General features: G+C 67.7%; 56 protein-coding genes and 1 riboswitch (2 of these 57 running past the window's edge). Of the genes, 31 read left to right on the forward strand and 25 right to left on the reverse strand.

Translation table 11 applies throughout. The features are described from left to right. The 7 genes from AC3IPM_RS02350 to AC3IPM_RS02380 form a co-directional block, all read left to right on the forward strand. Positions 1-306: the 3' end of a hypothetical protein gene (locus tag AC3IPM_RS02350; RefSeq protein WP_489302326.1), read on the forward strand. It extends 795 nt beyond the left edge of the window; 306 of the gene's 1,101 nt are visible here — the last part of the coding sequence; its start codon lies beyond the left edge, outside the window; the stop codon is at positions 304-306. A 70-nt stretch (positions 307-376) separates the two neighbouring features. Further along, entirely contained in the window at positions 377-1,045 is a 669-nt protein-coding gene (locus tag AC3IPM_RS02355) for a hypothetical protein (protein WP_489302327.1), read from the forward strand. A 16-nt stretch (positions 1,046-1,061) separates the two neighbouring features. Then, positions 1,062-2,693, forward strand: a complete 1,632-nt coding sequence (locus AC3IPM_RS02360) for a CsgG/HfaB family protein (protein WP_489302328.1) — start codon at positions 1,062-1,064, stop codon at positions 2,691-2,693. Positions 2,694-2,768: 75 nt separating this feature from the next. Further along, positions 2,769-4,418: a M28 family metallopeptidase gene (locus AC3IPM_RS02365; protein WP_489302329.1), complete on the forward strand. Its 1,650-nt coding sequence runs from the start codon at positions 2,769-2,771 to the stop codon at positions 4,416-4,418. Between the two features lie 203 nt (positions 4,419-4,621). Beyond that, on the forward strand, positions 4,622-5,881 hold the full coding sequence (locus AC3IPM_RS02370) for a histidine kinase (RefSeq protein WP_489304000.1): 1,260 nt from the start codon (positions 4,622-4,624) through the stop codon (positions 5,879-5,881). Next, positions 5,871-6,644 carry a LytR/AlgR family response regulator transcription factor gene (locus tag AC3IPM_RS02375; protein ID WP_489302330.1) on the forward strand — a complete coding sequence of 258 codons (774 nt, stop codon included), beginning with the start codon at positions 5,871-5,873 and terminating at the stop codon, positions 6,642-6,644. The genes AC3IPM_RS02370 and AC3IPM_RS02375 overlap by 11 nt, the downstream gene beginning before the upstream one ends. Positions 6,645-6,674: 30 nt before the next feature. Beyond that, positions 6,675-7,019 carry a hypothetical protein gene (locus AC3IPM_RS02380; RefSeq protein ID WP_489302331.1) on the forward strand — a complete coding sequence of 115 codons (345 nt, stop codon included), beginning with the start codon at positions 6,675-6,677 and terminating at the stop codon, positions 7,017-7,019. A gap of 39 nt (positions 7,020-7,058) precedes the next feature. Here the strand turns inward: AC3IPM_RS02380 and AC3IPM_RS02385 are convergent, their stop codons facing one another. Further along, complete coding sequence (locus AC3IPM_RS02385) at positions 7,059-7,673, reverse strand: hypothetical protein (protein WP_489302332.1); 615 nt, start codon at positions 7,671-7,673, stop codon at positions 7,059-7,061. Between the two features lie 308 nt (positions 7,674-7,981). Here AC3IPM_RS02385 and AC3IPM_RS02390 point away from each other — a divergent pair, with 308 nt between their 5' ends. Then, positions 7,982-8,899, forward strand: coding sequence for an oxygenase MpaB family protein (locus tag AC3IPM_RS02390; protein WP_489302333.1), 918 nt, complete (start codon positions 7,982-7,984; stop codon positions 8,897-8,899). A gap of 242 nt (positions 8,900-9,141) precedes the next feature. On the opposite strand, the gene AC3IPM_RS02395 is transcribed toward AC3IPM_RS02390, so the two are convergent. Continuing rightward, complete coding sequence (locus tag AC3IPM_RS02395) at positions 9,142-11,262, reverse strand: M13 family metallopeptidase (RefSeq protein WP_489302334.1); 2,121 nt, start codon at positions 11,260-11,262, stop codon at positions 9,142-9,144. A 341-nt stretch (positions 11,263-11,603) separates the two neighbouring features. On the opposite strand from AC3IPM_RS02395, the gene AC3IPM_RS02400 reads away from it, so the two are divergent. After that, complete coding sequence (locus AC3IPM_RS02400; protein ID WP_489302335.1) at positions 11,604-14,552, forward strand: bifunctional diguanylate cyclase/phosphodiesterase; 2,949 nt, start codon at positions 11,604-11,606, stop codon at positions 14,550-14,552. Positions 14,553-14,562: 10 nt separating this feature from the next. On the opposite strand, the gene AC3IPM_RS02405 is transcribed toward AC3IPM_RS02400, so the two are convergent. Continuing rightward, positions 14,563-15,444 carry a LysR family transcriptional regulator gene (locus AC3IPM_RS02405; protein WP_489302336.1) on the reverse strand — a complete coding sequence of 294 codons (882 nt, stop codon included), beginning with the start codon at positions 15,442-15,444 and terminating at the stop codon, positions 14,563-14,565. Between the two features lie 95 nt (positions 15,445-15,539). Between AC3IPM_RS02405 and AC3IPM_RS02410 the strand changes: the two genes are divergently transcribed. The 3 genes from AC3IPM_RS02410 to AC3IPM_RS02420 all read left to right on the forward strand — a co-directional run bounded on the left by AC3IPM_RS02410 (position 15,540) and on the right by AC3IPM_RS02420 (position 18,495). Further along, positions 15,540-15,950, forward strand: coding sequence for a DoxX family protein (locus tag AC3IPM_RS02410; protein ID WP_489302337.1), 411 nt, complete (start codon positions 15,540-15,542; stop codon positions 15,948-15,950). A 37-nt stretch (positions 15,951-15,987) separates the two neighbouring features. Then, positions 15,988-16,785, forward strand: a complete 798-nt coding sequence (locus tag AC3IPM_RS02415) for a dioxygenase family protein (protein WP_489302338.1) — start codon at positions 15,988-15,990, stop codon at positions 16,783-16,785. A gap of 66 nt (positions 16,786-16,851) precedes the next feature. Then, the gene (locus tag AC3IPM_RS02420; protein ID WP_489302339.1) at positions 16,852-18,495 is read left to right on the forward strand and encodes a Na+/H+ antiporter; all 1,644 of its coding nucleotides are present in this window, start codon (positions 16,852-16,854) and stop codon (positions 18,493-18,495) included. Positions 18,496-18,538: 43 nt separating this feature from the next. On the opposite strand, the gene AC3IPM_RS02425 is transcribed toward AC3IPM_RS02420, so the two are convergent. Beyond that, complete coding sequence (locus tag AC3IPM_RS02425) at positions 18,539-18,790, reverse strand: DUF3297 family protein (protein WP_489302340.1); 252 nt, start codon at positions 18,788-18,790, stop codon at positions 18,539-18,541. 137 nt (positions 18,791-18,927) lie between these two features. On the opposite strand from AC3IPM_RS02425, the gene AC3IPM_RS02430 reads away from it, so the two are divergent. Beyond that, entirely contained in the window at positions 18,928-19,470 is a 543-nt protein-coding gene (locus AC3IPM_RS02430; RefSeq protein ID WP_489302341.1) for a DUF6630 family protein, read from the forward strand. 47 nt (positions 19,471-19,517) lie between these two features. On the opposite strand, the gene AC3IPM_RS02435 is transcribed toward AC3IPM_RS02430, so the two are convergent. The 5 genes from AC3IPM_RS02435 to msrB (AC3IPM_RS02455) form a co-directional block, all read right to left on the reverse strand. Continuing rightward, on the reverse strand, positions 19,518-19,802 hold the full coding sequence (locus AC3IPM_RS02435; RefSeq protein WP_489302342.1) for a DUF4031 domain-containing protein: 285 nt from the start codon (positions 19,800-19,802) through the stop codon (positions 19,518-19,520). 11 nt (positions 19,803-19,813) lie between these two features. After that, entirely contained in the window at positions 19,814-20,311 is a 498-nt protein-coding gene (locus tag AC3IPM_RS02440; protein WP_489302343.1) for a hypothetical protein, read from the reverse strand. A gap of 84 nt (positions 20,312-20,395) precedes the next feature. Continuing rightward, entirely contained in the window at positions 20,396-21,352 is a 957-nt protein-coding gene (motB, locus tag AC3IPM_RS02445; RefSeq protein WP_489302344.1) for a flagellar motor protein MotB, read from the reverse strand. A gap of 9 nt (positions 21,353-21,361) precedes the next feature. Further along, positions 21,362-22,216: a flagellar motor stator protein MotA gene (gene motA, locus AC3IPM_RS02450; protein ID WP_489302345.1), complete on the reverse strand. Its 855-nt coding sequence runs from the start codon at positions 22,214-22,216 to the stop codon at positions 21,362-21,364. Between the two features lie 92 nt (positions 22,217-22,308). Then, positions 22,309-22,776 (reverse strand): peptide-methionine (R)-S-oxide reductase MsrB, encoded by a 468-nt coding sequence (gene msrB / locus AC3IPM_RS02455; protein ID WP_489302346.1) that lies wholly within the window; start codon positions 22,774-22,776, stop codon positions 22,309-22,311. A gap of 141 nt (positions 22,777-22,917) precedes the next feature. Between msrB (AC3IPM_RS02455) and AC3IPM_RS02460 the strand changes: the two genes are divergently transcribed. Continuing rightward, entirely contained in the window at positions 22,918-23,346 is a 429-nt protein-coding gene (locus AC3IPM_RS02460) for a classical arabinogalactan protein 4 (protein WP_489302347.1), read from the forward strand. A 171-nt stretch (positions 23,347-23,517) separates the two neighbouring features. Further along, positions 23,518-23,700 (forward strand): lana protein, encoded by a 183-nt coding sequence (locus AC3IPM_RS02465; protein ID WP_489302348.1) that lies wholly within the window; start codon positions 23,518-23,520, stop codon positions 23,698-23,700. A 63-nt stretch (positions 23,701-23,763) separates the two neighbouring features. Here the strand turns inward: AC3IPM_RS02465 and AC3IPM_RS02470 are convergent, their stop codons facing one another. Continuing rightward, positions 23,764-24,243: an Lrp/AsnC ligand binding domain-containing protein gene (locus AC3IPM_RS02470; RefSeq protein WP_428710746.1), complete on the reverse strand. Its 480-nt coding sequence runs from the start codon at positions 24,241-24,243 to the stop codon at positions 23,764-23,766. A gap of 149 nt (positions 24,244-24,392) precedes the next feature. On the opposite strand from AC3IPM_RS02470, the gene AC3IPM_RS02475 reads away from it, so the two are divergent. Beyond that, entirely contained in the window at positions 24,393-25,703 is a 1,311-nt protein-coding gene (locus AC3IPM_RS02475) for a D-amino acid dehydrogenase (protein WP_489302349.1), read from the forward strand. After that, entirely contained in the window at positions 25,682-26,758 is a 1,077-nt protein-coding gene (gene alr / locus AC3IPM_RS02480) for an alanine racemase (RefSeq protein WP_489302350.1), read from the forward strand. Before AC3IPM_RS02475 ends, alr begins: the two co-directional genes overlap by 22 nt. 66 nt (positions 26,759-26,824) lie before the next feature. On the opposite strand, the gene AC3IPM_RS02485 is transcribed toward alr, so the two are convergent. Further along, positions 26,825-27,391: a DUF3016 domain-containing protein gene (locus AC3IPM_RS02485; RefSeq protein ID WP_489302351.1), complete on the reverse strand. Its 567-nt coding sequence runs from the start codon at positions 27,389-27,391 to the stop codon at positions 26,825-26,827. 165 nt (positions 27,392-27,556) lie between these two features. Between AC3IPM_RS02485 and AC3IPM_RS02490 the strand changes: the two genes are divergently transcribed. Both AC3IPM_RS02490 and AC3IPM_RS02495 read left to right on the forward strand, forming a co-directional pair. Then, positions 27,557-29,608, forward strand: a complete 2,052-nt coding sequence (locus AC3IPM_RS02490; protein ID WP_489302352.1) for a hybrid sensor histidine kinase/response regulator — start codon at positions 27,557-27,559, stop codon at positions 29,606-29,608. A gap of 78 nt (positions 29,609-29,686) precedes the next feature. Then, entirely contained in the window at positions 29,687-29,977 is a 291-nt protein-coding gene (locus AC3IPM_RS02495) for a DUF3247 family protein (protein WP_489302353.1), read from the forward strand. Between the two features lie 76 nt (positions 29,978-30,053). Here AC3IPM_RS02495 and AC3IPM_RS02500 read toward each other — a convergent pair whose 3' ends face one another. Then, complete coding sequence (locus AC3IPM_RS02500) at positions 30,054-30,317, reverse strand: hypothetical protein (RefSeq protein ID WP_489302354.1); 264 nt, start codon at positions 30,315-30,317, stop codon at positions 30,054-30,056. Positions 30,318-30,471: 154 nt separating this feature from the next. Here AC3IPM_RS02500 and AC3IPM_RS02505 point away from each other — a divergent pair, with 154 nt between their 5' ends. The 3 genes from AC3IPM_RS02505 to AC3IPM_RS02515 are packed head-to-tail and all read left to right on the forward strand — an operon-like array spanning position 30,472 to position 32,998. Then, the gene (locus AC3IPM_RS02505) at positions 30,472-31,599 is read left to right on the forward strand and encodes a class I SAM-dependent methyltransferase (protein WP_489302355.1); all 1,128 of its coding nucleotides are present in this window, start codon (positions 30,472-30,474) and stop codon (positions 31,597-31,599) included. After that, on the forward strand, positions 31,596-32,315 hold the full coding sequence (locus AC3IPM_RS02510) for a pseudouridine synthase (protein WP_489302356.1): 720 nt from the start codon (positions 31,596-31,598) through the stop codon (positions 32,313-32,315). The genes AC3IPM_RS02505 and AC3IPM_RS02510 overlap by 4 nt, the downstream gene beginning before the upstream one ends. After that, positions 32,312-32,998, forward strand: coding sequence for an HAD family hydrolase (locus AC3IPM_RS02515; RefSeq protein WP_489302357.1), 687 nt, complete (start codon positions 32,312-32,314; stop codon positions 32,996-32,998). The genes AC3IPM_RS02510 and AC3IPM_RS02515 overlap by 4 nt, the downstream gene beginning before the upstream one ends. A gap of 156 nt (positions 32,999-33,154) precedes the next feature. Here AC3IPM_RS02515 and fabB read toward each other — a convergent pair whose 3' ends face one another. Both fabB and fabA read right to left on the reverse strand, forming a co-directional pair. Further along, entirely contained in the window at positions 33,155-34,363 is a 1,209-nt protein-coding gene (gene fabB / locus AC3IPM_RS02520; protein WP_489302358.1) for a beta-ketoacyl-ACP synthase I, read from the reverse strand. Continuing rightward, a complete protein-coding gene (fabA, locus tag AC3IPM_RS02525; protein WP_489302360.1) occupies positions 34,363-34,878 on the reverse strand; it encodes a 3-hydroxyacyl-[acyl-carrier-protein] dehydratase FabA in 516 nt (171 codons plus the stop codon). Before fabA ends, fabB begins: the two co-directional genes overlap by 1 nt. 229 nt (positions 34,879-35,107) lie before the next feature. Between fabA and dinB the strand changes: the two genes are divergently transcribed. Beyond that, positions 35,108-36,190, forward strand: coding sequence for a DNA polymerase IV (dinB, locus tag AC3IPM_RS02530; protein ID WP_489302361.1), 1,083 nt, complete (start codon positions 35,108-35,110; stop codon positions 36,188-36,190). 48 nt (positions 36,191-36,238) lie between these two features. On the opposite strand, the gene AC3IPM_RS02535 is transcribed toward dinB, so the two are convergent. Together AC3IPM_RS02535 and AC3IPM_RS02540 are read right to left on the reverse strand one after the other, a co-directional pair. Continuing rightward, entirely contained in the window at positions 36,239-37,159 is a 921-nt protein-coding gene (locus AC3IPM_RS02535) for an MBL fold metallo-hydrolase (RefSeq protein ID WP_489302363.1), read from the reverse strand. A gap of 49 nt (positions 37,160-37,208) precedes the next feature. Then, positions 37,209-37,847 (reverse strand): NAD(P)-dependent oxidoreductase, encoded by a 639-nt coding sequence (locus AC3IPM_RS02540; RefSeq protein WP_489302364.1) that lies wholly within the window; start codon positions 37,845-37,847, stop codon positions 37,209-37,211. A gap of 97 nt (positions 37,848-37,944) precedes the next feature. Here AC3IPM_RS02540 and AC3IPM_RS02545 point away from each other — a divergent pair, with 97 nt between their 5' ends. The 3 genes from AC3IPM_RS02545 (at position 37,945) to gph (ending at position 40,410) form a co-directional block, all read left to right on the forward strand. Next, positions 37,945-38,847 carry a LysR family transcriptional regulator gene (locus AC3IPM_RS02545; protein WP_489302365.1) on the forward strand — a complete coding sequence of 301 codons (903 nt, stop codon included), beginning with the start codon at positions 37,945-37,947 and terminating at the stop codon, positions 38,845-38,847. A gap of 51 nt (positions 38,848-38,898) precedes the next feature. Beyond that, positions 38,899-39,696, forward strand: a complete 798-nt coding sequence (locus AC3IPM_RS02550) for a class I SAM-dependent methyltransferase (RefSeq protein ID WP_489302366.1) — start codon at positions 38,899-38,901, stop codon at positions 39,694-39,696. 63 nt (positions 39,697-39,759) lie between these two features. Continuing rightward, positions 39,760-40,410 (forward strand): phosphoglycolate phosphatase, encoded by a 651-nt coding sequence (gene gph / locus AC3IPM_RS02555; RefSeq protein WP_489302367.1) that lies wholly within the window; start codon positions 39,760-39,762, stop codon positions 40,408-40,410. 256 nt (positions 40,411-40,666) lie between these two features. Here the strand turns inward: gph and btuB are convergent, their stop codons facing one another. Further along, the gene (gene btuB, locus AC3IPM_RS02560) at positions 40,667-42,508 is read right to left on the reverse strand and encodes a TonB-dependent vitamin B12 receptor (RefSeq protein ID WP_489302368.1); all 1,842 of its coding nucleotides are present in this window, start codon (positions 42,506-42,508) and stop codon (positions 40,667-40,669) included. Positions 42,509-42,629: 121 nt separating this feature from the next. Then, positions 42,630-42,856: riboswitch (cobalamin riboswitch) on the reverse strand. Positions 42,857-43,026: 170 nt separating this feature from the next. Between btuB and AC3IPM_RS02565 the strand changes: the two genes are divergently transcribed. After that, positions 43,027-43,605: a histidine phosphatase family protein gene (locus tag AC3IPM_RS02565; RefSeq protein WP_489302369.1), complete on the forward strand. Its 579-nt coding sequence runs from the start codon at positions 43,027-43,029 to the stop codon at positions 43,603-43,605. Between the two features lie 46 nt (positions 43,606-43,651). Here the strand turns inward: AC3IPM_RS02565 and AC3IPM_RS02570 are convergent, their stop codons facing one another. Both AC3IPM_RS02570 and AC3IPM_RS02575 read right to left on the reverse strand, forming a co-directional pair. Then, complete coding sequence (locus tag AC3IPM_RS02570; protein WP_489302370.1) at positions 43,652-44,026, reverse strand: TfoX/Sxy family protein; 375 nt, start codon at positions 44,024-44,026, stop codon at positions 43,652-43,654. Next, positions 44,023-44,505, reverse strand: a complete 483-nt coding sequence (locus AC3IPM_RS02575) for a GAF domain-containing protein (RefSeq protein WP_489302371.1) — start codon at positions 44,503-44,505, stop codon at positions 44,023-44,025. Before AC3IPM_RS02575 ends, AC3IPM_RS02570 begins: the two co-directional genes overlap by 4 nt. A gap of 118 nt (positions 44,506-44,623) precedes the next feature. Here AC3IPM_RS02575 and bioD point away from each other — a divergent pair, with 118 nt between their 5' ends. Beyond that, positions 44,624-45,319, forward strand: a complete 696-nt coding sequence (gene bioD / locus AC3IPM_RS02580) for a dethiobiotin synthase (protein WP_489302372.1) — start codon at positions 44,624-44,626, stop codon at positions 45,317-45,319. A 13-nt stretch (positions 45,320-45,332) separates the two neighbouring features. Here the strand turns inward: bioD and AC3IPM_RS02585 are convergent, their stop codons facing one another. From AC3IPM_RS02585 to msrB (AC3IPM_RS02600), 4 genes are all read right to left on the reverse strand, one after another. Then, a complete protein-coding gene (locus AC3IPM_RS02585) occupies positions 45,333-46,760 on the reverse strand; it encodes an aminotransferase-like domain-containing protein (RefSeq protein ID WP_489302373.1) in 1,428 nt (475 codons plus the stop codon). A gap of 196 nt (positions 46,761-46,956) precedes the next feature. Further along, positions 46,957-47,691 carry a peptide-methionine (S)-S-oxide reductase MsrA gene (msrA, locus tag AC3IPM_RS02590; protein WP_489302374.1) on the reverse strand — a complete coding sequence of 245 codons (735 nt, stop codon included), beginning with the start codon at positions 47,689-47,691 and terminating at the stop codon, positions 46,957-46,959. Between the two features lie 16 nt (positions 47,692-47,707). Further along, a complete protein-coding gene (locus AC3IPM_RS02595) occupies positions 47,708-49,486 on the reverse strand; it encodes a cytochrome c biogenesis protein DipZ (RefSeq protein WP_489302375.1) in 1,779 nt (592 codons plus the stop codon). Positions 49,487-49,521: 35 nt separating this feature from the next. Continuing rightward, positions 49,522-50,028 (reverse strand): peptide-methionine (R)-S-oxide reductase MsrB, encoded by a 507-nt coding sequence (gene msrB, locus AC3IPM_RS02600; RefSeq protein ID WP_489302376.1) that lies wholly within the window; start codon positions 50,026-50,028, stop codon positions 49,522-49,524. A 147-nt stretch (positions 50,029-50,175) separates the two neighbouring features. Between msrB (AC3IPM_RS02600) and AC3IPM_RS02605 the strand changes: the two genes are divergently transcribed. Beyond that, the gene (locus AC3IPM_RS02605) at positions 50,176-50,898 is read left to right on the forward strand and encodes a response regulator transcription factor (protein ID WP_489302377.1); all 723 of its coding nucleotides are present in this window, start codon (positions 50,176-50,178) and stop codon (positions 50,896-50,898) included. Beyond that, complete coding sequence (locus AC3IPM_RS02610) at positions 50,895-52,367, forward strand: sensor histidine kinase (RefSeq protein ID WP_489302378.1); 1,473 nt, start codon at positions 50,895-50,897, stop codon at positions 52,365-52,367. Before AC3IPM_RS02605 ends, AC3IPM_RS02610 begins: the two co-directional genes overlap by 4 nt. A 421-nt stretch (positions 52,368-52,788) precedes the next feature. Here AC3IPM_RS02610 and AC3IPM_RS02615 read toward each other — a convergent pair whose 3' ends face one another. Together AC3IPM_RS02615 and queD are read right to left on the reverse strand one after the other, a co-directional pair. Then, positions 52,789-53,127 (reverse strand): phasin family protein, encoded by a 339-nt coding sequence (locus tag AC3IPM_RS02615; protein WP_489302379.1) that lies wholly within the window; start codon positions 53,125-53,127, stop codon positions 52,789-52,791. An 83-nt stretch (positions 53,128-53,210) separates the two neighbouring features. Continuing rightward, a complete protein-coding gene (queD, locus tag AC3IPM_RS02620; protein WP_489302380.1) occupies positions 53,211-53,564 on the reverse strand; it encodes a 6-carboxytetrahydropterin synthase QueD in 354 nt (117 codons plus the stop codon). Positions 53,565-53,751: 187 nt separating this feature from the next. On the opposite strand from queD, the gene AC3IPM_RS02625 reads away from it, so the two are divergent. Further along, positions 53,752-54,463, forward strand: the start of a protein-coding gene (locus AC3IPM_RS02625) for a TonB-dependent receptor plug domain-containing protein (RefSeq protein ID WP_489302381.1). The gene runs 1,940 nt beyond the window's last position; only the first 712 of its 2,652 coding nucleotides appear in the window; its start codon is at positions 53,752-53,754; its stop codon lies beyond the right edge, outside the window.

A 54,463-nucleotide genomic window follows, 5' to 3' on the forward strand; every position in this document is an offset into this window, starting at 1 on the left:
ACCCTGCGCGATACCGCCAACGGCATCCGTGCGGCCAACATCCCGTACATCGCGGTGGGCACGCTGGACATCGGCATGCGCGACCGTGACCCGGCCTCGGGCAACACCCGCGTCTATGTGACCGTGACCGGCAAGGTACTGGACGTGACCGGGCGCTTCCCGCGCACCGTGTCCTCGGTGGGCCCGGTGCAGTACGCCGGCCTGGGTCCGAATGAAACCGTTGCCCGTACCAACGCACTGCGCGAAGCCGCCGAACAGGCTGCCCAGCAGATGATCAACGAACTCAACGTCAAGGCCGTGCGCTGATCCAGCGCCGGTTCTCCACAGCCTGTCGAGCAACGCTCGACAGCTGCCATCCTCAGATAAAGGACATCCCATGATCCGCAAGACCCTCATCGCACTCGCCATCGCCACCACCTTCGCGCTGCCGGCGCACGCTCAGCTGGGCAAGCTCAAGGGCCTGGTGGGCGGCGGCGACAGCAGCGCCTCCAGCAGCGCCGCTGCCCCGGACGAAGCCGCGCAGGAAGCGCTGGTGCGTCGTTTCGTTTCCTCGCAGTCGCATTCGCTGAAGGCACAGACCTCCTTCGCCAAGGCCTTCGGCCTGGCCGAGCAGGTGCAGCTGCTGGAAGCCGAGCGCCAGGCGCTGTCGTCGGGTTCGGTCAACGTGGACCAGATGAAGAAGTCGGTGTCGGTCAGCGAGAAGGCCCAGGCCGCGATCGACGAGCGCGTTGCCGCGCAGCCGGAACTGAACGCCGAATCCAAGCAGCACTACGCCGATGGCCTGGTGTCGCTGATCGCCTCGGCCGCCGAAGGCCAGAAGCTGAGCGGTGAAGCCAGCAACTTCGCCGGTGGCATGAAGAACCTGGGCGCCACCCAGTTGGCCACCGTGGGCCGCAAGCTGGCCGCCGGTGCCTGGGTTGCCAAGGAATCCCCGGGCTACCTGAAGGGCCTGTACACCTCGTCCAAGTCGGCGATGACCTTCGCCCGCGCCAGCAAGATCAAGGTGCCGGGCAACGCCGACTCGATGCTCGACGGCCTGAACTGAGCCAGGACGGCCACGCATGCAGATCTCCATTCGCCTGTTGAGCCTGGCCCTCACCGCTACCCTGCTCGCCGCCTGCGGCAAGCAGGAGGCTGCGGTGGAGGACGCCCCGGCCAAGGCCGAAACCAAGCTGGCCCAGCCGGCTGAAGACCAACCGCTGCGCGGTGCACCGGATTTCGGTGGCACCACCCAGGTGTCGCGTGAAGCCGACGGCATCGGCAGCACGCCCGAGCTGGCGGTACTGGCCGCGTTGCAATCGGCGGTGGCCCAGGTCAATGGCGTACGCGTGGCCAGCCAGATGCAGAGCCTGCGTGCAGGCCTGCATGTGGACGTGGATGGGGAGCACGTCGGCGATATCCGCGCCGACGCGTTTTCCCAGCAGATGATCGCCGCCTCGCAGGGGGCGGTGCTGGGCTATGAAATCCTCTCGCAGGAAGAAGTGACCCAGCTGGATGAGGAAGTGGTGGCGCGCGTGCGTGCCAGCGATGCCGGCTACACCTATTCCGCCTCGGCGTCGGCCAGCGGGTCGGCGCAGGCTACGGCCGAGGCGACCGGCGCCGGTGGTTCGGCGTCGGCCAGCGTCAAGGAAAGCTACAAGGAACAGGCCAAGGTTGACGCCAAGCGTGGCGCGCAGTCGTTCGAATCCGACGTCAACCGGCGCACGTTGCGCAGCTACTGGAAGGTGCGGATCAAGGCGGATATCGCCAAGTACCGTGCCCCGGACGAGCAGGGCCGGCCGAAGATCGTGGTGGCCGAACCGCACGTGCGCTCCGGCAGCTATGCGGTCGGCGATGGCCGGGTGAGCAGTGATGAAGTGGCACGTGCGATCCGTGCGCGGCTCAACGACACCCTGACCCAGACCAAGCGTTTCATCGTGCTCGACCGCGAGTTCGGTGAGGAGATGCAGGCCGAGATCGACCACATCAACAGCGGCAACGTACGCCTGCAGGACACCGCGCGGCTGGGCCAGCAGTTGGCCACCGACCTGATCCTGATTCCCAGCATCGAACGTTTCGAATACCCGCGCAGCGTGCGCAACCTGCGCATGTCCGATCGCCAGGTGAGCTCGTATTCCGGCGGCGGCCGCATCACCCTGCGGCTGATCAATGCCGCTACCGGTGAAGTGGTGATGTCCGACAGTTTCGATCACCAGCTGGCTTCGACCGGGCCGAGCACGCTGCCGCGTGTGGTGGACGGCAAGGGCATGGCTGCGGCGATGATGGATTCGCTGTCCGGCCAGATCGGCAGCGCGATCATCACCGAGATCTTCCCGGTGTCGGTGGTGTCGATGAGCGGCGACCAGGTGGTGCTGAGCCAGGGCGGCGATTCGCTGCAGGTGGGCCAGCGCTGGCAGGCGGTGATGCTGGGCGAAGCCTTGAAGGACCCGCAGACCGGTCGTTCGCTGGGCCGCAGTGAAACCCCGTGCTGCACCATCCGTGTCGACCGCGTGGCGGCGCAGACTTCCTACGGCACGATTGAAGGCGGTGCGGATCTTGGCGGGGCGAACTTCAAGCCCGGCGCGATCGAGCTGCGCCAGAAGGCGGCGCCGGTGAAGGCCGCAGCGACGGCGGCGAGTGGTGCGGCCAAGCCGGCCGCCAAGCGTGCCGCGGCACCGAAGCCGGCGGCGCCGGCGGAAGATCCGAATTGGTGAACGGAGCAGCCGGGCATGGCCCGGCGCTTCATCGCCTACACTCGGGGTCTACGTGGTCCCGTTGTGGAGAGAGCAATGAAGCGAGTAGTACTGAGCCTGTTGGCGCTGTCGGTGTCGTCGGCCCTGATGGCGGCAACGCCTAAATTCGACGGCGCGCGGATCTCCGCCGACGTCAAGGAGCTGGCCTCCGACGCCTATGAAGGCCGCTCGCCGGCCACCGCCGGCGAGGCGAAGACCATCGCCTACCTGAGCACGCAGTTCGCCGCGGCCGGCCTGCAGCCGGGCGGCGACCTCAAGGACGGCAAACGTCTGTGGACCCAGGCGGTACCGCTGCGCAAAGGCGATATCGTCGGCACCCCGAGCCTGGCGCTGACCAGCCAGGGCAAGCCGCAGGCGCTGAGCCAAGGCAAGGAAATCGCCGTGCGCGCCGCGATGAACGGTGCCACCGAGGTGGACATCAAGAACGCCCCGCTGGTCTTCCTCGGCTACGGCGTCAAGGCCGACGAGCGCCATTGGGACGATTTCAAGGGCGTGGACCTGAAGGGCAAGATCGCCGTCGTGCTGATCAACGACCCGGACTTTGAAAGCGGCCAGGGCGACTTCGACGGCAGGGGCATGACCTACTACGGTCGCTGGACCTACAAGTACGAAGAAGGCGCACGCCAGGGCGCGCTCGGCGTGCTGATCGTGCACGAGACCGCACCGGCCTCCTATGGCTGGGCCACCGTAGCCGGTTCCAATACCAACACCATGTTCGACGTGGTCCGCGACAACCCGGCCGAGGCGCATCCGCTGCTGGAAGGCTGGATCCAGCGTGATCTGGCGGTGGAGCTGTTCAAGCGCTCGGGCCTGGATTTCGAGGCGCTCAAGCGGCAGGCACAGACCCGCGAGTTCAAGCCGGTGGAACTGAAGGGGGAGACCTTCTCGGCCAAGTACGCGGTCAAGACCGAGGTGATCACCTCGCACAACGTGGCCGCCCGCCTGGAGGGCAGCACGCATCCCGATGAAACGGTGATCTACAGCGCGCACTGGGATCACATCGGCGTGGGCAAGCCGGATGCCAACGGCGACACCATCTTCAACGGCGCGCTCGACAACGCCAGCGGTACCGCCTCGCTGATCGAACTCGCCCGTGGCTACGCCAAGGGCAAGCGCCCGCAGCGTTCGGTGCTGTTCCTGGCCGTCACCGCCGAGGAGAAGGGGCTGCTGGGCTCGGAGTACTACGCCAGCCACCCGCTCTACCCGCTGGGCAAGACCGTGGCGGTGATCAACATGGACGGCATGGCGCCGTTCGGTCCCTCGCGCGACTTCGGCATCTACGGCTCGGCCAAGCTGGAACTGCTGGACCAGCTCAAGGACGTGGCCAAGGGCTGGGACATCCGCTACACCCCGGACCCGAAGCCGGAAGCCGGACTGTTCTTCCGTTCCGACCACTTCCCGTTCGCCAAGCGCGGCGTGCCGGCGGTGTCCTACTCGGCCGGGCAGGACTGGGTGAACGGCGGCGTGGCGGCCGGCAAGGCCGCCTCGGATGACTACACCGCCAAGCGCTACCACCAGCAGGGCGACGAGTGGCAGCCGGACTGGACCTTCGCCGGTGCCTCGCGCGATCTGGAAGTGCTGTACACGCTGGGCAACCAGCTGGCCAACTCCCGCGCCTGGCCGAACTGGAGTGAAGACTCCCAGTTCCGTGCCCCGCGCGAAGCCAGCGCCGCCGAGCGGAAATAAGACCGCGTCCGGCCGGTACGCCGGCCGGACGCCCCGAGGTAGAGCCACGCCATGCGTGGCTTCATGGCCCCGGAACGAAGACCAGCCACCCCCGGGGTGGCCCTACGCGGCTTCGTCCCACCAAACCGCGCCTTCGTCGCATGCCGCTTGTCCTTGCCAGCGGCGGGGCTATGCTCGCCCCATCCCATCGTGAAGACGCCGCCGTGTTCGCCAGCCTCGCCCTGATCTTCCGCATCCTGTTGGCCTGGTTCGCCGCCCTCATCGTGGCCGGCTTCGTCTGGAGTGGCATCTTCAGCGGCATGCGCGACGGCCCGGGCTGGGTCTTCGGGCTGCTGGCGATGTTCCTGGTGGTCACCGCGATCGGCAGCTGCATCACCCATATCCGCCGGGTCTGGATGGTTGCCGGGCGCCTGGATGGCACCACCCTGTCCAGCCGCCAGCGCCGCCAGATCGAACTGCCCATGGACGCCGGCCCGGCCTTCGCCCTGCTCGAGGCGGCCATCGCCGAACTGCCGCGGGTGGAGGACATCGAAAGCGCTGCCGGCAGCCTGCAGGTGCGCGCCTACGTGCGCCGCGTGGACCCCTACAACGGCCGCCCACCGTCGCGCTGGAACCTGCCGGCACGCCTGGCGATCCGCCGCAACAGCGTGGTGGCCACGGTGACCCCGGGGCAGGGCACCAGCAGCGTGACGCTGCTGTTCGAGCCCGACGCCGGGGTCTGGGCCGACCTGCTCGCGGTCGATGAGGGCAGCAACTTCGAGAACGCCGAGGCGGTCAGCCGGGTGATCACCCGCCGGGTCTCCGAACAGCGTCGTGACGAGCAGGCCGCGGCCGCGCAGACCGAGACGGAGAAGGAACTGTCGGTGGCCAAGCTCAACCTGCTGCATGCCCAGGTCGAGCCGCACTTCCTCTACAACACGCTGGCCAACGCGCAGGTGCTGACCCGCACCGACCCGCCGCGCGCCGACCAGATGCTGGGGCACCTGATCCAGTACCTGCGCAGTTCGCTGCCCAGCGTGGACGAGTCGATGTCCACCCTGGGCGTGGAGCTGGAGCGCACCCAGGCCTACCTGGAAATCCTCAAGATCCGCATGGGCGCGCGTTTGGCCCTGCAGGTCGATGTACCGCCAGCGCTGATGGGCCTGCCGCTGCCGTCCATGGCGCTGCAGACCCTGGTCGAGAACGCGATCAAGCACGGGCTGGAACCCAAACCCGGCGGCGGCACGGTGTGGATCATCGCGCGTGCCTTCGACGACCACATCACCTTGACCGTCGCCGACGATGGCCTGGGCTTCGGCCAGGGCAGCAGCGGCACCGGAATCGGCCTGAAGAACCTGCGCGAGCGCCTGCGCCTGACCTGCGGCGAACGCGCCGGCGTGGCGATCGTGTCCAATTTCCCCAGCGGCGTGGCGGCAACGATCACCCTGCCGCGCGACGCACGCGAGGCCATCCATGCAGCTTGATGCGCTCATTGCCGAAGACGAAGACCTGCTGCGCCAGTCGCTGGTCGGGCAACTGCAGCGGCTGTGGCCGGAGCTGCGGCTGGTGGCCGAATGCGAAGACGGTGCCAGTGCGCTGGAGAAGCTGGCCGAGCTGAAACCGGACCTGGCCTTCCTGGACATCCGCATGCCCGGCATCAGCGGCATCGAAGTCGCCCGCGCCTTGCCCGAGCTGAGCCCGCGCACCCAGGTGGTATTCGTCACCGCCTACGACCAGTACGCCATCGATGCGTTCGAACAGGGCGCGATGGATTACCTGCTCAAGCCGGTCAGCGACGAGCGCCTGCTGGCGACCCGCGAGCGGATCCTGGCGCGCCTGCAGCAGGGGCGTCCGGACAGCGCCATGCTCGAACAGCTGCTGCAGCGGCTGGGCCAGGCCAACGGCACCCACACCGGCGCACCGCCGCTGGCCTGGATCACCGCCAGCAACGGCCGCGATACCCAGCTGATCATGCTCGAAGACGTGGTCTATTTCCGTGCCGACAGCAAATACACCACGGTGGTCACCGAGCATGGCGAGAGCCTGCTGCGTACCCCGCTGCGCGAGTTGCTGGAGGTGCTGGACCCGCAGCGCTTCCGCCAGATCCACCGCTCCACCATCGTCAACATGAAAGCCGTGGCAGCGGTGAGCCGCGACGATACCGGCCGCGGCCAGCTACGCCTGAAGCAGCGCCCGGAAGTGCTCAATGTCAGCCAGCCGTTCATGAGCCTGTTCCGGGGGATGTAATCCCCCTTGGCCCCTTTCCTCGGAGCGACCATGCGTACCGCCCTCATCCTCACCGTGTGCCTGGTGGCGCTTGCCGCCTGCCAGCAGGCAAGCAATACCTCCGTCACCCGCATCCGTGCCAACGGCGTGGATACGCTGTACAGCAAGACCACCGTGGACAGCGGTGTGGCCAGCTTCGATTGCATCGCCAGCAGCAGCGGCCACTGCTACTACCTGGTGCTGGATCCGCGCTGCACGCCCGACCAGGCCTGTGCGCAACCGCCGCTGCACCGGTTGAGCGTGGCGGCGGGCAAGACCGAACAGATGGCCGGGCTGCCGGCGGGTTTCCGCCAGTGCGTCAGCGAGGTGCGCAAAGAACAATGCCACCGTGGGTGAACACGGTGGCATTGTGGCTCCCCCCGCTTTCCGGGATGGTCAGAAGGCTGGTTGCAGATGCAGGTTGCGGCCGTCGTCCTGCTCACCGACATGGTTGAGCTGACCGACCAGTTCAGAGTGCTGCCGCATGCGCCCGATCTCGCGCATGATGCGGATGTCTTCGTGGCGCAGCTCACGGCGTGAGGTGACCACCTGCTTGTAATCGAGCACTTCGGGATACAGCTGGGCCATGTCCAGCGCCTCGGCCACGCATTCCACGCTGTCGGCGTCGGAGGTGATCCGGGCGCGGCTGTTGAACGCCTTCATCCAGCGCTCGAAACCGGCAGTGTGGTCGAACATGTTGGCCATGAACCAGATCACGAACAGGATCGAGATCCACGAACCGAACACAATCACCACGCGGGTGAAGGTGATATGGAAATCGTCCCGCCACAGGTAATTGCTGATCAGCCCCAGGATCAGCAGCGATGCCGCCTGCCAGCCCACGATCGAGGCCATCAGCCATTGGCCCTTGGCCTTGGCCAGCACCGCGACTTCCTCGCGGATCTGCTGCTCACTCTTGTTCCGCCAATGCGCAACCTGTTTTTCGAACGGGCTGTTGTACAGCTCGTTGTCCTGCAACAGCAAACCCAAACCCTTGAACAAAGCGATCATGACGTGCTCCTTCTGGAACGTGCGGCAGCGCATTGGACGACGATGAGGCGGATTCAGTTCTAGCACTTCCAGCGAAGCGCGCAATGGGGGTCGTGCGAAGCGGCGCGGGCCTGTTTTCTGAATGGGCGTCTCGTGGTGCGGCGCATCATCGCGCCTGCGGCCTGCGACAAGATGTCGCAGGTAAAATCGTGCTGCAGGTGCACATGAAACGCCGGCTGAGCGTGGCGGCTCGCGAGGGCCCCCGTGATCGGCCAGAATCGGTGCCGACCGCGCAGACCGTGGTTCCCTCCCGGCCGATCGGACCTGCCATGCCAACCCTGCTGCACCGCGTTTCCCGCCCCGTCACCGTGCCGATCCGGCGCTGGGTGCTGGGCGCCTTCCCACGCGGCCAGAGTGGCATCGACTACGACCAGCCGCTGGGCGACCCGGGCTGGTTCGGGCCGCACAGCGCCACCTGGCGCGTGCATGCCGAGTTCCCCGGCATGCTGGCCGGCGGTTTGTGTGCCTTGCTCCTGCAGACCCTGCACCCGCTGGCCCTGGCCGGGGTGTACGACCATTCCAACTTCCGCGCGGACCTGGTGGGTCGCCTGCGCCGCACCACCGCCTTCGTGGCTGGCACCAGCTACGCGCCGACCGGCGAAGTGGACGCCCTGGTCGCCAAGGTCAAGCGCATTCATGCGCAGGTACGCGGACAGGCCGCCGATGGCCGCCCCTATTCAGCCGATGACCCGCATCTGTTGACCTGGGTCCATGTGACCGAGGCCTACGCCTTCCTCCAGGGCTGCCGCCGCTACGGCCGCGACGTGCCCGTGGCCATCGCCGACCGGTACTACCGCGAGTACAAACGTGTGGCCGAAGCCTTGGGCGCCACCGACGTGCCGGCCTCGGAAGCGGAGGTGGCCGCGTACTTCGCACAGCAGCAGTCGCAGCTGGTGTTCGACGCGCGCTCGCGCGAAGTGCTGCAGGTGTTGTCCGGTATCCGCCTGCCCGTACCGATGGCCGGGCTCTCGCGCGAACTGTTCCTGGGCGCCGGCGCGGCGCTGTTGCCGCCGTGGGCTGAAGTGATGCTGCAGCGCACGCCGCTGCAACGCGCCCAGGCACGCACCTGCGCACGCATGTTGCAGGGCATGGCCCCGATGTTCCGCCGCGCATTGCACGACGGTGTGGCCACGCGTGCCTGCGCGCGCGTGGGGGTGCCGGTGAGCGTGTTGGAGACGTGGGGGTGAGCCGGTAGGTCGTCGGTTCGGTCATTGCCGTGCTGCGCGCGGCCAGCCGGCCAGCGGCCGGCTCTACCGCTTCTCATTGAGCGGAAGCACTGTGTCGAAGGGCTGGCGTGGGTGGGGTGGCCCCAACGCGCGCAAATGAAGCCCTGCCGTTGATCTGCGCCGTTGATCTGCCTTTGATCCTGATCCAAAAAAACGGGCGCCGAAGCGCCCGTTTTTCCATCACAACGCTGCGATGAAACCGATCACCACACCTTGACCCGCTTGTCCGGTGCCAGGTACAGCTTCTGGCCTTCCTTCACCTCGAACGCCGGATACCACGCGTCCAGATTGCGCACCGTCAGCGCGCGGAACTGGCCCGGCGCGTGCACGTTGGTCAACAGCGAATTGCGCAGCGCCTGCTCGCGCGCCTTGCTCCGCCACGCCTGCGCAAAGCCCAGGAAGAACCGCTGGTCCGCGCTGAAACCTTCCAGCGCCTGCGCCGGCTTGCCCTGCAGCGACAGCTGGTAGGCATCGTAGGCCGTCGCCAGACCGGCCACGTCCGCGATGTTCTCGCCCAGCGTCAGACGACCGTTCACCGCTACCCCCGGGAACGGCTGATAGCTGCTGAACTGTGCCGCCAGTGCATCGCCGGCCGCGTTGAACTTCTTCAGATCGTCGGCCGTCCACCAGTTGTGCAGCTTGCCGGTCTCGTCGAACTGCGCGCCGGCGTTGTCGAAGCCGTGGCTGATCTCGTGCCCGATCACCGCACCGATCGCACCGTAGTTCACCGCATCATCGGCGGCACCATCGAAGAACGGCGGCTGCAGAATCGCGGCCGGGAACACCAGGCGGTTCTCCAACGGCACGTTCATCGCATTGATCGTCTGCGGCAGCATCGCCCACTCGCCGTGGTCGACCGGCTTGCCCAGCTTGGCGATGTTGCGCTGGTACTCGAACTGCGCCGCACGCTCGGCGTTGCCCAGCGCATCGTCGCGCTTGATCTCAAGACCGGTGTAGTCGCGCCATTTTTCCGGATAGCCCATGCCCACCGTCAGCCCGGCAACCTTCGCCTTGGCGTGCGCCTTGGTCTGCGGCGACATCCATTCCAGTGCATCGATGCGCTTGGCGAAGGCGGCGATGATGTTCTTGGCCATCTCATCGGCGCGGGCCTTGGTGGCCGGGTCGAAGTGGCGCTCGACGTACAGCTTGCCGATCGCCTCGCCCACGGCGTGGTTGCTGTCATCCACCGCACGCTTCCAGCGGTCGCTCTGCTGCGGGGTACCGTTGAGCGTGGTGCCGTGGAAGGCGAAGCGCGCATCGGCGAAGGCCTTCGGCAGATACGGCGCGGCGCGGTCCAGCGCGTGGAAGGCCAGGTAGTCCTTCCACACATCCAGTGGCTCGGTGGCAACCAATCGCGAGATGCCAGCCACGGCCTTGGGCTGCCACACGATGAAGTCCTGCTGCGCGTCCAGCTTGGCCCCGGCCAGGAAGGCATTCCAGTCCATGCCCGGCGCCTTGGCGCTCAGGTCGGCCTGCTTCCAGGCGTTGGCACCCTTGGCTACATCGTTGGTTTCTTCCTGGGTGGCATGCGCCTGCGCGATCCGGGTTTCCAGCGCCAGAATGCGCTGCGCCTTGGTGGCCGGGTCGGCAACGCCGGCCAGCTGCAGCATCTGGGCGATATAGGCCTGGTACTGCTTGCGCAGCTCGGCCATGCGCCCACCCTGCAGGTAGAAGTCGCGATCAGGCAGGCCCAGGCCGCCCTGCACCAGATAGGGCGCATTGCGGTCGGGCTGCAGCAGGTCCACCGACACCCACACCCCGAACAGGCGGTCGGTGTAGAAGTTGGTTGCGTTGAGCAGGTCGACGTCGGCGCGCAGCGTGCCGCCCAGCGCGGTGGCCAGCGCGGCCTTGTCGGCGATCGCACCGATGGCCTCCAGTTCCGGCTTCACCGCAGCCGCGCCGCGTGACTCGATGCCGGCTTCGTCCATGTAGGCGGCGTAGTAGTCGCCGATCAACCTGGTCTCGCCACTGGCCTTGGTATCGGCGGCGGCGCCTTCGAGAATGGCGCGGGTATCGGCCAGGGTCTTTTCGGAAATGACGTTGAAGCTGCCGAAGCTGGAGCGGTCGGCCGGGATCTCGGTGTTCTTGACCCAGCTGCCGTTGGCGAAGCCGAAGAAGTCGTCACCGGCGGCGACGCTGCGGTCCATGCCGGCGATATCGAAACCGAAGCTGCCCAGCTGCGGCTTGGCGGCGGCCGGCGGTGCGGCAGCGCTGTCCGGCGCGGCGGCGGCGGGGGCGGCCGGTTCACGGTCGCAGGCGGCCAGGCCCAGCGACAGGCTGGCGGCAATGGCGAGCATCAGGGTAGGGCGGCGCAGCTTGGACATGGACTTCTCGGGCAACCGGAAAACCCCAAGTCTAATCCTCCCCCGCGCGGGGTTGGGCGCCGCGGCGATGCCCCAGACAGCCTCCGATCATCGACGCTCGCGTAGGCCTTCGCTGCACGAGGCATCGCTGGATTTCTTCAACATGAACACGGGTTCCGCTCTTCCCGCGCCGCGCGCGCTGGTGCATGCTGCATGGGAGCACAGGAGGCGGGTCACGCGCAGGGCAAGGGGATGGCGTGGTGATCAAGCGTCAAGAATCCGAGGCTTCGGCCGCTCAGGTTTGGGGAAACCAGGAAGCGTTTACGCATGAAGTCAGCCCGTTGTTGTGGGAGAGGTTTGCGATGCCCGCGTTGAACCCCGCTCTGGCGCGGCCAATGCGGACCATCGTGTGGCTGGGGATCAGCATGGGCGTGCTCTTGGGCGCCGGGCTGATCGCCATGCTGGCCAATGATTTCCAGCGCCGACAGGAGGCCGCACAGCGCCAGAGCACGGCGCTGGCGGCGGGTTCACAGCGCCTGCTGCGGCTGGAACTGCGCAACATGGAACGGGCCATGCGAGGCGTCGCCGACAACGGTGCGCTGCTGTTCCAGCGCGTGCCGCACCAAGCCCCGGATCTGCTTGATGAGGCCATCCAGGGGGTACTGCAGCGCAATACCGAACTGGACAGCGTGGTGGTGGTGGATCAGTACGGCCGCGCATTGACCCGCGGCAGCGACGACCTGCACCTGCCGCTGTGGGCGGTGGAAGACCACCGCGGCCAGGGCAGCCGGCTGTATGTGGGGCCGCCGCAGCAGCGCGACGGCGGGCACTGGATCCTGCCGCTGGCGCTGCGCATGGGCGAGGACCGCTGGCTGCTGAGCCGGCTGCGCACCAGCGAGCTGCAATCGATCATCGGCGGCATGGATACCGGTGAGCACGGGGTCATCTCGATCACCGATGCGCACGGCTATGTGCTGGCACGCAGCCCGGACACCATCGGCCTGACCGGCCAGCGCTTCGGCCTGGGCCAGCGCGAGATGCTGCGGCGTGATGCGGTGACGCCGCTGGGCATCGAAACCAGCACGATCGATCGCGTCGAGCGCATTTCCACCCTGACCACGCTCGGCCAGTATCCGGTCGCGGTGTACGCCGGGCTGGGCCGGCAGGACGTGCTGGCCCCGTGGTGGCCCTACGTGCAGGCCTCACTGGTGCTGTACCTGTTGTACTGGGCGGCCTTCGCGCTGGTGTACCTGAGCCTGCGCCGCGCCACCCGCCGACAGGACACGTTGACCGAAGAACTGCGCACCGGCCACGCCGAGCTGCAGCTGGCCCACCAGGTCGGCCGCGTCTGCACCTGGTACGTGGACGAGGATGCGCGCCTGCTGCGCTGGTCACCGCTGGCCCGGGAGATCTTCGGCATCGACATCGAAAGCCTGTCGTTGGCTGAGTTCTTCGCGCGCGTGCACCGCGAGGATGCCGCGCGCATGCAGGCGGCGTTCGACAACGCGTTCGCCGGCAACGACGTGCTCGATGAAATGTTCCGGCTGGTGCTGCCCGGTGGCACGCTGCGCTGGGTGTCCGCGCGCGGCCAGCGGGTGGCCGTGGTGGACCGCCAGCGGCGCATGATCGGCGCGCTCACCGATGTCAGCGAACGGATCCAGGCACTGGAGCGGGTGCAGCAGGCCGAGCGCCAGTTCCGGCTGCTGTTCGACCGCAACCCGGCCCCGTTCTGGGTGTTCGACCCGGACACGCTGCATTTCCTGGAGGTCAACGAAGCGGCGGTGCGGCAGTACGGCTACAGCCGCGAGGAATTCCTGGCGATGAGCATCCTGGACATCCGCCCGCGCGAAGGCTGGGAGGAGATCCGTGGGGCGATCGCCAACGCTGCCATCGGCGACGTGCAGGACGCCAAGGTGCGCATGCACCGGCGCAAGGACGGCACCTTGTTCGAGGTGCGCGCGCATCTGGCCCGGCTGGATTTCGACGACCGCCAGGCCTGCCTGGTGCTGGCCGAGGATGTCAGCGACCGGCTCGCCTACGAGCGCGACCTGGCTTACCACGCCACCCACAACCCGGCCACCGGCCTGCTCAACACCCGCGCGCTGGCCGCGCAGCTGGACGAGGAGGGCGGCAGCTACACCATCGCCTACGTGCAGTTCCGCGGCCTGCAGCTGGTGGCCGACACTCTCGGCCGCGAGGTCGGCGAGGTGGTACTGCAGGCGATGGCCAAACGCCTGGGCGGGCTGGGCGTGCGTTATGGCCTGCTGGCCTTCCAGCCGGCCGAGGATTTCATCTTTGCCATCCGCGACGACCACCAGCGTCAAACTGCGCTGGACACCCTGGTGCAGACGGTCTCCGAGCCGGTGCGGGGCCAGGACTGGCTGCATCAGTTCGAGCCGCGGATCGGCGTGGCGGTGAAGTTCGATGGCGATGCACTGCGGGCCGAACAGGTGATCGGCATGGCCGCGCAGGCAGCGCATGCCGCGCGCGACGAGGGCAACGTGATTGCCTGGTTCGACCACACCGTCACCTCGCGCCTGGCCGACCGCTTGCGGCTGGCCGGGCGCATCCACAGCGCGATCGATGCCGAGTTCGAGCTGTACTTCCAGCCAATCTGCCACGCCAGCGATGGCAGCCCCGCCGCATTGGAAGCCCTGCTGCGCTGGCCGCAGCCCGATGGCAGCTTCATTCCGCCCGGCGATTTCATCCAGCTGTGCGAAGACACCGGCCTGATCCTGGCGCTGGGGCGCTGGGTGATCCGCGCCGCCGCACAGGCCCAGCGCCAGCTGGTGGACGCCGGCTTCGACCTGCCCATCGCCGTGAACGTCTCGGCGGTGCAGTTCTTCAACAGCGATCTGGTTGCCGAGTTCAGCCGCGCCACCCACGAATTCGGGCTCGCCCGCGGCGCGCTGCAGGTGGAGCTGACCGAGAGCAGCCTGATGCGCAAACCCGGCCAGGCCAAGCAGACCATGCAACGCCTGCACGAACAGGGCATCTGCATTTCGCTGGATGATTTCGGCACCGGTTACTCGAACATGTCCTACCTGCAGCATCTGCCGCTGGACATCCTCAAGATCGACCGCAGCTTCGTCGCCGATGTGGAAACCAACCCACGCAACGCCTCGATCTGCCGCGCGCTGCTGTCGCTGGGGCACAGCATGGGCCTGACCGTCATCGCCGAAGGCGTGGAGACTCCGGGCCAGCACCAGTGGCTGGCCGCACATGGCTGCGATCAGGTGCAGGGCTACCTGCTGGGCCGCCCGGCGCCGCTGGGCGATGTGATCGCGCGGCTGGAAACCGCCGAGGCCTAGCGCGGCGTGCTTACGCCAACGCCTCCACCAGGTAGTCGATGAAACTGCGCACTTTCGGGGCCAGGTGGTTGCGGCTGGTGTAGACCGCGAAGATCCCGATCGGTGGCACATCCCAGTCCGGCAGCACACGCTGCAGGCGGCCGTCGGCCAGCGCGTCGTCCACCAGGAAATCCGGCTGCACGATGATCCCCATGCCCGCAATGGCCGCTTCGCGCAGCACGTCGCCGTTGTTCGCGCGTACGCCGCCCTGGATCGCCACCGACACTTCCCCGCGCGGTCCGCGCAGCTGCCAGCTGTCACCGCCGCCCCAGTAGGCGTAGTTCAGGCACTCATGGCCGGCCAGGTCTTCGGGCTGCTGCGGGTCGCCATGGCGGGCCAGGTAGGCCGGTGCCGCGCACAGGCGGATCTGGGACTCGGCGAGCTTGCGGGCGATCAGCGCCGGGCCGGGTTGGCGCGTGATGCGGATCGCCACGTCATAGCCTTCTTCCACCATGTCCACCAGGCGGTCGGACAGCGACAGGTCCAGCCGCACCTGCGGGTAGCGCTGACGGTAGCCGGCCAGCACCGGCCCCAGCCGGGCGATGCCGTAGCTGACCGGCGCGTTGACCCGCAGCGTGCCCGATGGCTCCAGCGCCTGCGCACCGATGCTGGCTTCCAAGGCATCGAACTGCGCCAACAGCTGCACACATTGTGCGTAGTACGCCGCGCCCGTGCTGGTCGGGCTCACACGGCGCGTCGTACGGTTGAGCAGGCGCGTGGACAGGCGCTTCTCCAGCGCTGCGATCTGCCGGGTGACCCCGGCCGTGGACATGTCCAGCGCCTGCGCGGCCGCGCTGAAGCCATTGCGCTCCACCACCGCCACGAACACCCGCATGGCTTCCAAGGTATCCATTGTTGCGATTCCTGTAATAAATAACGCCAGTTGATCGTATTTATCGCCAACAACAAGCGCAATAACCTGTCCGCACTGAATCCCCGAGGTGTCCCATGTCCGCCCATCCTGTCCGCACCCCCGCGCTTGCCCCCTACGGTGCCACGCTCCTGCGCTGGGCGCTCGGCGGCCTGTTCCTGGTGCATGGCCTGACCAAGCTGCTGGTGTTCACCCCGGCCGGCACCGCCGCCTACTTCGAATCGCTCGGCTTGCCCGGCGCACTCGGCTACCTGGCGATGGTCGGCGAGCTGGGCATCGCCGCGGCGCTGCTGCTCGGCGTGTACGCGCGCTGGATCGGGCTGCTCGGCGTGCCGCTGCTGCTGGGCACCATCGTCAGCGTGCACGGCGCCAATGGCTTCAGCTTCGCCAACCCCGGCGGAGGCTGGGAGTACCCGGCGTTCTGGGCGCTGGCCCTGCTGGTGCTGTTCTGCATCGGCGACGGCAAGTGGACGCTGGTCTCGCGTTGAATCGCTGCAATACCCGTCATCCCCTGTGGAGAGTGTGATGTCCCGTCTGCCTTCGCTGTATATCTCGCACGGTTCGCCGATGACCGCGCTCAACCCGGGTCTGGTCGGCGAGCGTCTGGCCGCGCTGGCGGCCACGTTGCCGCGTCCGCGCGCCATCGTGATGGCGTCGGCGCATTGGCTGACCCGCCAGCCGGTGGTCGGTGGGCATCGGCAACCGCCCACCATCCACGACTTCGGTGGCTTCCCGCAGGCGTTGTTCGACCTGCAGTACCCCGCGCCGGGCGATCCGGCGCTGGCGGCCGAGGTCGCCGCGCGGCTGGGTGCGGCCGGCCTGCCGACGGTGATCGACCCGGACCGCGGCCTGGATCACGGCGCCTGGGTGCCGCTGCGCTTCCTGTACCCGCAGGCCGATATCCCGGTCGTGCCGCTGGCGATCCAGCCCATGCTCGGCCCGGCGCATCAGCTGGCCCTGGGCCGTGCGCTGGCGCCGCTGCGTGATCAGGGCGTGCTGGTGATCGGCTCGGGCAGCATCACCCACAACCTGCACGACTGGGGCAACTACGCGCAGGGCAAGGAAGCGCCGTATGTGCGGCCCTTCATCGAATGGGTGGAGCAGCGGCTGCTGGCCGACGACAGCGCGGCCCTGCTGGACTACCGCCGCCAGGCACCGCATGCCGAGCGTGCGCATCCCACCGATGAGCACCTGCAGCCGCTCTACGTTGCGATGGGCGCGGCCGGTGGCGACGCATTGGGCGCGCAGCGCATCGACGCCGGCATCGATGCGGGCTTCCTGGCGATGGACATCTACCGTTTCGACGGCACCGCGAGGGTGTGATAGTTTTTTTGCAGTTTCCGGCGTCGGCTGCGTGCAGCCTCCCCCGCGCCGTCCACTGGAAAATGCATGCATACCATTGAAGTCGTACTGGCGATGCTGGTGGCCGTGGTCGCCAGCGGCTACCTGGTCCGGGTGTTGCCGCTGTCGTTGCCGTTGCCGCTGGTGCAGATCGGCCTGGGCGCGGTCATCGCCGGCGTATTCAACCGCGGCCATGCGCTGGAACCGGAGATGTTCTTCCTGCTGTTCCTGCCGCCGCTGCTGTTCCTGGACGGGTGGCGCATTCCCAAGCAGGGCCTGTTCCGCGACAAGGGCGTGATCCTGGAACTGGCGTTCGGGCTGGTGGTGTTCACCGTGATCGGCGCCGGTTTCCTGATCCACTGGATGATTCCGGTGATGCCGCTGGCGGTGGCCTTCGCCCTGGCGGCCATCATTTCCCCGACCGATCCGGTCGCGGTGGGCTCGATCGCCTCGCGCGCGCCCATTCCCAAGCGGCTGATGCACATCCTGGAAGGCGAGTCGTTGTTGAACGATGCCTCCGGCCTGGTCTGCTTCCGCTTCGCGGTGGCCGCGGTGATGACCGGGACATTCTCGCTGGCCAGCGCGTCGCTGACCTTCGTGTGGGTGGCGGTGGCCGGGCTGGCGATCGGCGTGGCGGTGACGCTGGGGGTGTCCACCTTCCAGCGCTGGCTGTGGCGGCGCTTCGGCGAGGAGCCCGGCGCGGCGCTGCTGGTCAACCTGCTGATTCCATTCGCGGCCTACCTGCTGGCCGAAGAAGCCAATGCCTCGGGCATCCTTTCGGCGGTCGCCGCCGGTATCACCATGAGCTACGTCGAGCTCACCGGTCGCGTCTCGGGCAGCATGCGCGTGCAGCGCGCGGCGGTGTGGGGAATGCTGCAGTTCAGCTTCAACGGCATCATGTTCGTGCTGCTCGGTGAGCAGCTGCCGGGCATCGTCGAGCGTGCGATCACCACGGTCAGCGAGAGCGGCCATCACAGTGCATGGTGGCTGCTGGTCTATGTGGTGGTGATCAACCTGGCGCTGGTGCTGCTGCGGTTGGCCTGGGTGTGGCTGTCGCTGCGCTGGAGCCTGCTGCGCGCGCGTCATCGTGGCGAAGTGCGGCAGGGCACGCCGTGGCGGGTGGTGGTGGCGACCTCGGTGGCCGGCGTGCGCGGAGCGATCACCCTGGCCGGTGTGCTCACCCTGCCGTTGTTTCTGCCCGACGGCAGTGCGTTCCCGGCACGCGACCTGGTGATCTTCCTGGCCGCCTCGGTGATCCTGGTCTCGCTGGTCGCGGCCAGCCTGGCGTTGCCACGGCTGCTGAAGGGGCTGGAACTACCGGCCGATTCGGGCGAGCGCAAGGCCGAGGACCTGGCCCGCAAGCTGGCCGCCAAGGCGGCGTTGGCCGGGGTGGAACGCACGCGCCAGCAGCTGGTGCAGAACCAGACCACCGAGAACGTGCAGCTGTACAACGACGCCGCCTCGCGGGTCAGCCTGCTGTACCAGCGCAATCTGGAAAAGGAGAACGGACCGGATGCCGATCCTGAGAAGGTGCAGCGGATGGAGCAGGGTTACCGCCAGCTGCGCAGCGCCGGGTTGACTGCCGAGCGCGAGGAACTGTTCCGGCTGACCCGGCGCGGCAAGATTTCCGACGAGGTCTCGCGCAAGCTGATCCGCAACCTGGACCTGCTGGAAACCCGGCAGCGCGATTGAACGGTCGCCCGACCCAGGGTCGGGCGCCATCGCGCAGGCCGGATCAGGCCTCCGGCTTCTGGTCCAGGAAGTAGGCCACCACGGTGCCCTTGATCTTGATGGTCATCGGGTTGCCACGACGGTCGCGGGCCTTGCCGGCCTGCACGCGGATCCAGCCTTCGCTGACCGAATATTCCTCAACGTTGTCGCGCTCGACCTCGTTGAAACGGATGCCGACCCCACGCTCCAGCGCGGCGGCATCGTGGAAGGGGCTGGCCGGGTTGATCGCCAGGTGATCGGGAGGGGTATCGCTCATGGTCATCGGGTACTGGCGACCACCACGGCCGCCTTCTTGGCGTACAGGATAAACCGCGCGGCGCCCGCCACCGAATTTCGCTTCCTGCCCACGCCCATGCGCGTCAGAATGGCGGTCTGTCTCCAGGAACGCCCCCCATGCCCGACAACAGCGATTATTTCGACTTCGAAGAAGAGGAACGCGATTTCGAAGAGGACGACTTCGAGGCGCGGGTCTGGAATCTGCTGGTGATGATCAACCCGGGCGATGAGGAACTGGCGCTGCAGCAGTTCAACCGCTGGCGCGAGGCGCTGCTGGAAAGTGGCGAGGAACTCGATGAAGAAGCCGATTGGCTGCCGCCGCTGTTGACCGCCATCGCCTGGCAGTCCGGTTTCGAGGTGGAGCGTGAGGATGCCGATGCGTTGATGTCGGCGGTCAACGAGCTGTCCGCGCGCTGGAACCTGCAGCTGGACTGGGGTGGCGACCTGGACGATGAGGATTTCGCCGCCAAGGCCGACGGCGTGCAGCTGATGAGCACGGCCTTTGATCGCCTGCGCGAGCAGAACTACACGCTGTGGAGCGTGGATGCGGGCAATGCGGGCTTCACCGGCTGGATGGCGCTGAGCCGCGACGACGATGCGATGCTGGCGCTGTGCTCGCTGTTGAACGTGGAAGTCCGCCTGGGCAGCGATCCGTTCTGAGTGGCGGCGGGGTTGAGTACCGACCAACGGTCGGTACCCACCGCGCATCAATCGTCGGACGGCGTGTACTGGGTCCGGGCGTTGGCGATCACGGTTTTGACCAGGGCCCGGTCGGTGTGCCGTGAGATGGCCTGGGCGCCGAGTGCGATGGCCTGGCCGCGCAGCGGGGACGGAATGTCGTAGTGCGCACCGCTTGGGCGGTTCTGGAACGCCCGCCGCGGGATCCCGAGCTGCGCCGCCATGGCGTGCAGCTCGGGCAGGGTGTCGGCCATCAGATGCGCCCAGCGCTCACCGCGCCAGGGATGTACCGCATCGTCGATATAGACCGTCACCGGGGCCGCGATCAGCCCTTGGGCTGTGCGTCGGCGTCGGCCGGGGCGGCCTCGGCAACCGGGGCGTCTTCGGCCACGGCGTCGGCCTGCTCAGTCACCGCGTCGCCTTCGGCGGCGTCTTCGTCTTCCACGCCTTCGAACTCGGACACCAGCTGGGACAGGTATTCCTCGGCGGTCTTGCCTTCATCGGCGGCCAGGTCGTCGATCAGCTGCTGCAGCTGGGTCGAGTATTCCAGGGTGACCTTGCGGCCTTCCTTCTCCTGCACATTGGACAGGTGCTTGAGCATGGCCAGCATCGGCACCGGATTGTCGGCGTTGCCCATGGTCTGGCCGCCGATGGCCAGCAGCCATTCGGTGCCCTGCAGGCCGATCGCGGCCACGACCTGACCCTCTTCGTTCTGCAGGACGGCGTGGTTCTGCACCGGCTGCTGGGCGTTGAGGCGGTTGATCGGGCGCTTGGGCTGCAGCTTCTTGCGCTTGTCGCGCTTGGCCTTGGACTGCTTGGACATGATGGTGGGGTCTTCGTATAAACGGAAAGACCCATTGTAGTGCCGGCCGCCGGCCGGCTCCTAGACTTGCCGCCGGGCGCGGGCTCAGCGCCCGGCGCCCGGCGTGGCCACCGGCCCCTGTGCGGCGTGGATGTCCGGGTCGGCGGTGGTCGGTGACAGCGCCACTTCCTGGCCGGCCCCGGCCAGCGCGGCGGCTTCAGCGGCCTGGGTCATCACCACGATGCTGATGCGGCGGTTGATCGGGTTGTCCGGTTGGGTCTTGTCGAACAGCACCGACGACGACAGCCCGACCACCCGGGTGACCTTCTCTTCGCTCATGCCGCCATCGAGCAGGGCCCGGCGCGCGGCATTGGCGCGGTCGGCGCTGAGCTCCCAGTTGCTGTAGCCGTGGGCGGCGGTGTAAGCGGTGATGTCGGTATGCCCGGTGATGCTGATCCGGTTCGGCACGTGGTTGATGAACTGCGACAGCTCGCGCAGGATCTCGCGCGTGTACGGCTTGAGCGTGGCGCTGCCGACGTCGAACATCGGCCGGTTCTGCTTGTCCACGATCTGGATGCGCAGGCCTTCCGGGGTCAGGTCCAGCAGCAGCTGGTCCTTGAACGGCTCCAGCGCCTGGCTCTTGCTGATGGCCTCTTCCAGTTCCTGCTTGAGCGCCTCGAGCTGCTGCTTTTCGCGCTCGCGATCGGTCTGTGGGATCGGCTTGGCGGTCTGCTGGTTCTGGAACGGGTCGTTGCTGTTGCCGCGCGAGATATCGGTGGCGCCGCCCAGTTTGATCATCGAGGTGCTGGCCCCGCCCGGGCCGGCCATGCCCGGCGCCGGGGTCGAACTCTGCCCGCTGAGCGGGCTGGGGTTGCGGAAATACTCGGAGATCGCCGCGCGCTCGGGCTTGGTGGTGGCGGCCATCAGCCACAGCACCAGGAAGAAGGCCATCATCGCGGTCACGAAGTCGGCATAGGCAACCTTCCAGGCGCCGCCATGATGGGCGGCGTGGCCGGCCTTCTTGACCCGGCGGACGATGACGGTGGGTTTGTTCTCGGCCATGGCGCTGCCTTACTTGACCGTCTTGAGGTGTTGTTCGAACGCGCTGAAGCCCGGGCGTACCGACGAGGGCAGGGTCTTGCGGGCGAATTCCAGCGCGATTTTCGGGTTGTAGCCGCGCAGGCAGGCCAGCAGGGCGGTCTTGACCGACTCGTAGATGCGGCTGTCCTGCTCGGCGCGGGCTTCCACGGCGGCGGCCAGCGGGCTGACGAAGCCGTAGGCCAGCAGGATGCCCAGGAAGGTACCCACCAGCGCACCGGCCACGTGCGCGCCGACTTCGGTGATTTCCCCGCCGATCGAGCCCATCGTGATCACGATGCCCAGCACCGCGGCCACGATGCCGAAGCCGGGCAGGCCGTCGGAGACCTTGTTGAGCACGGCCGAGGGCTGCATCGCCTCGGCGTGGTGCTTCTCCAGCTCCATCTCCAGCAGCGGTTCCAGTTCGTGCGGCTCGATGTTGCTGCCGATCATCAGGCGCAGGCAGTCGGTGATGAAGTCGACCAGGTGGTGGTCGGCCTGCACTTTGGGGTAGTTGGCGAAGATCGCACTTTCCGCCGGGCGCTCGACATGGTCTTCCAGCGCCATGAAGCCCTCGCGGCGGGCCTTGTTGAGCAGTTCGTAAAGCAGGCTGAGGACGTCGATGTAGTCCTGCTGCTTGTAGCGCGGGCCCTTGAACACGCCCACGGTGGCCTGCAGGGTCTGCTTGACGGTCTTGATCGGGGTGCCGACCAGGAACGCGCCCAGCGCCGCGCCCCCGATGATGACCAGTTCGTAGGGCTGCCACAGTGCTGCCAGCTTGCCATGCGCGCCGACGTAGCCGCCGAGCACGCTGACGATGACGATGATGAATCCAACGAAGATGAGCATGGGGCCGGCGCGGAGTAGGGGATACCACCTTGTCGGCCCCGGCACCGGGTTTCTGAAGGGTGCCCTTCGCTCAATGTCACACTTTTTCGGATTCAGCCCGCCGGTTGGGCCTCGGCCCCGCCGCGCTGCAGCGGGTCTGGATAGGCCTCGCCGTTGGGGGTGAAGGCCAGCGAGACCGAATTCAGGCAGTGCCGCTCATGGGTCGGCGGCGGGCCGTCGGGGAAGACATGGCCGAGATGGCTGTCACATCGCGCGCAGACGATCTCGGTGCGGACCATGCCATGGCTGATGTCACGGATCTCGCGCACGTGGGCGGCATCGAACGGGGCGAAGAAGCTCGGCCAGCCGGTGCCGGAGTCGAATTTGGTGCTGGAGCGGAACAGCGGCAGCCCGCACAGGCGGCAGCCGTAGACCCCGTCCTGCTTGTTGTCCAGGAACACCCCGCAGAACGGTGCCTCGGTGCCGTGATGCAGCAGCACCCGCTGTTCGTCGGCATTGAGACCGCCGATCAGGGCCTGGCGCTGGGCGTCGCTGGGGGGAGACAGGTCGAAGGCGGTCATGGCGGTTCCTCTTGGCAGTCTGTTCAAGATTGGGCCACGGGCCGGAACCTTCAAGCGGGCCACCGCGCAGGCCGCCGCGTTCATGGCGCCGATACCTGCCCGCGCGCATGGTGGGGGCCTGTTCCCCTGCCGAGGCTGGCCATGACCCGTTTCCTTGCCCCGTGCCTGGCCGCCGCGCTGCTGGCGGGCCTGCCGCTGGCCGCCAGCGCGCAGATCGGCCCGCCGCCCGACCCCACCCGGACCCGCCCGGTGCTGATGCCCTCGCCCGCGCCGACCCCGTTGCCCACCCCCGTGCGGCCGGCCCCGGCCGACAGCCTGTCCGGCGAACTGGCGCCGGTGAAATCGAATTCGCAGATTCAGCAGCAGTTGCGGACCGCGCCGATCCAGAGCGAAGGGCCTTCGCGCGCGCCGCCGATCCAGGGGCCGGTGGTGCAGCAGAAGGTGTATGACCGTAACGGGCGGATCATCCCCGGTGCCAAGCAGGTGGGCCCCAACCGGGTGCTCGACACGCGCACCGGCAAGTACTACGACGCCGTGCCCAGCGCCGGCGGGCAGCAGATCAAACCCTGAGCTGCCGCGTGCGGTGATCGGCATCTGAACACTGCACAACCCGCACCGCGCAGTCATCTGCATCAACGCATCGGCTCACTGCTTTTTCGCCTGCGATTAACTGTTTTTGCCGGACCCTGTGCGTGCGCCGACATGCGGCGTATTCCAAGGTTTTTCGACAAGAGTGCAATCATGACCAACCAGCAGAACCAGAAGGGCGGCAAGATGCCGCAGGAACAGCAGGGCAGTCAGCACCAGAAGGCCGGCCAGCAGAACCAGCAGAACCAGCAGAACCAGCAGCAGTGGGACCAGCAGAACCCCAAGGGTGGCAAGCAGCAGGAGCAGCGCAACCCGGACCCCAAGCAGCAGCGCTGACGCGTTGACGGCAACCTCGACAGGGCGGTGCGCACTCGCGCGCCGCCTTTTGCGTTGGGGCGGTCAGTCCGGGATGGGCAGGGTCAAGGTCTCCTTGACCTCTTCCATCACGATGTAGCTCTTGGATTCGCGCACATGCGGCAGGGTCAGCAGGGTGCTGCCGAGCAGTTTGCGGTAGGAGGCCATTTCGCTGATGCGGGCCTTCAGCAGATAGTCGAAATCGCCCGAGACCAGGTGGCACTCCAGCACGTTGGGCAGCTTCAGCGCCGCGCGCCGGAACTCTTCGAAGATGTCGCCGGATTTGTAGGCCAGGCTGATCTCCACGAACACCAGCAGGCTGGCCTTGAGGTAGTGCGGATCGAGCTTGGCGTAGTAGCCGGTGATGGCGCCATCGCGCTCCAGCCGGCGCACCCGCTCGGTACACGGGGTGGTGGACAGGCCGACCCGCTCGCCCAGTTCGGTGAAGGAGATGCGGCCCTCGTCCTGCAGGATGCGCAGGATCTTGCGGTCGATCTTGTCCAGCTCGCGCGGGCGTGCGGCCATGGGGGTGAGCCTGTCGAATGGGTTTGCAGGACAATACCCTGCCATCACTCCTAAAAACAGGCGAAATGATTGGTTTGGCCGGAATATACTTCCGCAATTATGGTCCCGGCACGCTCCAGTGCAGGGAATGATCGGGTTGGAGAAGTGTCATGCGCGTTCTAGTCCTTGGCAGTGGGGTAATCGGCACGACCAGTGCCTGGTACCTGCGGCAGGCCGGGTTTGAAGTCACGGTCGTGGACCGCCAGCCCGCTCCGGCGCTGGAAACCAGTTTCGCCAACGCCGGGCAGCTGTCGTTCGGCTACACCTCGCCGTGGGCCGCGCCCGGCGTACCGCTCAAGGCGGTCAAATGGCTGTTCTCCGAACACGCCCCGCTGGCCATCCGCCCCGGCCTGGACTGGCACCAGTACCGCTGGCTGGCGCAGATGCTGCGCAACTGCACCCATGAACGCTATGCGATCAACAAGGCGCGCATGGTGCGCATGTCCGAGTACAGCCGCGACTGCCTGAACGAGCTGCGCACACAGACCGGCATCGAATTCGAAGGCCGCGACCTGGGCACCACCCAGCTGTTCCGCACCCAGCAGCAGCTGGACGCCTCGGCGCAGGACATCGAGGTGCTGGCGCAGTACGGCGTGCCCTACGAACTGCTCGACCGCGCCGGCATCATCGCCCACGAACCGGCGCTGGCCGCGGTGGCCGATACGCTGGTGGGCGCGCTGCGCCTGCCGCGCGACCAGACCGGCGACTGCCAGCTGTTCACCCGCCGCTTGGCGCAGATGTGCGTGGATGCCGGGGTCGAGTTCCGCTTCGACCAGGACATCGCCGCGCTGCAGACCGATGGCGACCGCATCACCGGCGTGCGCATCGACGGCCAGCTGGAAACCGCCGACCGCTACGTGGTCGCGCTGGGCAGCTATTCGCCTTCGCTGGTTGATCCGCTGGGCCTGCGCCTGCCGGTGTACCCGCTGAAGGGCTACTCGCTGACCCTGCCGATCACCCACCCGGACATGGCGCCCACCTCGACCATCCTGGATGAGAGCTACAAGGTGGCCGTGACCCGTTTCGACGACCGCATCCGCGTGGGCGGCATGGCCGAGGTGGGCGGGTTCGACCTGTCGCTGGACCCGCGCCGCCGCGCCACGCTGGAAAAGGTGGTGCGCGACCTGTACCCGCACGGCGGCGATCTGTCGCGCGCCGAGTTCTGGACCGGGCTGCGCCCGGCCACCCCGGACGGTACCCCGGTGATCGGCGCCACGCCGTACCGCAACCTGTTCCTCAACACCGGCCACGGCACGCTGGGCTGGACCATGGCCTGCGGTTCGGGCCGCTACCTGGCCGACCTGATCAGCGCGCGCCAGCCGCAGATCAGCACCGAAGGCCTGGATATCTTCCGCTACGGCCACCACGCCGCTTCCGTCCGCCACAGTGAGCCCAAAGCATGCGCCCAGCCCGCGCGTTGATCGACCTTGACGCGTTGCGCGCCAACTTCCGCCTGGCCCGTGAACTCGGTGGCGGCCGCAAGACGCTGGCCGCGGTCAAGGCCGATGCCTACGGCCACGGCGCGGTGGCCTGTGCGCAGGCGCTGCAGGACGACGCCGATGCGTTCGGTGTGGCCTGCATCGAAGAAGCGCTGCAGCTGCGCGAGGCCGGCATCACCGCGCCGATCCTGCTGCTGGAAGGTTTCTTCGACGCCGACGAACTGCCGTTGATCGTGCAGCACGACCTGTGGTTCGCGGTGGCGGCACCGTGGCAGGTGGAGGCGGTGCTGGCGTTCGCGACCAGCGCCACGCTCACCATCTGGCTGAAGCTGGACAGCGGCATGCATCGTCTGGGCCTGTCGCCGGCCGATTTCCGCGCCGCGCATGCGCAGTTGAGTGCGCTGCCGCAGGTGGGGCCGATGGTGCTGATGAGCCACATGGCGCGCGCCGATGAGCTGGACAGCCCGCGTACCCGCGAGCAGGCCGCTACCTTCGCGGCGGCCATCGAAGGCCTGGCCGGTGAAACCAGCCTGTGCAACTCGCCGGCCCTGCTGGGCTGGCCGGACGTGCGCAGCGACTGGGTGCGCCCGGGCCTGATGCTGTACGGGGCCAACCCGTTGCAGGCGCACAGCGCGCTCACCGAGCGGCTGCGCCCGGTCATGACCATGCAATCGAAGATCTTCGCCGTGCGCGAGATCGGCGTCGGTGAGCCGGTGGGCTATGGCGCACGCTTCGTCGCCGAACGCCCCACCCGGGTGGGCGTGGTGGCGCTGGGTTATGCCGATGGCTATCCGCAGTTCGCACCCAACGGCACCCCGCTGCTGGTGGACGGCGTGCCCGCTGCGCTGATCGGGCGGGTCTCGATGGACATGCTCACCGTGGACCTCACCGACCTGCCGCAGGCTGGCATCGGCAGCACCGTGACCCTGTGGGGCGAATCGCCGCGGATGGATGTACTGGCACCGCTGTGCGGGGTCAGCGCGTATCAGCTGCCGTGCGCGGTCAAGCGCGTGCCGCACGTCCATCTGGGGCGCTGAGGCCCACGCCGGACACGAAAAAGGCGGCGCATCTGCGCCGCCTTTTTCGTGTCCGCACCGCCAGGATCAGTTGCTGGCGGTGGCCGGCGCGCGCAGATCGCGCTGGATCCAGTCATCCAGCAGCTGCTTTTCATAGCGCAGCGGATCGGTGTCGCGTTGCAGCCCGATGTTGTGCAGGTAGCCGCTGTCCTGCAGTTTGCGTTCGCCCTGCGCGATCACCTGGCCCTGTGCATCGGTCAGGGTATAGGTGAGTGCGATGCGCGGCGGGTAGATGTCGCGCAGGATGCGGATATCGGTGCCGCGCGCGCCGTGCCACGGCTCGTAATCACCGGCACGCTTGATGTCGGTGAGGGTCACGTCCAGGGTCTGGCCCGGCTGCAGCTGCTTGCCGGCCTTGGTCTGCACATACTTTGCCAGCTGCTGCACCCAGTCACCGCGCTCGGCTTCGAAGCGGTTGGTGCTTTGACGGATTTCGCTGAACTGGGCCGGATCGGTCCATTGCACCTTCACCGGGCCATCGCCGGCCAGCGCGCGCGGCGCCTGCGGGTCGGTCACGGTGCGCGGTGCGGCACTGGCGCAGCCGATCACCAGCAGGCAGGCCAGGACACCGGCCACCAAGGGTTTGCGGTTCATGACAACTCCTCGAACGCGATCACAGACGGGATCAGGTAATCAGTGTGATCCTGATCCGGGAATGGGACAATTGCCATTCGCGCCAGGGCGCTTCCCGGTTGCCGCGAATTCACCTACGTCAATCCCACCCATGGCGCTTGACGCTACGAATACGCGCTCTGGAAGATGCTGTATCCCTCTGTTTCGCCAGTTGCCCCATTGACGCCCTTGCCCAGCCTGCCCACTTCCACGCTAGAACGCCCTCCCTTCGTGGCTTTTACGTCGGACCCTGCGTTGCACCGGGGTGTGCTGGAGCGGATGAATGCGGGGTTCTGCATCATCGAGGTGATCTTCGAAGGGGCCGAGGCGGTGGATTACCGCTTCCTGGAAGTCAACGACGCCTTCGAGCGCAATACCGGCATGATCAATGCCCGTGGCCAGCGCATGCGTGCGCTGCAGCCCGAGCATGAGGGTGACTGGTACCGCATCTACGGCGAGGTGGCGCTGACCGGGCATGCGCAGCAGTTCGAGATGGAAGCGCGTGCATTGGGCCGCTGGTACTCGGTGGAGGCGGTGCAGGTCGGCGACCCGGGCGACCACCGGGTGGCGATCCTGTTCTTCGATGTGACCCATCGCAAGCAGATCGAAGTGGAGCTGGCCGAAAGCGAAGCGCGTTTCAGCGCGTTGGCCGACGGCCTGCCGATGCCGGTGTGGGTGCTGGACGAGCGCGGCCACGCCCGTTTCGTCAACAGTGCTTTCACCGAGTTCTTCGGCGGTGACGAACAGCGCGTGCCGGACGACGTCTGGCGCGGCCTGGTGCATCCCGACGATGCCTCGGTGTTCGATTACGAACTGCAGGAAGCGCTCAAGGCGCAGCGGTCGATGCACGCGCTGGTGCGTGCGCGGCGCGCCGATGGCCAATGGCGCTGGCTGGAGATGAATGCACGGCCGCGGTTCTCGCGCATGGGGCATTTCATCGGCCTGGCCGGCAGCAGCCCGGATGTCACCGACCGGCGCGAAATCGAAATGGCGCGCGAGGAGCTGCTGCAGTCCGAGCGCGCCGCGCGCAGTGCCGCGGAAAATATGGCGCGGTTGAAGGATGAATTCCTGGCCACGTTGTCGCACGAGCTGCGCACGCCGCTGACCACCATCCTGGGCTGGAGCGAACTGCTGCTGCAACGGGTGGACGACAGCAGCCCGCTGTACAAGGGGTTGGGCGTGATCGCCAACAGTGCGATGGCGCAGAAACGCCTGATCTCGGACATGCTCGACCTGAGCAGCATGCTGCTGGGCAAGGTCCAGCTGGAAGTGGAAGTGCTGGACCTGCGCACCCAGCTGGCCGAGGCCATGCGCGCGCAGGAGCTGGTGGCCGAGGGCAAGGCACTGGACATGAGCCTGGTGCTGCCCGAAGCACCGGCGCTGGTGCTCGGCGATGCCACGCGCCTGCAGCAGGTGCTGTGGAACCTGCTCTCCAATGCCATCAAGTTCACCCCGGCCGAAGGCACCGTGATCGTGACCCTGGCCACCGATGGCGGGCACTGGTCGATCAGCGTGGCCGATTCCGGCGACGGCATCCCACCGGATTTCCTGCGCCACCTGTTCAGCCGGTTCCGCCAGGCCGATGGCACCACCACCCGCCGCCATGGCGGGCTGGGGCTGGGCCTGGCGATCGCCCAGCAACTGGTGGAACTGCACGGCGGTGCGGTGGCGGCCAGCAGCGAAGGCCATGGCCGCGGCGCCACCTTCACCGTGCGCCTGCCGGCCTACCAGCCGCAGGCCGATGGCCGGCCGCTGCGCGAAGTGTTCAGTGGCCCGATCAACGAACAGGTGATCGAGCCGTTCCCGCTCAAGGGCCTGCACCTGCTGGCCGTGGAAGACCAGCCCGAAGTGCTGGAATACCTGCGCCGGCTGCTGGAGGAGCAGGGCGCGGAAGTGACCGCGGCCGCTTCGGCGGGCGAGGCGCTGGCCCTGCTCGATCAAGGCGGCCACGCCGGCATCGATGTGCTGCTCACCGACATCGGCATGCCGGGCATGGATGGCTACGGGCTGGTGCGCACCCTGCGCGAGGACATCGGCGTGGAAGCGCAGGTCCTGCCGGCCGTGGCGGTGACCGCGCTGGCCCGCGCCGACGACCGCAAGCGCGCGCTGGCGTCGGGTTTCCAGGAACATGTGGCCAAGCCCTACTCGGTGGCCCAGCTGGTGTCAGCGGTGCGCAGCGTGCTGGCGGCCAAGCGCTAGCGTCCGCGGTTCAGCGGCTCTTGCCGACCCGTTGACGGCGCTGCGCGCAGACTGGCGGCGTACGCCACAGGAGTTTCCATGTCCCGCTACGCCCCCAGCATCCATACCGATCCGGCCCGGATCGCCGCCCTGGAAGCCCTGCTGCCGCAGTTGCACGGCCAGACCCAGGTGGAGATCACCCTGGACGACGGCAGTCGCCTGCTTGGCACCGTCGCCGTGCAGCCCACCGTGCAGCAGTACCGCGATGCCGAGGAAAACGAAGGCAGCAACGGCCAGCTGCGCCTGGACGACCTGGATACGCCGGTGCAGCAGCACCTGGTGTGGCTGGACCGGATCGCAGCGGTGCGCCAGCTGCCGCCACGCGAGTAGGGCGGCCGCAATGAAAACGCCCGGCGCAGGCGCCGGGCGAGGGAGGGCGGGGAGGGGCGGCGGGGGGCCGTTCCGGTCAGTGCTCGAACAGCTCCGGCTGGGCCTCGAAACGGCGCGCGTAGGCGCGTTCGTCGGCCACCCGCGCCACTTCGTCATCGGCCATGTCCGGCGCGCCATACACGGCGTAGGCCACGGTCCCGTCGGCCTGCTTGCCCACCTGGTGCAGCCGGTAGCGCGAGTGCCCACCGCCGGTGTCCTGCGGGTAATGCACGGGCGGCAGGGCGCCCTCCATGTCCATTTCGCTGTTGTCGACCACGCCACCGACGAACAATGCGCGCATGAGGCCTCTCCGTTGCAAGTGAGCCTCCACCCTGACGGTTGGCGTGTTGGCAGGGCATCAAAGTGGCGTTGAATAAACGCAAAGCGACCGCCGGGCCGGGCGGGTCGGGGCGAACCGGTAGAATGGCGCATCCCTTTCAAGATGTGCCCCCCGCATGGCTGCCCAGCACGACGCTCCCCTGGAAACCCTGTTCCTGCCCTTCGCCAGTGGCGTGCTGTCCTGGCCCAGCGGCCCGGTGCTGTTCCTGCGCGCACGCGATGGCTGGCCGCTGCGCGAGCATGCGCAGCCGGCGCAGCTGGTCTGCGAGCAGAGCTTCCGCCCGTTTGCCGACGCCCTTCAGGCCAGTGGCTGGACCGTGCGCGAGGAGCAGCAGCTGGCTGCCGATACCACCCGCTACGCCGTGGTGCTGGTGCTGCCGCCGCGCCAGCGTGAGGAAGCCCGTGCGCTGTTCGCGCGTGCGCTGGCGCTGACCGCCCCGGGCGGGATCGTGGTGGCCTGCCAGCACAACAATGAAGGCGCGCGCTCCGGCGAAAGCGACCTGCAGCAGCTGGCCGGCCTGGGCGGCAAGCTCGCCAAGAACCATTGCCGCACGTTCTGGACCGCGCCGTTGAACGGCCAGCACGACGCCGCGCTGGCCCAGCGCTGGGAAGCGCTGGATGCCCCGCGCGCGATCCTCGGCGGGCGTTTCCAGAGCCGCCCGGGCATTTTTGCCTGGGACCGCATCGACCCGGCCTCGGCGCTGCTGGTTGAACAGCTGCCGGCCGAGCTGAGCGGCCATGGCGCCGACCTGGGGTCGGGTTTCGGCTACCTGTCGGCCGAAGTACTGGCGCGCTGCCCCGGCGTGACCGGGCTGGACCTGTACGAGGCCGAAGGCCGCGCCCTGGCCCTGGCCCGCGAAAACCTGGGCAAGCTGGGCAAGCCGGCGACGCTGGCCTACCACTGGCAGGACGTGACCGCCGGGATCGAGGCCACGTACGACTTCATCGTCACCAACCCGCCGTTCCACACCCCCTCGCGCGCCGACCGTCCCGACATCGGCCAGCGTTTCATCGCCGTGGCGGCGCAGGCGCTGCGCCCGGGCGGGCGGATGTGGCTGGTGGCCAACCGCCACCTGCCGTACGAGCAGATCCTCAATGAGAGCTTCGGCCAGGTGCGCGTGGCCGCCGAGCGCGACGGCTTCAAGCTGATCGAAGCGACCAAGATGAAGCAGGCGCCGGTCCGGGCCCGGGAAACGCCGCGCAGCAAGGACGCGCCGCGCGGCCGTAACTGGGACCGCGCATGAAGCTGGTCAAGCTGCTGGCCAACCTGGGCTACGGCAGCCGCAAGCAGGTGCAGCTGATGTTCCGCGAAGGCCGCGTCACCAATGCGGAAGGCGACGTGCTGTACGCCGACGACGCGGTGGGCCATGAGGCGATCCGTGTCGATGGCGAGCCGCTGGACCCGCCGCAGGGGCTGACCCTGATGCTGCACAAGCCGCGCGGCTACACCTGTTCGACCAAGGACAAGGGCCGGCTGATCTATGACCTGCTGCCGCCGCGCTACCGCGAACGCGCACCGGTGCTGTCATCGGTGGGCCGTCTGGACCGCGACACCAGCGGCCTGCTGCTGATGACCGACGACGGCGCGCTGTTGCACCGGATCGTGTCGCCGAAATCGCGCCTGGACAAAGCCTACGAGGTGACCGTGGCCGAGGACCTGCGCGGCGATGAAACCGCAGGCTTCGCCAGCGGCACGCTGCTGTTGGAGTCCGACGACAAGCCGCTGCTGCCGGCCGAGCTGCGCGTGGATGGGCCGCGCCAGGCGCAGCTGGTGCTGCACGAAGGCCGTTACCACCAGGCCCGGCGCATGTTCGCCGCGGTCGGCAACCACGTCGAGGCACTGCACCGCAGCCGCATCGGTGGGCTGGCACTGGACGGGCTGGGCGAAGGCGAGTGGCGGATGCTGGATGCGGCCGACCTGGACACGTTGTTCAACGGTCATCTGCCTCCACAGCCATGACCGGAATGACCGCGCTGCCGTTCCTGCCCGACGCCGTCATCTTCGACATGGACGGCTTGATGATCGACAGCGAGCGTGTCTCGATCGCGTGCTGGGCACAGGCCGCGCGGGAGCAGCAGCTGCCGTTCGCCGATGACTACTGGTTGCGCATGGTCGGTCTGGGCGATCGTGATTGCGAACGCCTGCTGCTGCAGACGGTGGATGCGCAGCAGGTGGCCGCATTGTTCACGCGTTGCCACGACCTGTACGAGCAGCGCACGCATGCCGGGCTGCCGCTGCGCCCGGGCATCCTGGAACTGCTGCAGCTGCTGCAGGCGCACGAGGTACCGCGTGCGGTGGCGACATCGACGCGGCAACCGCGCGCGTCGCGCAAGCTGGCCGCTACCGGGTTGCTGCCGTTCTTCGAGGTGGTGGTGACCAGCAGCGATGTCAGCCATCCCAAGCCGGCCCCGGATATCTACCTGCTGGCCGCGCAGAAGCTGGGCAAGGACCCGGCACGCTGCCTGGCGCTGGAAGATTCCCCGGCCGGCATCCGCGCCGCCCTGGGCGCGGGAATGACCGCGATCCAGGTGCCGGACCTGGTGCACCCCGACGAGGAACTGCGCGCGCTGGGCCATCGCATCGTGGGCTCGCTGGTGGATGCGCACGCGTTGCTGCTGCCGTTGTTGCCGCTCGCCCGCTGAGACCTCTGCCGCGCGATTGCGCGATTGCGCGATTGCCGAGCATGGCTCGGCACTACCGGTTCTTCGCGCCATGCGTGGCTGCACGTTGACAATGATCCAAAATCCACAAAAAAAGCCCGGCACATGGCCGGGCTTTTTCGTTGTTTCAAGCTGCGATCAGACGCGGCCGAATACCAGTGCCGCGTTGGTGCCGCCAAAGCCGAAGCTGTTGGACATCACCGTGTTCAACTGCGCGGCCTTGCTTTCGCGCACGATCGGGAAGCCTTCCACCAGCGGGTCCAGCTCGCCGATGTTGGCCGAACCGGCAATGAAACCGTCGCGCATCATCAGCAGGCAGTAGATCGCTTCGTGCACGCTGGCGGCACCCAGTGAATGGCCGGACAGCGCCTTGGTCGACGACAGCGGCGGCACCGACTCACCGAACACCTCACGCACCGCCTTCAACTCCGTCACATCGCCCAGCGGGGTCGAGGTGCCGTGCGTGTTGAGGTAGTCGATCGGGGCGGACAGGTTGGCCATCGCCATGTTCATGCAGCGCACCGCGCCTTCACCGGACGGGGCGACCATGTCGGCACCGTCGGAGGTGACGCCGTAACCGACCAGCTCGGCATAGATGCGCGCGCCGCGGGCAACGGCGTGGTCGTAGTCTTCCAGCACCAGCATGCCGCCGCCACCGGCGATGACGAAACCATCGCGGTCCTTGTCATACGGGCGCGAGGCGCTTTCCGGGGTCTCGTTGAAACGGGTCGACAGCGCGCCCATCGCATCGAACATCACGCTCATCGACCAGTGCAGGTCTTCACCGCCACCGGCGAACATCACGTCCTGTGCGCCATGGCGGATCAGGTCGGCGGCCGCGCCGATGCAGTGCGCCGAGGTCGCGCAGGCGGCCGACAGCGAATAGCTCAGGCCTTTGATCTGGAAGGCCGTGGCCAGGCATGCCGACACGGTCGAGCACATCGTACGCGGCACCATGTACGGGCCGACCTTGCGCACGCCACGCGCGCGCAGGATGTCGGCCGATTCCACCTGCCACTGGCTCGAACCACCGCCGGAGCCGGCGATCAGGCCGGTGCGCGGGTTGGCCACCTGCGTGGCGTCCAGGCCGGCGTCGGCGATGGCATCGCGCATGGCGATGTAGGCATAGGCCGAGGCATCGCTCATGAAACGCTTGAGCTTGCGGTCGATCTGCGCGTCCAGGTCCAGCTCGATGTTGCCACCGACGTGGCTGCGCAGGCCGGCTTCGGCGTGGTCGGGCAGGTGGCGGATACCCGCACGGCCCTCACGCAGTGCGCTGGAAACGCTGTCCAGATCGTTGCCAAGGCACGAAGTGATGCCCATTCCGGTAATGACGACGCGACGCATCAGAAGTTCTCTGTGGAGGTGAACAGACCCACTCGCAGGTCTTTGGCGGAATAGATTTCGCGGCCGTCCACCAGCATGCGGGCGTCGGCCTGGGCCATCACCAGCTTGCGGTTGATGACACGGGAGATGTCGATTTCGTAGGTGACCAGCTTGGCCTGCGGCAGCACCTGGCCGGTGAACTTCACCTCGCCACAGCCCAGCGCACGGCCGCGCCCGGGGGCACCCAGCCAGGTCAGGAAGAAGCCGGTGAGCTGCCACATGGCATCCAGGCCCAGGCAGCCGGGCATCACCGGGTCGCCGATGAAGTGGCAGTCGAAGAACCACAGGTCAGGGCGGATATCCAGTTCCGCGCGTACCATGCCCTTGCCATGTGGGCCGCCGTCGTCACGGATGTCGGTGATGCGATCGAACATCAGCATCGGGTCGTTGGGCAGGCGGCCGCTGCCTGGCCCGAACAGTTCGCCGCGGGCACTGGCCAGCAGCTGTTCGCGCGAGAACGCGTTGAGACGAGTCATGGAAAACGCAATCCTGGAATAGTTGCCATCGGGTGAAGCCGGATGCAGCTCGGCTGTCTTGCTCGGATACAAGAGCGCAAGAGTGCAGAGGAAAAGTGATTCAATCAAATGTTTTAACCGTACGCTGGCGTAGTGTTTTCAGCTTGAAAAACGCATGTTGTTGTTATGAAACGACCATACTCAGGCGTGTGGCTGTAATCTTGTTCATCTGAATCCGAACCCTGCCAACGTGTCCGCGCTCCGCAAGATCATTCATGTCGACATGGACGCGTTCTACGCGTCGGTGGAGCAGCGCGACAATCCGTCGCTGCGCGGCAAGCCGGTGGTGGTGGCGTGGCGGGGCGCGCGCTCGGTGGTTTGCGCAGCGTCGTACGAGGCGCGGGTGTTCGGGGTGCGCTCGGCGATGCCGGCAATGCGGGCCGAGCGGCTGTGCCCGGACGCGGTGTTCGTGCCGCCCGATTTCGTGCGTTACAAGGCGGTGTCACGCCAGGTGCGCGAGATATTCCTGCGCCATACCGACCTGGTGGAGCCGTTGTCGCTGGATGAGGCCTACCTGGATGTGACGGTGCACAAGCGCGGATTGGGGGTGGCGACGGAGATCGCCGAGATCATCCGCGCGCAGATCCGCGAGGAGACCGGGCTGACCGCCTCGGCCGGGATCGCGCCGAACAAGTTCCTGGCCAAGATCGCCTCGGACTGGCGCAAGCCGGACGGGCAGTTCGTGGTGCCCCCGCACCGCATCGAACAGTTCCTCACGCCGTTGCCGGTGAACCGGGTGCCCGGGGTGGGCAAGGTGATGGAGGCCAAGCTGACCGAGCTGGGGATTGCCACGGTGGGCGATCTGCGCGCGTTGCCGCTGGAGCAGCTGGAAGCGCGCTTCGGCAGTTTCGGGGTGCGCCTGTACAGCCGCGCGCGCGGCATCGACGAGCGCGCGGTGGAGCCGGACCAGCCGGTGCAGTCGATCTCCTCCGAAGATACGTTCGCCGAAGATCTACCGCTGGAAGCGCTGGAGGCGGCCATCGTGCAGCTGGCGGAGAAGACCTGGCACGCCACGCGCAAGACCGAGCGGGTGGGTCACACCGTGGTGCTGAAGTTGAAGACCGCGCAGTTCCGGATCATCACGCGCAGCTTCACGCCGGAGTCGCCGCCGGAATCGCTGGAGGAACTGCGTGACATCGCCCTGGCGCTGCGCGCACGGGTGGATCTGCCGATGGAAACGCGCTACCGCCTGGTGGGCGTCGGGCTGGGCGGGTTCCGCGAACGCGAGGCGGTGCACCAGCCGGGGTTGTTCGATCATCTCGGCGAGGCCTGAAACGGGCAGCGTTGCACTGCCCGTTTCATCAGCAATGCCGTGCAGGGCTCAGGGCCACTGCATTTCGCCCTTGGCGACCTTGGCACTGAGCTCCAGCGAACTCACCCCGGCCAAGGTCGGGTAGCGCTTCTTCATTGCGTCGATCAACGCATCGGCATTTTTGCTGCGCGCCGTTTCCTGATCGAAGGCACGGATGTAGGCGCCGGTGAAATCAAGCGCGCTGACATCCAGTGCCGCGCCGCTGGCGTAGTGGCCGGGGATGACCCGGGTGGGCTTGAGCGCCTTGATCGTGGCCAGGGTCTTCAACCAGTCCGCATGCGATTGCGCGCTTTGCGTGTCGGCCATCCACACATGTTCACCGGCAACCACCGGGATGCCGCCGAGCACGGTGCGCAGTGCGGGAATCCACACCACGCTGCGGTCCGGGGTGGGGCCGTGCAGGCCGATGATCTTCAGTGGCTGGCCTTCCAGGGTGAGGCTGTCGCCCTGCAGGACCTCCGGGATGAGGATGCGCGCGGGTTTGTCGGCGCCCATCTTCGGCCCCCAGAAGGCGAGCTTGCCGGCCTGGGTGGCGCTGATGTGGGCCACGGTGGGGGCGGTGGCCAGGATGCGCGCCTCGGGGAAGGCGTCGTGCAGGGTGGCCAGGCCGAAGTAGAAGTCCGGATCGCCGTGGCTGATGTAGATGGCGGTGAGGCGCTTGCCGCTGTCGCGGATGCGCTGGACCAGCTGGGCGGCATCGCTGGCGGCGAACTGCGCATCGATGAGGATCGCATCGTGCTGGCCGATGACCAGGGTGGAGGCGACCGAGAACATCGCCTGGTCGCCGGGATGATAGGGCTGTACCGATAGCGCGGCGGGCTGTGGCGTGCTGCTGGACGGCGGCGCGGCGTGCGCGGCGGGGGTCGCCAGCAGCGGGCCGCTGGCCAGGGCCAGGCCGAGCGCCAGGGCGGCGCGGGAAAGCGTGGTCATGTGCGGTGACTCCCTGCAAAGGCCCCGGCGCAAGGCCGGGGCGTGGGGCTCAGTAGGCGACGGTGGCGATCTGGCGCAGGTACTGCGGCTGCTCGATCTCACTCACGAAGGCGTCGGCGTAATCGGCGTAGCTGATCCGGCTGTGGCCCTCGGCGTTGGCCAGGAAAGCCTTGGCCTGGGTGCGGAAGCCACCGCGCTGCGGGCCGGGGCCGATTTCGGCGGCCGGCGAGTAGAAGGTCCAGTCCAGGTTGTCGCTGGCCTGCAGCACCTTCAGCGCTTCACGGTGGGCCAGCGCGACCGGCTTGTAGGCGGCGGGGAAGTTCGGGGTGTCCACCAGCTGCACGCCCGGCGCGACTTCCAGGCTGCCGGCGCCACCGACCAGCACCACCCGGCGCACGCCGGCCTGGCGGGCGGCATCGGCCAGGTGCTGGGCAACCGCGCCCACCTGGGCCGGGGCATCGTCCGGGCGCGGACCGTAGGCGCTGGCCAGCACGTCGTGGCCGGCGATCACCGCAGCCAGGGCGTCGGTGTCGTCCAGCGCGGCCACGGCCAGCTGGGCGCCGTCGAGTTCGGCCGGCAGGTCGGTCTCACGGCGCACGATGGCAGTGACCTGATGGCCGCGGGCGAGGGCCTGGCGGGCGATTTCACGGCCGATGTTGCCGGTGGCACCAACGAGAGCGATTTTCATGGGGGCAGATCCGTTGAGGAAGGAAGGCCAGCGTATGCGCAGAAAACGATACAAAAAACCGCGTATAACGGTCTAATTTGTTGCATGGATCGATCAGATGGACCGCATAACCGCCATGAACGTCTTCGTCGAGGTGGTCGAGCGCGGCAGCCTCACGGCCGCGGCCGATGCGCTGGAGATGTCGCGGGCGATGGTCACCCGCTATCTGGCCGAGGTGGAGCGCTGGCTGGGCGCACGGTTGCTGCACCGGACCACGCGCCGGATCAGCTTGACCGCGCCTGGCGAGGCGGCGCTGCTGCGGTTCCGGCAGATGCTGGCGATCGGCGACGAGCTGCAGGGCGAGCTGGCCACCGAAAATCCCGAACCGCACGGCTTGATCCGGGTGACGGCGAGTGTGTCGTTCGGGCAGATGCACCTGGCGGCGGCCGTGGCCGATTTCGTCAAGCGGCATCCGCTGACGCGGGTGGAGCTGCTGCTGGTGGATCGGGTGGTGAACCTGGTGGAGGAGCGCGTGGATGTGGCGGTGCGCATTTCGCGTGCGATCGATCCGGCGTTGATCGCGCGTTGGCTGGCACCGTGCCGCTCGGTGCTGTGTGCGGCACCGTCGTACCTGGCGGAGCGCGGCATGCCGGGCAGCGCCGACGAACTGGCCGCGCACAACTGCCTGACCCACCACTACGTGGGCAAGAGTGTGTGGCAGCTGCAGCGCGCAGGCCGCTCGATCGCGGTGGCGGTGGGCGGCAACATCAGCGCCAACGAAGCGTCTTTGCTGCTGGAGGCGGTGCGTGCCGGGGCGGGTATCGCGATGCTGCCGACCTACCAGATCGCACCACTGCTGCGCGCCGGTGAACTGATCGAAGTGCTGCCCGATTACGAGGTGGAGGGCCTGGGCATCCACGCGGTGTACGCGTCACGCCGGCAGCTGCCGGCGATCATGCGCAGCTTCCTGGATTTCCTGGTGGAGCGCTTCAGCAGCCCGGCATTCCTGGCGCGGATCTGAGTGGGGTTCAGCGCGGAGGGCGATAATGCGCGCTTGCCAGAAGGAGCCTGCATGGACACGACCACCGAGACCGATCTGATCACCCACAACCGCGCCGCGTGGGACCGCCAGGCCGCCGACGTGCGCGAGTGGTCGCGTCCGGTCAGCGCGGCGCAGGTGGCCGCAGCGCGCCAGGGCGACTGGCAGGTGCACCTGACCCCGACCGCATTGCCGGCCGATTGGCTGGGCGATGTGCGTGGCCTGCGCATCCTGTGCCTGGCCTCGGCCGGTGGCCAGCAGGCGCCGATCCTGGCGGCGGCCGGTGCGCAGGTGACGGTGTTCGATCTGTCCGACGGGCAGTTGGCGCAGGACCGGGCGGTGGCCGCGCGCGACGGTTTGACGCTGCACACGGTGCAGGGCGACATGCGCGACCTGGCGGCGTTCGCCGATGGAAGTTTCGATGTGGCGTTCCATCCGATCTCCAACCACTACGTTCCGGACGTGCGGCCGGTGTGGGCCGAATGCCAGCGCGTGCTGCGCGTGGGCGGACGGTTGATGGCGAGTTTCTACAACCCGGTGCTGTTCGTGGGCGCGCGGGACGCCGCGCTGGATGCACAGGGACTGATCCGGCCGGTGTTCACGATCCCCTATTCGGACCTGACCGATCTGGACGCGGATGCACGCGCGGCGAAGCTGGCACGGGGTGAGGCGTTGACGTTCGGGCACAGTCTGTCCGATCTGATTGCCGGGCAGCTGGCGGCGGGCTTTGTGCTCGATCGTTTTCTGGAGGACTGGCAGCCGCAACCGCGCTTCGTGATCGATCGTTTTGTTCCCACCTTCCTGGCGACGCGGGCGATCAAGCAGGGGTGAGCGGGGTGCTGGAGGCGGGTGGGTACAATGCGGGTTCCCCCGGTTGTTGAAGTGAGTTGCGCCTTGTCGTACCCGTATCCGTTGGTGGTGTTCGATCTGGATGGCACGCTGGTGGACAGCGCGGCCGATATCGCCGAGGCACTGAACCGCACGCTGGAGGACTGGCAGTTGCTGCGCGTGCCGGAGGCGACGGTGCTGACGTGGATCGGCGATGGGGTGCGGCGGTTGGTGGAGCAGGCGTTCACGGCAGCCGGCAGCGATGCGGATCTGGATGCGGTGATGCCCGGTTTCATGCGCCACTACGAGGGCTGTCTGCTGCGCAGTCCGCGCTTGTTCGAGGGCGTAGTGGAGGCGCTGCAGGCTTTGCGCGCACGCGATGTGACGTTGGCGATCTGTACGAACAAGCCGTCGGCGCTGGTGGCGCCGTTGCTGGAGCACTTCGGGATTGCGGGTGTGTTCGCGCTGGTGCTGGGCGGGGATTCGCTGGCCGAGCGCAAACCGAGCGGCGCGCCATTGCGGCATATCGCGGCGGCCTTCGATGTGGCGCTGGGGCAGGCGTTGATGGTCGGAGATTCGATCACCGATTACCGCGCGGCGTTGGACGCAGGGATGCCGGTGGCGCTGGTGCGCTATGGGTATCCGCGTGGGCTGGATCTGGCGGCCGTCGAGGCGGTTGCGGTGATGGATGATCTGCGCGAGCTGTTGGCGCTCTGAACGCTTGCAGGCGTTCAGCGGCGTCATTGCCATGTGCGGTTCGAGCGGGGTGTGGCCCATGCCAGGACACGCCGTGAACCCCTCCATGGGGGCTCGGTCGCGCCATCCATGGCGCTCACGGTCCTGGCATGGGCCACACCCCGCTCGCACCCGATAGTCCTGCATGTGCGGTCAGGCAAGCATATCCACTGCATACCAGATGGCATCTGGTTGATGCGGGATCAGGGGACGGCGGCATGGCCGCCGTCCCGCGCACTCACTTCGGCTGGTAACGCACGCTCAGGCGATACTCGCGGCCGGGCTGGTTGTACCAGGCCACGGTTTCGTAGTTGCGGTCGAACACGTTGCTGACCCGGCCCAGCACGGACCAGTCGCGGCTGATGGCGTATTCCAGGCGCAGGTCGAGGGTGCCGTAGCCGGCCAGTTGGACGCGGTTGGCAGCGTCGTCGTAGCGCTTGCCGGCACCGTTGGCGGTGACGCCGGCGCGGAAGTCGCCGAAGCGGCGGTCGATGTCCAGGCGGGCGGTGTTCTGCGCGCGGCGGGCCAGCCAGTTGTCGAACTGGGCGCTGCCGTTGGTGCGGTTGCGCGGGTCGGTGTGGCTGAGCTGGGCACTGATGTCGAAGCCGGCCAGTGCCATGGTGCCGGTGAGTTCGGCGCCGCGGATGCGGGCCTTTTCCACCTGCGACATCATGAAGGTGGTGGCGTCGTAGGTGATCAGGTCATCGATGCGGGTTTCGTACACGTCCAGGCCCCAGCGCCAGCTGTCGCCCTGCTGGGCGATGCCGAGGTTGGCGCTCTTGGACGTCTCCGGGTCCAGGCCGGGCACGCCGCTCCAGGGGTCGTACAGGTCGCTGAAGGTGGGCGCCTTGAAGGCGGTGCCGTAGCTGGCGTTGAGGCGGAAACCATGGGCCAGCTGCAGGCCCCAGCCGAGGCTGCCGGTGGTGTGGTTGCCGAACTGTTCGTTGTCGTCGTTGCGCACGCTGGCCTGCAGGTGGTGCGCGCCGAAGCGGCCCTGGTACTGGACGAACACGCCGGTGTTGTCGCGGCTGTCGACGAGGTAGCCGGCGCTGCTGCCGTCCAGGTTGTCCTGGCTCCAATCCACGCCGGCGCTGAGCAGCTGGCCTTCGGCCAGGCCGATGTCGGTCTGCACGGAGGCGTTGTTGCGGTGGGTCTGTGCGGCGCCCAGCCAGGTGCTGCCGTTGTAGTTGTCGGACTCGTTGTCGGCGCGGCCGACGTTGACGGTCAGGTTGAAGCGCTCGCTGGGGGTGTAGCGCAGCTTGCCGCCGAGCACCTGCTGCAGGGTCTCGGAGTAATTGTAGTAGCCGTCGTAGTGGTTCTCGCCTTCGGCGCGCAGGGCGGTGCCTTCCACGCTGAGGGTATCGGTGAGGCTGTAGCCACCGCGCAGGCTCATCGACAGGTTGCGGTAGCCGTCGCGGTCGGGCTCGTTGGCACCGCAGCCGGCGAACGGGGAGACCGAACCACGGCAGGCATTGATGCCGTCAGTGTGCTGGTAGGCGATATCGGTGCCGAACCAGCCACGCTCACCGCTGCCACCAAAGCCGCCGCTGGCTTCGCGCAGGCCGTTGCTGCCGGCGCCCAGTTGCAGGTGCGGCGCGAACTGCCCGGCGTTGCGGCGGGTGAAGATCTGGATCACGCCACCGATCGCGTCGGCACCGTACAGACTGGACTGCGGGCCGCGCACGATTTCCACGCGCTCGATCTGCGCCAGCGGCAGGTCCTGGATCATGGCCAGGCCGAGGTCGCCGGTGTTGATGCGCACGCCATCGACCAGCACCAGGGTGTGGGCCGAGTTGGTGCCGCGCAGGAACAGCGAGCTCTGCTTGCCCAGGCCGCCGCTGTTGTTGAGATTGATGCCGGCGCGACCGCGCAGCAGATCCTGCAGCGAGGCGGACTGGCTGCGCTCGATCTCGGCGCGGTCGATCACCTGTGCCGGGGAGATGCTGTCCTGCAGGGCGATGGGGGTGCGCGTGGCGGTGACCAGCACCTGGTCCAGCGCAGTGGCATCGTCCTGTGCGGCGGCCAACAGGGGCAGCGCCGACAGCACGGCCAGGGAAAGAACTTGGATCTGCAGCTTCATCAATGACTCCATGCACCGCGCACGCCCGCGCGGCAGGGGGTGGGTATGGCAGCATCCACGGAGGCATTCGACGGTGGGCGGGCGCACGGCGCCGCTTGCCGCCGCCATGCCCGCCGCATCGCAACCAGTCGTCTTCCAGGCCGGTCTCCGGGCTTGCGTGTGGTGGCCAAGAGCCTCCCACCCGGCGCCTTCCCATGCCGCAGCACAGTGGCGTATTGCCGGGTGTTTCCACGCTTACCGTTGCGGGGGCAGCGCCGGAGTGGCAGCGGGCAGGGCCGCGCTGTGTCACCGGCTTCCCGTTTCAACCTGCCGGCAATGCCGCAGGTCACCTGGAAGTGCGCGCAGTGTAGAGCAAAGCACGCGTGGCCGCGCTGGGGGGGAGCGCGCCGGGCCGAGCGGTTAGAATGCGCCTCGCTTTACGATGTGATCCTGATGAACCCACTGCGGTTGCAGCACCCTTGCCGGCTCGCCCGGAAACACCCGCCGTTGTCAGCGTGGGCACGATCGGCGGTAGACGCATGATCCTGGACCTGATCCGTCATCCCAGCACGGGACGCGACGGGCACCTGGATGGCCTGACCGATCCGCCGTTGGAGGCCGCCTGTGTCGAGGTGCTGTGCGAGCGCTATGCGATGTTGGACTGGCAGCGTGTGTTGAGTTCGCCGCGGCAGCGTGCGTTGCAGTGCGCGCAGGGGTTGGCGGTGCCGCGCGGGCTGGAGGTGGAGGTCGACGCGGAGTGGGAAGAGCTGGACTTCGGCGACTGGGATGGGCAGCCCTTGCAGGCCTTGCCGATGGATCAGCTGTCCGCGTTCCATCTTGACCCGCATGCCAATCCGCCGCCGCATGGCGAAAGCTGGGGCCACTTCGAACGCCGGATCGCGCGCGCGCTGCATCGCCTGCTGGAGGATCCCGAACCCGTACCGACCCTGGTGATCAGCCACGGCGGCCCGCTGCGGATGGTGTTGTCGCAGGTCTGCGGCCTGCCGCTGGCGATGTGCTGGGCACTGCGTATCGACCACGGCACGCGGCTGCAGTTGCGCGTGGAGCGCGAGGGCGATCGTCTGTGGGGTGAACTGCTGGAGTTGGAGCAGGCCTGAGTACGGCGCGAAAGGCCGCCACGCAGGGCGTGGCGCTGCCGTCGGATCAATCCTCGCGCGCTTCCTCGACCTCGAACGGCGGCGCGTCGCCATCGTTGTCGTCATCGCGGCGCTCGGCGGTGCGGTCGTAGACCGGGCCGGAGGCGGGCGGGGCTTTCTTCAGCGGCTTGTCGGCGATGATCGCGTCGTACTCGGCCACCAGTTCCAGCCGGCGTGCTTCCGGCAGTTCCTGCCAATGGCAGTCCTGCAGCGCGCCTTCCAGCGAATACAGCAGATTGAGGCTGGGCTTGAAACCGGCGCGGCGCACTTTGACGAACGCACCCACGGCACCGGCTGCGATGAGGTCCTCGGCCGTGCGCAGGCCCACCTGGCGCAACCAGGCCGCACTCTTGGGGCCGATGTTGCGCAGTTTGGTGCTCATCCCAGCGCCTCGACGAACACCGCGGCGATGGCTTCCAGACCGGCCTGGTCTTCGGCGTCGAAGCGGGCCAGCGACGGGCTGTCCAGGTCGAACACGCCAATCAGCGTATCGCCGTGGACCAGCGGCACCACCAGTTCCGAACGCGAGGCCGCATCGCAGGCGATGTGCCCGGGGAAGGCCTCCACGTCCTCGATGCGCTGGGTGACCCGCTGCGACGCCGCAGCGCCACACACGCCCTTGTGCAGCGGAATGCGCACACAGGCCGGCAGCCCCTGGAACGGGCCAACCACCAGCTCGGTGCCGTCGAAGAAGTAGAAGCCCACCCAATTCAGGTGCGGCAGCGCGTGGTAGACCAGCGCCGACAGGTTGGCGGCATTGGCGATGCGGTCGCGTTCGCCGTGGACCAGCGCGCGGGCCTGGGCCAACAGTTGGCCGTACTGTTCCGGCTTGCTGCCGGTGAGCGTGGAAGTATCGAACATGCCCGCAGTCTAGCAAGCACGGGCGTTGCCTGCGCCGGCCGGCGGGTGGGCGCCCGCAACGGCCCGCAGCCACGCCCGGCTGGGCGGATAATGGCGCGTTTCCGACCCTGGGGCCCACATGTCGCCTTCGCTCTCTTCCACCGCTCTGCTGCCTGCCGCGCTGTATGTCACCGGTACCGATACCGGCATCGGCAAGACCTTCGCCAGCTGCGTGCTGCTACATGCGCTGCGCCAGCGTGGCCGGCGTGCCGTGGGCATGAAGCCGGTCGCCAGTGGCTGCGAGCAGACCGCCGAGGGCCTGCGCAACGAGGATGCCACCGCCCTGCTGGCGGCCAGTGCGCCGCCGCCGGCCTATGCCGACCTCAACCCCTATGCGCTGCCGTTGCCGCTGGCCCCGGAGATCGCCGCGGCCGAGGCCGGGGTGACGCTGTCGCTGGCCCCGATTGAAGCGGCGTTCGCGCGCCTGCGCGCGCAGGCCGATACCGTGGTGGTGGAGGGCGTGGGCGGCTGGCTGGCGCCACTCTCCACCACGCTGGATCAATCCGATCTGGTCCACGCGCTGCAGCTGCCGGTGGTGATGGTGGTGGGCCTGCGGCTGGGCTGCCTCAATCACGCGCGGTTGACCGCTGCCGCGATTGCCGCCAGCGGCGCGCAGTGCATCGGCTGGATCGCCAACGAGGTGGACCCGTTGATGGAACGCCGTGATGAGAACGTTGCGTTGCTGCAGGCGCGGCTGCCGATGCCCTGCTGGGGACGCCTGCCGTTCGCGCCCCACGCCGATGCGGCCGAACTGGCCACGCGGTTGGTGTTCTGATCCGGCGTTCCGACTAGGTGCGCGCAGCGTCCAGCAGCGCGCCCGCCAATCGCCCCACGGTGGCGATGGCGGCGACATAGCGTTCGTCCAGTTCCTGGCAGCACGACAGGCGCAGGCAATGCCGGTAGCGTGCGCCGCGTGAGTACACCTGCCCCGGCATGAACACCACGCCCTCGGCCAGCGCCTGTTCGAACAACAGGCCGGTGTCGATGCCGGTGGGCAGCTCCACCCACAGCAGGAAGCCGCCACTGGGCTGGGTGGCACGTGTGCCGGGCGGAAAATGCTGCGCGATCAGGCTGCGCACGCGGCCCACCTGCTCGCTGTACAGGCGGCGCAGGCCGCGCAGGTGATGTTCGTAGCTGCCGGCCTCCAGGAACGCGCCGACCGCTTCACCGAGCAGGCGCGATTCGGCGCCGGTGGACTGGAATTTCAACAGCTGGATATCGGCGGCAAACCGGCCGCCGTCCAACCAGCCGATGCGGTAATCCGGGGCCAGGGTCTTGGAGAAACTGCTGCAGACCAACACCCAGCCGTCCTCGTCGAAGGATTTCAACAGCGGTGCCGGCGGCTCCTGGTACTGCAGCTCGGCGTACACCGCATCTTCGATCAACGGAATGCGGTAGCGGTTCACCATCGCGGCCAGCCGCTGCTTCGCGGCAATCGGCATCGTGCAACCCAGCGGGTTGTGCACGGTTGGCATCGCCACGATCGCGGCCAGCGCACCTTGTTCCAGCTGCGCGGCAACTGCATCCACGTCCAGTCCCTGGCGCGGGTCGGTGGGCAGTTCGATCGCCTTCAGGCCCAGGCTGCTCAGCAGCGGGTACAGATTGAAGTACGAGGGTGCTTCGATGCCCACTGCATCGCCGGGCGTGGTGACCGCGCGCAGGGCCAGCTGCAGGGCCTCCATTGCGCCATGGGTGAGCACCAGCCGCTCGACGCTGGTATGCAGGCCCATGCGCGGGCCACGCCGCACGATCTGGTCGAGCAGGCGGGTGGCCGCGTTCGGCCGCGCGTAGGTTTCAACCATGCCGGCGCGGCGCAGCACCTGTGCGGTGGTGCGCGCCAGTTTGTCGCCCGGATAGAAACGTCGGCCGCGCGGACCGGCGAAGGCCAGGTCGACGATGTCCGGCTGCTGCTGCGCGGCCAGCACCCGCGCCATCATCACCTGCTGGGTCTGGGTGGTGGCCAGCGACGGGGCCTGGCGCAATGAACGGGTCGGCTCGGGCAGCCGGGGGCTGACCACGAAACCGGCCTTGGGCCGCGGTAGCACCAGCCCGGCGTCCTCCAGTTGCCGGTAGGCGGCGATCACCGTGTTGAGGCTGAGCTGGCGTTGTGCGGCCAGCCCACGCAACGACGGCAACTTGGCACCGGCCGGCAGGCGGCCACTGTGGATCGCATCGGCCATTTCATCGGCCAGGGATTGGTAGAGATTGGCAGCCATCGGCACCGTCCGCAGGAATCTGTATCCATGCGGTGGCCATAGTTCTGGCTCTGTATCCGCTGGTGGGTGCAGCCTAGCATGGCCCTGCCAGCACGTCGGTAGCAACGACGCGCACATCGACAGCTTCCCTCGCGCACGGCAGTGTGGTGTTTGCCGTGCGCGTTTTTTCTTGAAGCCCACCGCTTTCGTAAAACCGTCAACGAGCGGAGAGCGTGGACACCAGGCGCGGCTTGTCGCGGTACAGCGTGGGGAACTGCTGCTTCAACGCCTCCACCTTGGGCAGGTCGTTGATGCGGATGTACAGCGATTCCGGATGCAGGGTGAGGTAGTTCTGGTGATAGCCCTCGGCGGCGAAGAAACGCTTGCCGCCATCGACCTGCGTCACCACCGGTGCAGTGAACGCCTTGGCCCGCTGCAGCTGGGCGATATAGGCCTGGGTGGCATCGCGCTGTGCGGCATCGTCGGCATACACCGCCGAGCGGTACTGCGTGCCGCGGTCCGGGCCCTGGCGGTTGAGCTGGGTCGGGTCGTGCACCACCGAGAAGAACACCTGCATCAACTGCGCGTAGCTGACCTGGCTCGGATCGTAGGTCACCTGCACGGCTTCGGCATGCCCGGTACTGCCACTGCCCACCAAGGGGTAGCTGGCGTTGGCCGCACTGCCGCCGACATAGCCGGACACCGCGTTGTCCACGCCCTTGATGTGCTGGAACACGCCCTGCACGCCCCAGAAGCAGCCGCCGGCGAACACCACCTGGGCCCGCTTGAGGCCCGGTTGTTTCAGGTCGGCCATGCCGCTGGGCGCCGGCACTTTGACCACCGCCGAGGCGGCGTAGGCGGGGCGGTCCAGGCTGACCACCGCGCTGATGGTCAGCGTGGCGATCACCGCCGCGATGCTGGCGGCGACCAGTTTGTCCATTGCGATCTTCATGGGGGGCCTCCTGGGCTCAACCGAAGGTGAAGGCGTAGGCATGCACGCCCGGATCGAGGAACTCGATCTCGAAGGTCCGTTCGCGCACGTCGCCGGATTGGCGGATCAACTGGTACAGACGGTTCTCGGTGACCTGGCCGCTGCCATCGGCAGACACATCGCCACCGGCGGCCGCGCCGGGCGGCTGGCCATCGATACGCACGCGGAAGCGCACCGGCTTGGCCGGATCGTGCGGGGCCAGTACCAGGTGCAGGTCGCGCGCATGGAAGCGGAACGCGATGCGGCCGCCGGCCTGCTCCAGCTGCGCGTCCTCCTCGCCCACCGTCCAGCGCCCGCCCAAGGCCCACTGGTTGTGCTGCAGGGTGGCCGGCACGGTGTAGTCGGTGGCACGTCCGGCCTGCTGGCCGCCCGGCGAGGCGAAGTTCTCGGCGCGCGCATGGCCCACGTAGGTCTCCGGCGACTTCAGGTTGCTCATGTCGGCCTGGCGCTCCACGCCTTCGCGACTGGCGCTCATCGCCATTGCCATGGCCGGCGCATCGTCGCCGGGCAAGGTGTTGCCGGCTTCGCGCAGCAGCTGGCGGAGGATCTGCTCGGACTGCGCGTAGTTGCCCTCACCAAAGTGGTGCGCGCGGATCTGGCCCTTGGCATCGATGAAGTAATGCGCCGGCCAGTAGCGGTTGTTGAAACCGCGCCAGATCGCAAAATCGTTGTCGATCGCCACCGGGTAGCTGACCTGCAGGTCCTTGACCGCCTTCTGCACGTTGCCCAGGTTGCGCTCGAAGGCGAACTCCGGGGCATGCACGCCGATCACCACCAGGCCGTGGTCGCGGTAGCGTTCGGCCCACTCGCGCACATAGGGCAGGGCACGCAGGCAGTTGATGCAGGAGTACGTCCAGAAGTCGACCAGCACCACCTTGCCGCGCAGCGATTCGGCGCTCAGCGGTGGGCTGTTGAGCCAGCCGGTGGCACCGGCCAGCGAGGGCAGCGTGCCTTCCACCGGCAGGGTGGCGCCGGCCTTGTCGCCCGCGGCCATCATCATCATCGCGCCGCCCGCCGCGGGTTGCTGCGAGGGCAGCTTGTCCAGCAGGCCCTGTTCGAGCCGTGCCGTGCTCACCGTGGACAACCGGGTCAGCACGCCGGTATCCCAGCCCATCGCAATGGCCACCACCGCCAGCAGCGCGGCCACGCCCAGCCCGCGACGCACCCACTCGCCCACGCCCAGGCGCTGCTTCAGCGCGGCGAACACCCGCCCACCGATCCAGATGGCCAGGCCCAGCGAGGTAGCCGCGCCCAGCGCATAGGCCAGCAGCAACCCGCTGGTGCCGACACTGGCGCCCTGCAGCGCCGCGCCGGTCAGGATCAGGCCCAGGATCGGGCCCGCGCACGGTGCCCACAACAGGCCGGTGGCCACGCCGATCAGCAGCGAGGTACCCACCCCGCCGCGGCCGGCATCGGTGGCGGCATCGGCCGACGCGCTCAACCGCGCGCCCAGCCGCTGGAACGGCGACAGCAACCGGTTGGCCAGCGACGGCCACAGCAAGGCGACCGCGAACAGCGCCATCACCACCAGCGCGATCCAGCGCCCGATCTGGTTGGCCTGCGCCACCCACTGGCTGCCGACCGCGGCCAGGCTGGCGACCACCGCGAACATCAGCGCCATGCCGATCAACAGCGGCAGGCCGCTGCGCAGGAACGGGCGATCCGAGCGGGCGAACACGAATGGCAGCACCGGCAGGATGCACGGGCTGAGGATGGTGAGCACGCCGCCCAGGTAGGCGAGGATGAGCAGGAACATGACAAGGTCCTTCTGAAAAGCAGGGGAGGCGGCGCTCAGGCCGCGGCGAATTGCATGGCCACGCCGTTCATGCAGTAGCGCAGGCCGGTTGGGCGTGGGCCGTCGTCGAAGACGTGGCCGAGATGGCCACCGCAGCGGCGGCAATGCACCTCGACGCGCAGCATGCCCAGGGTCGAATCGCGGTCTTCATCGACCGCACCGTGCAGCGGTGCCCAGAAGCTGGGCCAGCCGGTGCCGCTGTCGAACTTGGTGGACGAGGAGAACAACGGCAGCGCGCAGCCGGCACAGGCGAAGGTGCCGCGGCGGTGTTCGCTGTTGAGCGGGCTGCTGAACGGCCGCTCGGTAGCTTGCCGGCGCAGCACGCTGTACTGGGCCGGGCTGAGTTGTTCGCGCCATTGCGCATCGCTGCGCATGACCTCGAACTGGCGGGTGGGGGCGGCCGGCGCGGCCGGGGCCGGGCCGCTGCACGCGGTCAGGCCGAACAGGCCGGCGGCGGCCGCCATGCCGCCCATACCAAGCACGTTGCGACGGGTGTAGCGCATGGCTGTTCTCCGAAGCTGGGGACGATGGGGGCATGCTGCGCCCGGCCCGGTCAACGAATCCTCACGCAGGGTTAAATTTTCCGTGACACATTCCAGGCCCGTTCCGCCGACAATGCGGCCATCCCCCTTGCCGGTGTTTCCGCCGCGATGAGCAGCGCCAAGCGTGTCCTGATCGTCGAAGACGATGTCCACATCGCCAACCTGCTGCGCATGCACCTGCGCGATGAAGGCTACGACGTCACCCATGCCGCCACCGGCGATGAGGGCCTGCGCCTGCTCGAAGGCAGTCCGTGGAGCGCGTTGGTGCTGGACCTGATGCTGCCCGGCGTGGATGGCCTGGAAATCTGCAAGCGCGCCCGTGCGATGACCCGCTACACCCCGATCATCATCACCAGTGCGCGGGCCAGTGAAGTGCACCGCATCCTCGGGCTGGAACTGGGCGCCGACGACTACCTGGCCAAACCGTTCTCGATGCTGGAACTGGTGGCACGGGTGAAGGCGCTGCTGCGCCGCGTGGAAGCGATGGCGCAGAACGCGCGTATCGATGCCGGTGAGCTGGACGTGGCCGGTATCCGCATCGACCCGGTCGCACGCACCGCGCAGCTGGAAGGGCGCGCGCTGGAGCTCACCCCGCGCGAGTTCGACCTGCTGTACTTCTTCGCGCGCCACCCCGGCCAGGTGTATTCGCGCATGGACCTGCTCAACCAGGTCTGGGGCTACCAGCACGACGGCTACGAACACACCGTCAACACCCACATCAACCGGCTGCGCAACAAGATCGAACGCGACCCGGCCGCGCCGCTGCGCATCCAGACGGTATGGGGACGCGGCTACAAGCTGGTCGATGACCAGGAAGGGGCGGGCGCGTGATCCGGCTGACTCTTTCCCAGCGCCTGTCGGTGGTGTTCTGCGCGCTGCTGCTGGTGTGCTGTGGCGCGTTGGTCTGGATCCAGATGCGCAGCACCACCGTGCACGAGCAGGAAACCGTGCAGCGCCTCTCGCGCGGGCTGGCCGAGCACATCGCGCGCAGCGGCGAGTTGATGGATGGGCGCGGCATGCGCAACGGCGAAGTGCGCGCGCTGTTCGGCAAGCTGATGGCGGTCAATCCCAGTGTCGAGGTCTATCTGCTCGACGATGAAGGCCGCATCCTCGGCCACGATGCGCCAAGCGGCCACCTCAAGCGCGATCGCGTCGATCTGGCCCCGGTGCGCGCGCTGCTGCGCAACGACCCGCTGCCGATCCTGGGCGACGACCCGCGCAGCAGCACCGGGCGCAAGGTCTTCAATGCCGCACCGCTGTGGGTGCAGGGCCGCCAGGCCGGCTACATCTACGTGGTGCTGGTGGGCGAACAGCGCGAGGCGCTGGCGGCCAATATCGCGGCCAACTCGACCCTGCGCACCACGCTGTGGTCGCTGGCGATCGTGGCCGCGGTCGGGCTGCTCGCCGGCGTGGTCGCGTTCCGCTGGGTGACCCGCCCACTGCGCCAGCTGACCCGGCGCATCCAGTCCTTCGACGTGGAGGCCGACAGCCCGGCGGTGCCGTTGCCGCCCACCCCGCTGCGCCCCGGCGAGCGCGACGAACTGACCATCCTGCAGCACAGTTTCGGGCACATGGCCCAGCGCATTGGCGACCAGTGGCAGCAGCTGCGCCAGCAGGACCTGCAGCGCCGCGAGCTGGTGGCCAACATCTCCCACGACCTGCGCACGCCGCTGTCGTCGCTGCACGGTTACCTGGAAACGCTGGCGCTCAAAGACGCCACGTTGAGTGCGGAGGATCGCCAGCGCTACCTGGCCATCGCGCTGTCGCAGAGCAACAAGGTGGGCGCGCTGGCGCAGGCCTTGTTCGAGCTGGCCAGGCTGGAGCATGGCGGGGTGCAGCTGGACCTGCAGGCGTTCTCGCTGCCGGACCTGGTCCAGGACGTGTTCCAGAAATTCGAGCTGGCCGCGCAGGCCCGCCGCCAGCAGTTGAGTGCGGTGATTCCCCCCGGTCTGCCGCCGGTACGTGCTGACCTGGGGCTGATCGAGCGGGTGCTGACCAATCTGCTCGACAACGCCATCCGGCATACGCCTGAAGGCGGCCGCATCGAGGTGGTGCTGCGCGCGGAAGGCGATGAGGTGCAGGTGAGCATCGCCGACAGCGGTCCGGGCATCCCGGCCGAGCGCCGTGCCACGTTGTTCAGTACGCCCCCGGCGCTGGGCAGCCAGCGCCCGGACAGCGGCGGCCTGGGCCTGTTGATCGTGCACCGCATCCTGCAGCTGCATCAGCGCGAGATCCGCCTGTTGGACAGCCGCGAAGGCGCGCTGTTCGTGTTCTCGCTGCCGCTCAATAAGAAACGGTAGAGCCGGCCGCTGGCCGGCTGGCCGCGCGACGCGCGGCATCCAACGAAGGCGCGTTCAAGGTTCTTCTCCCTCTGCGGGAGAAGTCCACGGCGTATTTTTGCCGTGTAAGGCCTCGCGGTGCCGATGGTGGGGGCGCGGGTCCCGATGCCCCTGCCGGCGAATGTCCCCCGGCGCCGGCCTGCGGCCGTCACCTCCTCCTTTACTTCGCCCGCAAGGGCATCGGGACCCGCGTACCGAAAACACCGGCGCCTCTTTGCAAGCGCTCGCCTCAGACCCCGAACGAAACCGCCGCTGTTGTTCTGAGAGTGAGGCGCCCCTGCAAGGGAAGAAGAGACAAAAAAAGACCCGACAGAGGGAGGGTTCTGTCGGGTCTGGGATTGCGTGGGGGGAGGGACCCACGCAAATTCGATGTCGATGGGGTTCAGCGCTTGGCTGCACCTGTTGGCGCCTGGCGGACCAGTTCACCGAATGCCTCGGAAGCCTTCAGGCCCAGCCCGACCACTTCCTGGCTGGCGCTGGCCCAACGGGCCAGGTTGTCGCGGGCCAGTTGCGCGCCCTTCGGCAACAGCGTGCCCGGTTCCTGTGACTGCACCATTTCACCGAAGAACCCGCTGGTCGCGGTGATGTTCTTCTCCAGCGTCTTCACCTGCACGCCGAACATGCTCTCGGCATTTTCCAGCGCGAGCCGGTTGGCACGCGTGGCCGTGGCGGCCAGCTGGCGGGTGTAGTCGCTGAAGGAATCGGTGAACGCGGAGGCCATGACGGGACGGCTCGAGAACGTTGATGCAATGCAGCATACGCCAAATATATTGCATTGCAACACGTCGTTGGCCGATCCCGGCCTCAGCCGCGGTAGCGGCAGCCGGAGGTACAGGTTTCGTGGACCGTCACCTCGCTCAGCTGCGGCAGGGCCGGCTTGAGCTCGTTCCAGATCCAGATCGCCAGCCGCTCGCTGGTCGGGTTGTCCAGGCCGGGAATGTCGTTCAGGTAGTGGTGGTCCAGGCGGTCGTAGATCGGCTGGAAGGCGGCTTTGACGTCGCCGAAATCCATGATCCAGCCGGTCTGCTCGCCGGGTTCGCCCTCGACTTTCAGTTCGACCCGGAACGAGTGCCCGTGCAGGCGCGCGCACTTGTGGCCCGGCGGCACGTTGGGGAGGCGGTGGGCGGCCTCCAGAGTGAAGACTTTGAAGATTTCCATGGCCCATTGTACCGACGGTGACGGCCGCTGGCGGCGTCCCCGGACGTGGTCGGCCTTCACAAAAACCTTTTCATCCGGATGAAGCGATGTTAGTTTCTCTTATATCCGTATGAAGAGATGTTATTGGCTGCCGCGCAGTCAGGCATGGATTACTGCGGAACTTGTCGTTCACCACCCCACTGAAGTCATGCCCAAGCAAACTCTTCTCGTAGCGGCACTTGCTGCCGCTCTGGCGACGCCTTTGTCCGCCTTCGCCGTCGGGTCTCCCGATGCCTCCCCCGATGCCGCCGGCAACAGCACCACGCTGGCCGCCGTGCGGGTCACCGGGTCCAACATCAAGCGCACCGACACCGAGACCGCCAACCCGGTGCAGGTGATCAGCCGCCAGCAGCTGGATGAAACCGGCAAGGCCACCGTCGCCGACCTGCTGCGCTCGATCTCGGCCAATACCGGCAATGCCAGCAACGAGACCACCAACAACGGCTGGGCCTCCGGTTCGGCCGGCATCGGTCTGCGTGGCCTGTCGCAGAAGAACACGCTGGTGCTGCTCAACGGCCGCCGCCTGGCCAACTACGGCTTCCCGGCGGGCGGCCTGTCGGACACCTTCGTCAACCTCAACGCGCTGCCGCTGGTGGCGGTGGAGCGTATCGAGGTGCTCAAGGACGGCGCCTCGGCGGTGTATGGCTCCGACGCCGTCGCCGGTGTGGTCAACATCATCACCCGGCAGAACTTCCAGGGCGCCGAACTCGGCGGCAGCCTGGGCACTTCGGACCAGGGCGGGCTGGACGAGCAGAACCTGAAGTTCATCGGCGGTATCGGCGACCTGGAGACGGATGGCTACAACATCCTGGTCAGCCTGGAAGGCTACAACCGCGAGCGGCTGGACCAGGACCAACGCG

The sequence above is a fragment of the Stenotrophomonas sp. GL_111 genome, assembly GCF_057835245.1.

What these genes read in the sequence shown, in the direction of transcription:
- AC3IPM_RS02410 (WP_489302337.1), top strand. Translation starts at nt 15,540, where the DNA reads ATGTCCGCCCATCCTGTCCGCACCCCCGCGCTTGCCCCCTACGGTGCC.
- AC3IPM_RS02515 (WP_489302357.1), top strand. Translation starts at nt 32,312, where the DNA reads ATGACCGGAATGACCGCGCTGCCGTTCCTGCCCGACGCCGTCATCTTC.
- AC3IPM_RS02415 (WP_489302338.1), top strand. Translation starts at nt 15,988, where the DNA reads ATGTCCCGTCTGCCTTCGCTGTATATCTCGCACGGTTCGCCGATGACC.
- AC3IPM_RS02400 (WP_489302335.1), top strand. Translation starts at nt 11,604, where the DNA reads ATGCCCGCGTTGAACCCCGCTCTGGCGCGGCCAATGCGGACCATCGTG.
- AC3IPM_RS02540 (WP_489302364.1), bottom strand. Translation starts at nt 37,847, where the DNA reads ATGAAAATCGCTCTCGTTGGTGCCACCGGCAACATCGGCCGTGAAATC.
- bioD (WP_489302372.1), top strand. Translation starts at nt 44,624, where the DNA reads ATGTCGCCTTCGCTCTCTTCCACCGCTCTGCTGCCTGCCGCGCTGTAT.
- fabA (WP_489302360.1), bottom strand. Translation starts at nt 34,878, where the DNA reads ATGACTCGTCTCAACGCGTTCTCGCGCGAACAGCTGCTGGCCAGTGCC.
- msrB (WP_489302376.1), bottom strand. Translation starts at nt 50,028, where the DNA reads ATGCGCTACACCCGTCGCAACGTGCTTGGTATGGGCGGCATGGCGGCC.
- AC3IPM_RS02535 (WP_489302363.1), bottom strand. Translation starts at nt 37,159, where the DNA reads ATGACCACGCTTTCCCGCGCCGCCCTGGCGCTCGGCCTGGCCCTGGCC.
- AC3IPM_RS02585 (WP_489302373.1), bottom strand. Translation starts at nt 46,760, where the DNA reads ATGGCTGCCAATCTCTACCAATCCCTGGCCGATGAAATGGCCGATGCG.
- AC3IPM_RS02385 (WP_489302332.1), bottom strand. Translation starts at nt 7,673, where the DNA reads ATGATCGCTTTGTTCAAGGGTTTGGGTTTGCTGTTGCAGGACAACGAG.
- AC3IPM_RS02395 (WP_489302334.1), bottom strand. Translation starts at nt 11,262, where the DNA reads ATGTCCAAGCTGCGCCGCCCTACCCTGATGCTCGCCATTGCCGCCAGC.
- AC3IPM_RS02595 (WP_489302375.1), bottom strand. Translation starts at nt 49,486, where the DNA reads ATGTTCCTGCTCATCCTCGCCTACCTGGGCGGCGTGCTCACCATCCTC.
- queD (WP_489302380.1), bottom strand. Translation starts at nt 53,564, where the DNA reads ATGGAAATCTTCAAAGTCTTCACTCTGGAGGCCGCCCACCGCCTCCCC.
- alr (WP_489302350.1), top strand. Translation starts at nt 25,682, where the DNA reads ATGCGCCCAGCCCGCGCGTTGATCGACCTTGACGCGTTGCGCGCCAAC.
- motB (WP_489302344.1), bottom strand. Translation starts at nt 21,352, where the DNA reads ATGGCCGAGAACAAACCCACCGTCATCGTCCGCCGGGTCAAGAAGGCC.
- AC3IPM_RS02565 (WP_489302369.1), top strand. Translation starts at nt 43,027, where the DNA reads ATGATCCTGGACCTGATCCGTCATCCCAGCACGGGACGCGACGGGCAC.
- AC3IPM_RS02440 (WP_489302343.1), bottom strand. Translation starts at nt 20,311, where the DNA reads ATGTCCAAGCAGTCCAAGGCCAAGCGCGACAAGCGCAAGAAGCTGCAG.
- AC3IPM_RS02390 (WP_489302333.1), top strand. Translation starts at nt 7,982, where the DNA reads ATGCCAACCCTGCTGCACCGCGTTTCCCGCCCCGTCACCGTGCCGATC.
- AC3IPM_RS02505 (WP_489302355.1), top strand. Translation starts at nt 30,472, where the DNA reads ATGGCTGCCCAGCACGACGCTCCCCTGGAAACCCTGTTCCTGCCCTTC.
- motA (WP_489302345.1), bottom strand. Translation starts at nt 22,216, where the DNA reads ATGCTCATCTTCGTTGGATTCATCATCGTCATCGTCAGCGTGCTCGGC.
- AC3IPM_RS02405 (WP_489302336.1), bottom strand. Translation starts at nt 15,444, where the DNA reads ATGGATACCTTGGAAGCCATGCGGGTGTTCGTGGCGGTGGTGGAGCGC.
- msrA (WP_489302374.1), bottom strand. Translation starts at nt 47,691, where the DNA reads ATGAAGATCGCAATGGACAAACTGGTCGCCGCCAGCATCGCGGCGGTG.
- AC3IPM_RS02425 (WP_489302340.1), bottom strand. Translation starts at nt 18,790, where the DNA reads ATGAGCGATACCCCTCCCGATCACCTGGCGATCAACCCGGCCAGCCCC.
- AC3IPM_RS02570 (WP_489302370.1), bottom strand. Translation starts at nt 44,026, where the DNA reads ATGAGCACCAAACTGCGCAACATCGGCCCCAAGAGTGCGGCCTGGTTG.
- AC3IPM_RS02430 (WP_489302341.1), top strand. Translation starts at nt 18,928, where the DNA reads ATGCCCGACAACAGCGATTATTTCGACTTCGAAGAAGAGGAACGCGAT.
- AC3IPM_RS02550 (WP_489302366.1), top strand. Translation starts at nt 38,899, where the DNA reads ATGGACACGACCACCGAGACCGATCTGATCACCCACAACCGCGCCGCG.
- AC3IPM_RS02575 (WP_489302371.1), bottom strand. Translation starts at nt 44,505, where the DNA reads ATGTTCGATACTTCCACGCTCACCGGCAGCAAGCCGGAACAGTACGGC.
- AC3IPM_RS02460 (WP_489302347.1), top strand. Translation starts at nt 22,918, where the DNA reads ATGACCCGTTTCCTTGCCCCGTGCCTGGCCGCCGCGCTGCTGGCGGGC.
- AC3IPM_RS02360 (WP_489302328.1), top strand. Translation starts at nt 1,062, where the DNA reads ATGCAGATCTCCATTCGCCTGTTGAGCCTGGCCCTCACCGCTACCCTG.
- AC3IPM_RS02495 (WP_489302353.1), top strand. Translation starts at nt 29,687, where the DNA reads ATGTCCCGCTACGCCCCCAGCATCCATACCGATCCGGCCCGGATCGCC.
- AC3IPM_RS02380 (WP_489302331.1), top strand. Translation starts at nt 6,675, where the DNA reads ATGCGTACCGCCCTCATCCTCACCGTGTGCCTGGTGGCGCTTGCCGCC.
- AC3IPM_RS02475 (WP_489302349.1), top strand. Translation starts at nt 24,393, where the DNA reads ATGCGCGTTCTAGTCCTTGGCAGTGGGGTAATCGGCACGACCAGTGCC.
- AC3IPM_RS02365 (WP_489302329.1), top strand. Translation starts at nt 2,769, where the DNA reads ATGAAGCGAGTAGTACTGAGCCTGTTGGCGCTGTCGGTGTCGTCGGCC.
- fabB (WP_489302358.1), bottom strand. Translation starts at nt 34,363, where the DNA reads ATGCGTCGCGTCGTCATTACCGGAATGGGCATCACTTCGTGCCTTGGC.
- AC3IPM_RS02355 (WP_489302327.1), top strand. Translation starts at nt 377, where the DNA reads ATGATCCGCAAGACCCTCATCGCACTCGCCATCGCCACCACCTTCGCG.
- AC3IPM_RS02510 (WP_489302356.1), top strand. Translation starts at nt 31,596, where the DNA reads ATGAAGCTGGTCAAGCTGCTGGCCAACCTGGGCTACGGCAGCCGCAAG.
- AC3IPM_RS02615 (WP_489302379.1), bottom strand. Translation starts at nt 53,127, where the DNA reads ATGGCCTCCGCGTTCACCGATTCCTTCAGCGACTACACCCGCCAGCTG.
- btuB (WP_489302368.1), bottom strand. Translation starts at nt 42,508, where the DNA reads ATGAAGCTGCAGATCCAAGTTCTTTCCCTGGCCGTGCTGTCGGCGCTG.
- AC3IPM_RS02605 (WP_489302377.1), top strand. Translation starts at nt 50,176, where the DNA reads ATGAGCAGCGCCAAGCGTGTCCTGATCGTCGAAGACGATGTCCACATC.
- AC3IPM_RS02420 (WP_489302339.1), top strand. Translation starts at nt 16,852, where the DNA reads ATGCATACCATTGAAGTCGTACTGGCGATGCTGGTGGCCGTGGTCGCC.
- AC3IPM_RS02500 (WP_489302354.1), bottom strand. Translation starts at nt 30,317, where the DNA reads ATGCGCGCATTGTTCGTCGGTGGCGTGGTCGACAACAGCGAAATGGAC.
- AC3IPM_RS02375 (WP_489302330.1), top strand. Translation starts at nt 5,871, where the DNA reads ATGCAGCTTGATGCGCTCATTGCCGAAGACGAAGACCTGCTGCGCCAG.
- AC3IPM_RS02490 (WP_489302352.1), top strand. Translation starts at nt 27,557, where the DNA reads ATGCTGTATCCCTCTGTTTCGCCAGTTGCCCCATTGACGCCCTTGCCC.
- msrB (WP_489302346.1), bottom strand. Translation starts at nt 22,776, where the DNA reads ATGACCGCCTTCGACCTGTCTCCCCCCAGCGACGCCCAGCGCCAGGCC.
- AC3IPM_RS02470 (WP_428710746.1), bottom strand. Translation starts at nt 24,243, where the DNA reads ATGGCCGCACGCCCGCGCGAGCTGGACAAGATCGACCGCAAGATCCTG.
- AC3IPM_RS02485 (WP_489302351.1), bottom strand. Translation starts at nt 27,391, where the DNA reads ATGAACCGCAAACCCTTGGTGGCCGGTGTCCTGGCCTGCCTGCTGGTG.
- AC3IPM_RS02465 (WP_489302348.1), top strand. Translation starts at nt 23,518, where the DNA reads ATGACCAACCAGCAGAACCAGAAGGGCGGCAAGATGCCGCAGGAACAG.
- AC3IPM_RS02545 (WP_489302365.1), top strand. Translation starts at nt 37,945, where the DNA reads ATGGACCGCATAACCGCCATGAACGTCTTCGTCGAGGTGGTCGAGCGC.